Source organism: Paenibacillus senegalensis JC66, assembly GCF_000285515.1.
GTDB lineage: Bacteria > Bacillota > Bacilli > Paenibacillales > NBRC-103111 > Paenibacillus_L > Paenibacillus_L senegalensis.
The window spans coordinates 526930-577980 of record NZ_HE610957.1 but is presented as its reverse complement, the minus strand read 5'-3'; the positions used below and the strand labels follow the sequence as shown (position 1 = coordinate 577980).

39 protein-coding genes (1 of these 39 only partly in view) are annotated in these 51051 nt (G+C 49.3%); 31 read left to right on the top strand and 8 right to left on the bottom strand.

All coding sequences use genetic code 11. The annotated features are described in order from the left end of the window. The first annotated feature begins 116 nt into the window (after positions 1-116). Positions 117-560: a VOC family protein gene (locus PSHG_RS02810; RefSeq protein ID WP_010269134.1), complete on the top strand. Its 444-nt coding sequence runs from the start codon at positions 117-119 to the stop codon at positions 558-560. 219 nt (positions 561-779) lie between these two features. Continuing rightward, a complete protein-coding gene (locus PSHG_RS02805) occupies positions 780-1349 on the top strand; it encodes an alpha/beta fold hydrolase (protein WP_010269132.1) in 570 nt (189 codons plus the stop codon). Positions 1350-1376: 27 nt separating this feature from the next. Here PSHG_RS02805 and PSHG_RS02800 read toward each other — a convergent pair whose 3' ends face one another. The 4 genes from PSHG_RS02800 to PSHG_RS26465 form a co-directional block, all read right to left on the bottom strand. Beyond that, a complete protein-coding gene (locus tag PSHG_RS02800) occupies positions 1377-2147 on the bottom strand; it encodes an exodeoxyribonuclease III (RefSeq protein ID WP_010269131.1) in 771 nt (256 codons plus the stop codon). A gap of 47 nt (positions 2148-2194) precedes the next feature. After that, entirely contained in the window at positions 2195-2941 is a 747-nt protein-coding gene (locus PSHG_RS02795; RefSeq protein ID WP_010269129.1) for a hypothetical protein, read from the bottom strand. Between the two features lie 97 nt (positions 2942-3038). After that, positions 3039-3941: a DMT family transporter gene (locus PSHG_RS02790; protein WP_010269127.1), complete on the bottom strand. Its 903-nt coding sequence runs from the start codon at positions 3939-3941 to the stop codon at positions 3039-3041. Between the two features lie 180 nt (positions 3942-4121). Beyond that, positions 4122-4811, bottom strand: a complete 690-nt coding sequence (locus tag PSHG_RS26465; RefSeq protein WP_010269124.1) for a M15 family metallopeptidase — start codon at positions 4809-4811, stop codon at positions 4122-4124. Positions 4812-5087: 276 nt separating this feature from the next. Here PSHG_RS26465 and PSHG_RS02780 point away from each other — a divergent pair, with 276 nt between their 5' ends. Beyond that, positions 5088-6458 carry a sensor histidine kinase gene (locus tag PSHG_RS02780; RefSeq protein ID WP_010269121.1) on the top strand — a complete coding sequence of 457 codons (1371 nt, stop codon included), beginning with the start codon at positions 5088-5090 and terminating at the stop codon, positions 6456-6458. A gap of 266 nt (positions 6459-6724) precedes the next feature. Beyond that, complete coding sequence (locus PSHG_RS02775; protein WP_010269117.1) at positions 6725-7351, top strand: response regulator transcription factor; 627 nt, start codon at positions 6725-6727, stop codon at positions 7349-7351. A gap of 147 nt (positions 7352-7498) precedes the next feature. Here the strand turns inward: PSHG_RS02775 and PSHG_RS02770 are convergent, their stop codons facing one another. Further along, positions 7499-8251: a nucleotidyltransferase domain-containing protein gene (locus PSHG_RS02770; RefSeq protein WP_010269114.1), complete on the bottom strand. Its 753-nt coding sequence runs from the start codon at positions 8249-8251 to the stop codon at positions 7499-7501. A gap of 365 nt (positions 8252-8616) precedes the next feature. Here PSHG_RS02770 and PSHG_RS26460 point away from each other — a divergent pair, with 365 nt between their 5' ends. From PSHG_RS26460 to PSHG_RS02755, 3 genes are all read left to right on the top strand, one after another. Then, a complete protein-coding gene (locus tag PSHG_RS26460) occupies positions 8617-9087 on the top strand; it encodes a thiol-disulfide oxidoreductase DCC family protein (protein WP_010269111.1) in 471 nt (156 codons plus the stop codon). Between the two features lie 141 nt (positions 9088-9228). After that, positions 9229-9930 carry a hypothetical protein gene (locus PSHG_RS02760; protein ID WP_148497616.1) on the top strand — a complete coding sequence of 234 codons (702 nt, stop codon included), beginning with the start codon at positions 9229-9231 and terminating at the stop codon, positions 9928-9930. Positions 9931-10534: 604 nt separating this feature from the next. Then, on the top strand, positions 10535-11977 hold the full coding sequence (locus PSHG_RS02755) for a leucyl aminopeptidase family protein (RefSeq protein WP_010269104.1): 1443 nt from the start codon (positions 10535-10537) through the stop codon (positions 11975-11977). A gap of 92 nt (positions 11978-12069) precedes the next feature. Here the strand turns inward: PSHG_RS02755 and PSHG_RS02750 are convergent, their stop codons facing one another. After that, entirely contained in the window at positions 12070-13536 is a 1467-nt protein-coding gene (locus PSHG_RS02750) for a DHA2 family efflux MFS transporter permease subunit (RefSeq protein WP_392391990.1), read from the bottom strand. Positions 13537-13660: 124 nt separating this feature from the next. Here PSHG_RS02750 and PSHG_RS02745 point away from each other — a divergent pair, with 124 nt between their 5' ends. From PSHG_RS02745 to PSHG_RS02695, 11 genes are all read left to right on the top strand, one after another. Beyond that, positions 13661-14119, top strand: coding sequence for a MarR family winged helix-turn-helix transcriptional regulator (locus PSHG_RS02745; RefSeq protein ID WP_010269099.1), 459 nt, complete (start codon positions 13661-13663; stop codon positions 14117-14119). Then, on the top strand, positions 14116-14727 hold the full coding sequence (locus PSHG_RS02740) for an HD domain-containing protein (protein ID WP_010269098.1): 612 nt from the start codon (positions 14116-14118) through the stop codon (positions 14725-14727). The genes PSHG_RS02745 and PSHG_RS02740 overlap by 4 nt, the downstream gene beginning before the upstream one ends. Positions 14728-15025: 298 nt before the next feature. Then, positions 15026-16600 carry an AraC family transcriptional regulator gene (locus PSHG_RS02735; RefSeq protein ID WP_010269096.1) on the top strand — a complete coding sequence of 525 codons (1575 nt, stop codon included), beginning with the start codon at positions 15026-15028 and terminating at the stop codon, positions 16598-16600. Positions 16601-16861: 261 nt separating this feature from the next. After that, positions 16862-17815 carry an ABC transporter permease gene (locus PSHG_RS02730; protein ID WP_010269093.1) on the top strand — a complete coding sequence of 318 codons (954 nt, stop codon included), beginning with the start codon at positions 16862-16864 and terminating at the stop codon, positions 17813-17815. Further along, positions 17805-18755: an iron chelate uptake ABC transporter family permease subunit gene (locus PSHG_RS02725; RefSeq protein ID WP_010269091.1), complete on the top strand. Its 951-nt coding sequence runs from the start codon at positions 17805-17807 to the stop codon at positions 18753-18755. The genes PSHG_RS02730 and PSHG_RS02725 overlap by 11 nt, the downstream gene beginning before the upstream one ends. Then, on the top strand, positions 18749-19507 hold the full coding sequence (locus PSHG_RS02720) for an iron ABC transporter ATP-binding protein (RefSeq protein ID WP_010269090.1): 759 nt from the start codon (positions 18749-18751) through the stop codon (positions 19505-19507). Before PSHG_RS02725 ends, PSHG_RS02720 begins: the two co-directional genes overlap by 7 nt. Before the next feature lie 85 nt (positions 19508-19592). Then, the gene (locus tag PSHG_RS02715; protein ID WP_010269087.1) at positions 19593-20603 is read left to right on the top strand and encodes a siderophore ABC transporter substrate-binding protein; all 1011 of its coding nucleotides are present in this window, start codon (positions 19593-19595) and stop codon (positions 20601-20603) included. A 291-nt stretch (positions 20604-20894) separates the two neighbouring features. Beyond that, complete coding sequence (locus PSHG_RS02710) at positions 20895-22022, top strand: sugar ABC transporter substrate-binding protein (protein WP_010269086.1); 1128 nt, start codon at positions 20895-20897, stop codon at positions 22020-22022. Positions 22023-22440: 418 nt separating this feature from the next. After that, positions 22441-23931 carry a sugar ABC transporter ATP-binding protein gene (locus PSHG_RS02705; RefSeq protein WP_042121334.1) on the top strand — a complete coding sequence of 497 codons (1491 nt, stop codon included), beginning with the start codon at positions 22441-22443 and terminating at the stop codon, positions 23929-23931. Continuing rightward, complete coding sequence (locus tag PSHG_RS02700; RefSeq protein WP_010269081.1) at positions 23928-24914, top strand: ABC transporter permease; 987 nt, start codon at positions 23928-23930, stop codon at positions 24912-24914. The genes PSHG_RS02705 and PSHG_RS02700 overlap by 4 nt, the downstream gene beginning before the upstream one ends. Before the next feature lie 236 nt (positions 24915-25150). Beyond that, positions 25151-26593, top strand: coding sequence for an S-layer homology domain-containing protein (locus PSHG_RS02695; RefSeq protein WP_010269080.1), 1443 nt, complete (start codon positions 25151-25153; stop codon positions 26591-26593). 263 nt (positions 26594-26856) lie between these two features. On the opposite strand, the gene PSHG_RS02690 is transcribed toward PSHG_RS02695, so the two are convergent. After that, positions 26857-27984: a PsbP-related protein gene (locus tag PSHG_RS02690; protein ID WP_010269079.1), complete on the bottom strand. Its 1128-nt coding sequence runs from the start codon at positions 27982-27984 to the stop codon at positions 26857-26859. A gap of 571 nt (positions 27985-28555) precedes the next feature. Here PSHG_RS02690 and PSHG_RS02680 point away from each other — a divergent pair. The 4 genes from PSHG_RS02680 to PSHG_RS02660 all read left to right on the top strand — a co-directional run bounded on the left by PSHG_RS02680 (position 28556) and on the right by PSHG_RS02660 (position 34991). Further along, on the top strand, positions 28556-29695 hold the full coding sequence (locus tag PSHG_RS02680; RefSeq protein WP_026021162.1) for a D-alanine--D-alanine ligase family protein: 1140 nt from the start codon (positions 28556-28558) through the stop codon (positions 29693-29695). Between the two features lie 4 nt (positions 29696-29699). Beyond that, complete coding sequence (locus tag PSHG_RS02675; RefSeq protein ID WP_010269075.1) at positions 29700-31127, top strand: UDP-N-acetylmuramoyl-tripeptide--D-alanyl-D-alanine ligase; 1428 nt, start codon at positions 29700-29702, stop codon at positions 31125-31127. After that, positions 31127-32476 carry an alanine racemase gene (gene alr, locus PSHG_RS02670; protein WP_010269074.1) on the top strand — a complete coding sequence of 450 codons (1350 nt, stop codon included), beginning with the start codon at positions 31127-31129 and terminating at the stop codon, positions 32474-32476. Before PSHG_RS02675 ends, alr begins: the two co-directional genes overlap by 1 nt. Positions 32477-33332: 856 nt before the next feature. Beyond that, positions 33333-34991, top strand: a complete 1659-nt coding sequence (locus PSHG_RS02660; RefSeq protein WP_010269070.1) for a ribulokinase — start codon at positions 33333-33335, stop codon at positions 34989-34991. A gap of 664 nt (positions 34992-35655) precedes the next feature. On the opposite strand, the gene PSHG_RS29820 is transcribed toward PSHG_RS02660, so the two are convergent. Beyond that, entirely contained in the window at positions 35656-35820 is a 165-nt protein-coding gene (locus PSHG_RS29820) for a hypothetical protein (protein ID WP_157213422.1), read from the bottom strand. Between the two features lie 409 nt (positions 35821-36229). On the opposite strand from PSHG_RS29820, the gene PSHG_RS02650 reads away from it, so the two are divergent. From PSHG_RS02650 to PSHG_RS26455, 9 genes are all read left to right on the top strand, one after another. Continuing rightward, positions 36230-37108 (top strand): NAD(P)-dependent oxidoreductase, encoded by an 879-nt coding sequence (locus PSHG_RS02650; protein ID WP_026021161.1) that lies wholly within the window; start codon positions 36230-36232, stop codon positions 37106-37108. Positions 37109-37262: 154 nt separating this feature from the next. Continuing rightward, the gene (larA, locus tag PSHG_RS02645; protein ID WP_010269066.1) at positions 37263-38549 is read left to right on the top strand and encodes a nickel-dependent lactate racemase; all 1287 of its coding nucleotides are present in this window, start codon (positions 37263-37265) and stop codon (positions 38547-38549) included. Positions 38550-38597: 48 nt separating this feature from the next. Continuing rightward, a complete protein-coding gene (locus tag PSHG_RS02640) occupies positions 38598-40667 on the top strand; it encodes an alpha-amylase family protein (protein WP_010269062.1) in 2070 nt (689 codons plus the stop codon). Positions 40668-40801: 134 nt separating this feature from the next. Further along, positions 40802-42904 carry an alpha-amylase family protein gene (locus PSHG_RS02635; protein WP_010269059.1) on the top strand — a complete coding sequence of 701 codons (2103 nt, stop codon included), beginning with the start codon at positions 40802-40804 and terminating at the stop codon, positions 42902-42904. A 111-nt stretch (positions 42905-43015) separates the two neighbouring features. Continuing rightward, positions 43016-44011, top strand: coding sequence for an ABC transporter permease (locus PSHG_RS02630; RefSeq protein ID WP_010269056.1), 996 nt, complete (start codon positions 43016-43018; stop codon positions 44009-44011). A gap of 54 nt (positions 44012-44065) precedes the next feature. Continuing rightward, positions 44066-44947 carry a carbohydrate ABC transporter permease gene (locus tag PSHG_RS02625; protein ID WP_010269052.1) on the top strand — a complete coding sequence of 294 codons (882 nt, stop codon included), beginning with the start codon at positions 44066-44068 and terminating at the stop codon, positions 44945-44947. A 178-nt stretch (positions 44948-45125) separates the two neighbouring features. Beyond that, positions 45126-46694: an extracellular solute-binding protein gene (locus tag PSHG_RS02620; RefSeq protein WP_042121329.1), complete on the top strand. Its 1569-nt coding sequence runs from the start codon at positions 45126-45128 to the stop codon at positions 46692-46694. A gap of 141 nt (positions 46695-46835) precedes the next feature. Further along, the gene (locus tag PSHG_RS02615) at positions 46836-48860 is read left to right on the top strand and encodes an alpha-amylase family protein (protein ID WP_010269048.1); all 2025 of its coding nucleotides are present in this window, start codon (positions 46836-46838) and stop codon (positions 48858-48860) included. Continuing rightward, positions 48857-51051: the 5' portion of a helix-turn-helix domain-containing protein gene (locus PSHG_RS26455; protein ID WP_010269046.1), read on the top strand. Its footprint extends 118 nt past the window's final position; only the first 2195 of its 2313 coding nucleotides appear in the window; its start codon is at positions 48857-48859; the stop codon falls past the right edge of the window. Before PSHG_RS02615 ends, PSHG_RS26455 begins: the two co-directional genes overlap by 4 nt.

Genomic DNA, 51051 nt, shown 5'->3' with positions numbered 1-51051 from the left:
AATTAAAAAACATACAATTTTCTTATTAAGTGTTATGAATCGAGTGATATTGTCGTTATATATAGGTGAGAAACAAATCAAAATGATAGATAAGCTTGCTAGGAGGATGAAGGACAATGAAAAAAGCTCTTCTGGATAAAATTGAATGCGCCTATTTGCCAGTTACAAACGTTGAAGCATCAGCGGAATGGTATCAACGGGTACTAGGGTTAACGCTTCGCTCGCCGGTGGAACCCGGAAAAGGTGCCATTATGATCATGGGAAGCGGACAGTGGTTGTTTTTGCTTCCGTGCCTGGACGGCCATCCGCTGCAATTTATGACTACTGGGTGGACCGAAGACGGCTCTTTGTTCGAGATGTTCCCCATTTGTTTTGAAACCGATGAAATTTATGCTTTGGCGAAGGCATTGGAGGAATCAGGGGCTTGGACGGAAGGGGAAGTGCGAAATGAAGGTTCCTGCGGCCTCCAATTGAACTTTAAAGATCCGGACGGCAACAAATTTCAAGTATGGCAGCAGCCGGTGCCGGCACCACTACTGGCAGAACAGGCAGCTAACTAGACACTGCTTATAGGTCAGCTCAAGTTTTGGATATTGGCTAATTGCGGCGATCCATATTTTTGGGCGAATATATAAACCGCAATCTAAAAGAAATCTACTTCCGGCTCTTAATATATCCTTTATCTTAACCAGCCTTTTGTATGCATGGACAGTGATTAAAGCAAAATGCTGAGATGGATAACCGGTCGCCTCATCGACCGGCTAAAGGGAGGTAAACGCATGATTGTAAACCAATCGCATTTAGCCATATGTTTTATTCATGGAGCCGGGCCCCAGGGAAAGGGTAAGGGAAGTGATGGTCTTGCCTCCAGCTTGCAGCGGCACCTTGCGGGCTGTGAGGTCAAAAGGCCCTCCATGCCGCAGCCGGAAGCTCCTGAATATGAAGCCTGGAAATCTGCGCTCAATAAGGAGTTTGCCGCGTTGGAGGGGGAGGTGCTGCTTGTCGGCCATTCATTGGGCGGTTCTGTCCTCCTTAAATATATTAGTGAGGAGGAAAGGCTTCCGTTTACGATTGCGGGTCTTTTCATGTTGGCCGCTCCCTGTTGGGGAGCAGACCAGGACTGGCAGGAAGAGAGCTTTCAGTTAGCTCTACGCCCGAGGAAGCTTCCCGTGCCGGAGGACAAACTCTATTTTTACCACAGTCAAGAGGATCATGTAGTCCCTTTCTCTCATCTGGACGCCTATCGCCAGAAGTATCCGCGAGCAAATTATCGGGAGCTTAATGGCTATAGCCATGATTATAGGGAAGGACTTCCGGAATTGGTAGAGGATTGCCTGCAAGCATGGTGAGCTGTTATATGATTTAACTCCCGCCTTTTAAGTCAAAGTCAACCCATCCAGTTCCACGTAAACAGGGCAATGGTCGCTTCCCATGATGTGTGAATCTATGCCCGCCTCTTTAAGGTGAGGCCTCAGCTTCTCCGAAATCAGGAAATAATCGATCCGCCAGCCGATGTTGCGCTCCCGCACTTTTGGCATAAACGACCACCATGTATAAGCATCAGTCCGGTCGGGGTAAAGCTCACGGAACGAATCAAGGAAGCCGGCACCGAGCAGCTCATTGAATTTCCCTCGTTCCTCATGAGTAAACCCAGAATTGCCTACGTTGGATTTGGCATTTTTAATGTCAATTTCCTGGTGGGCTACATTTAAATCTCCGCATATAATAACCGGCTTCTTCTCATCCAGCTGGACAATATACTTGCGAAAGCGATCCTCCCATTCCAGCCGATAGGGCAGGCGGGAAAGATCGCGTTTGGCGTTCGGCGTATACACGTTAACCAAATAAAAAGAGGCAAATTCCAATGTCAAAATCCGCCCTTCTGCTTCCTCATCTTCCTCCAAACCGTAGCGCACGGAAATTGGCTCTATTTTACTGAAGACTGCTGTGCCGGAATAGCCCTTTTTTAGGGCATAGTTCCAATAGCTGTGAATGTTATCACCCAGCTCCAGAGAGAGCTGGCCTTCCTGCATTTTCGTTTCCTGAACACAAAATACATCCGCATCAATCTGCTCAAAATAATCGGTAAAACAGCCTTTATTCACACAAGCCCTGAGGCCGTTGACATTCCAAGATACAAGCTTCATCGTTTCTCCCCCTGATGTAAAAAATAATTTTGGCCAGGATGCGCTTTTTATTGTTTTGGAACCATTAAAGCAAATTGGCGCTTGCCGATTTTGCCATACTGAACACGGTCGTATTGATCATGCTGCAGCTTTGGTCCTTTGTTTGCGATGACAGCCAGGACCGATTGACCAGGCCGCAGGAGAGGATAGACATTGGCGAAAAAATCGCCAAGCGGATCAGGACGATTCCCGCTCCAATCGGCAAGCTGGCCATAGGGCAGGTCTGTCAGCAGGAGGTCAACCTTCTCATGAATAGGAATATCCGGTTGGTGAGTCCAATGGTCGGCCGTTACATCTTGGCTGAATATATGGATGTTGAACTGTCCATGAGACTGATTTCGCTCCTTAAGGCGTGCCAAGCTCTCCAGTGCTTCCCGGTGAGAGGGCTTGCCATACTCTTCATACAGCTCCATGAGCTGTGTTCTTCGCTGTTCCATGCCTTGCCGGGACAGGAGCGCCAGATTACGCTTTGCTGTTTCCAGCAGAGCCGTATCGATATCCGATGCGGTCAGCTTTCGTATGTGACTGCCGTGAAGCATACTGACGACGGTGAGTAAATAAGCTCCCCCACAGCAGGGATCATACAGGTGGTAAGGCCCTTCCAAGTCATGTCCGCGCAAAATTTGAAACGCGCGCTGCACGATTTCACTCGCCAATCTAACCGGAAACGCGGTCATCCCTCGGGTGTTATAGAGCACACGGCCGCTGGCGAAATCCTCGTAGCTTTGCGGATCACTTTCGTAACGATAGTTCATATGATCTGTTAAACCCCTTAACTGTTCTTGTCCAGCATATGAAGCATACTGCTGCTTCGTTAAGTTAAACTTTGCTGATTATTAACGATGATGCCATTCATGGTGTCGAGACATCCGTATCATCGCGGATTTTAACCCGTTGGGCACGACTGGGCAGATTGAGCCAGACCAGTCCTATAATGAAAGCCATGGCACCAGCAATAATATATAAGGTAATCGGTTCCTTGAAGAAAACATAAGACCAGATAATAGTGAACAGCACCATGCTGTTGCTAATAATAACGGCAACAGAGAAATCGACTCTGCGAAGCCCTTCGGCAAAGCTGTAAAAGCTTAACCCTGTGATGAGTCCAAGTCCAGCAAGTGCAAGCACAGCCGGCACCGTGACAGGTCCTATCATACCATCAGAATAGACTGGAAGTGGGATAGCGGTCATGATCGAAGCCCAGAAGAAAACGGAAAAGTTCATGTTTCCAGAATCCATGCTTTTAATCAGCATCTTCTGACTGAGCACGTGTACAGCAGAGCCAAGCGCAGATAATCCAAAAAGCAGCGTAATGATAAGGCTGTTCTCCATGTACAGCTCAAGCGGCTGCCCGTTCCAGCTAATCAGTACGATCCCGACGAGACATAAGACAGCGGAATACCAGCCTTTTCGCGATATCTTTTCCCTAAGCCAAAAAAGTGAGATAAGCATTAATGCAATCATTTGAATAGGGGATACAATAATATTTCCGTAAGCGTACCCCATAGAAATCGCCACATTCTCGAATAAATAGTTGCAGGATTTGCCGGCAGCGCCCAGCCAAATCCATTTCATATTAGAGCGCAGCGAAATTTTACCATCCTTAATAAGCAGCAGCCCGGCAAGAAAAATCACTCCGATAGCAAAGCGGGCAAAGGTGATGATAGAAGTATCTACCATCGTATTCGCCAATTTGACGAGTATGCCGACCAGACTCCAACCTAGCGTAGCCAGCAGCACCAACAAGATACCCATGTGTGTAAGACTCCTCTAAGTAAACAGGCGAAGGGTCTGCCATAGCCGGATAAGGACGGGCAGACCCGGGAAACGAATAACTGATCTGGCTTGCAAACGCCTGTGCAAGAATGATGTAACGATCTATTGATCATACCATTTTTAGGCCTATGAATCACTACTAATCTACTAATCTAGCTATTAGGAAGACTGCTGGGCAGATCCCGAAGATCCCGATGGCTCGGGCTCTGGTGGCCGCCGCCCGCGTTTCAGATCACGGATCGACAGACCAAAATCCATCTGCAGATGAGGATAATCGGGGAAGCTGGACCAATCGCCTCCCCAGGAGAAGCCTAACTGTTTGGCCAGCTCAACAACTTCCATCCAGTCAGAAACCCCATTCCCGTTGCCGTCATAATCCATATCCCAGACGACCTCGCCGCCTCTAGTAATCAGGGCAAAATCAACAGCCAGCCCATAATTGTGATAGGAATCTCCGCCGCGGGCATTCGTAACGATGGGACCATCTGTTGTTCGTCCCTGTTCATAAATAGCATCTTGCTCCTCGATGCTGCGGAAACCGTCCGTAATGAGGACAGATATCCCGATTGCCTGGGCCAGCTCAACAAGCTCCTTCTGTTTCTCGTCGACAACGGGATGAAGCCCGGTAACAGGCTTAGCCTCTTGGACGCGGAAGGGGGTGGATAGTTCTTTAAGGAAGGGAAGCTCCTCCCATAACACGACGAACATAACAACAATAGTACTGAGAAACAGCCAGCGGAACAGGGGCCGGCTTCTCCTTGCTTTGCGTCCGCGCTGGCTGTCTTGCCGGCCGTCACCACGGGTGCGCATAGATGGATAAGGATTCTTGAGGTTAGGATTGGGCTGCATGGTTTCACCTATTCTATATATCGTTAATCTATAAATTTTACTTTTATGTTCCTATTCTCATCGTAACATAGAAGGTTGGTCAAGTCTTGCTTGCGCGATCCTGTGGTACTGTCATTTGCGAGAATTGCATGATTTCAGTCCAAGGCGGCACCTGTCGTTTGCGATATGGCATATTTGCGATCCATTGCGCACCTGTCGTTTGCGATAATGGCAGCAAGCGTCTACACTGTAATTAACGACAACAGCTTTACAGTTTGATAACAAGGCGGTAAGAAAATGCTGCTGTATTTTGTAGCTTTGCTATTCACCGGTTTCGTCATAGGATTCAATCAGCCTCGCCATGGGGCTAACCGCTGGGCTGCTTTGTTTCTGGTCTTTGCTTCTCTCGGCGGACTGGCATATTGGTTAAAGGAGCGTATTGACCAGCTGTCGGTCACGGCCGCAGTGCTTGCAAACTCCTGGTGGATGTCCATACTGGAAGGCTCAGCTATTGGACTCAATATGGCCAATCAACTGCTGACACCATATGCAGTACTTATGTTTGCTCTTGTATATGGCCGCTTTTTATCTGAACAGCAATTAAGAAAATGGGCATCCGCGCTAACCGTTCCCTTAGCTTGTTTGCTTGTTTATTTGCTGATCAACTATCAGGGCTGGGAGTTGTCTCCCGCAGCTTTACTCCTGGGTGCGGGGCCTTACTATATCGCGGCCTGTGTGCTGCTTGTTTACGGCTTCGTTAAGGAAAAGGATGCCTACGCCAAAAAACATAGGCTGCTGACGATGCTGATTATAGTGCCTACACTGCTATCGATAGTCATTTTTATTTTGTTGGCGCGTACCTACAATCCGGAGTTTGATTTTTTTCGCTATGTTTCTTTATTTGTTGCGTATTCGTTAGTGGCTGGATTAGCTTTGTCTTTTGTTACAGGCGTGCTGGGGGTCCGTTTAAAAATGGAAAGTGAGCCGCTGGATGCGGCCTGGAGAGCTATACATTCAGGCACCTCGGTCTTGAACCATACTATTAAAAACGAGATTGGAAAAATAGCCATCTCAACTGAAAATTTGCGGCATCAGCTGCCGAATGAGAAGGAGATTCAGAAGCCTCTCGCTATTATTGAACGATCAACCAGTCACATGCAGGCTATGGTAGAGCGGATACAGGCAAGCACCAGAGAGATTGTGCTGAAGGAAGAGCCGGTGAGCGTCCAGCAATTGGTGGAGGACAGTGTACAACAGGTAGAAGAGATGCTGGAGCGGTACTCATGCTCTGTGGGTATTGCTGTCGATCCTGAATTGAAGATCAGACTCGATTATGCTCACGTGAAGGAAGTATTGTGCAACCTGCTGCAGAATGCATGTGAAGCGATGCATGAACAGGGGGGGAAGATCCATATAACCGGCTCGAGTAAGGACAAACGTCCAGTCATTTCGGTTGTGGATGGGGGTGAGGGCATTCCGGCGGACCGGCTGGAAGACATCCAGAAGCCTTTTTACACCACCCGCGACCGCTCCAGCAACTACGGGCTTGGCCTCGCGTACTGCAGGCTGGTGATGGAAAAATCAGGGGGACGCCTTATACTGCGCAGCTCGCCAGGAATTGGAACAACAGTGTGCTTGCAATTTGCCCGCCGCAAGAAAGTCGTTTAAGTACGAATAGGAAGATGAACAGCAGATAGTAAGAGATGTTTCAGCTGATAGTAAAACACGCACAGAACAGCTGATGTGGCCGACCGGCCGCCGTCATGCAGCGAAACTCCGCGCGCCGGAAGCTGCTCGCGTTAGCTGATAATGAAGACGATGCATAGCACAGGTAAGAGAACAGCACCAAGTCAAGTCGATGCATAGCTGGCAATTAAATGCTGAATTAGCAGATAGTAAAACAAAGGCACGGCTGACTGGAAGGGGAGGATATCATGAATACGCCGGCGATTCAAGTACTGCTGGTAGAGGATGATCCGGACTGGGTGGATGCGGTCCGGCAATATCTTCAGCGTGAGAGCGATATCGAAGTGGCGGGCACAGCTTGTTCGCCAGAGGAAGCCCTGAGACTCTCCACAAGGCTTGTATTCGATATAGCCCTGCTCGACATTCAACTGACCCCAGGGAAAACCGATGGCATTGATCTTGCCCTGCAGCTGGCAGAAAGCCACCCGTCTGCGAAATTGATCATGCTCACGTCCTTATCTGAGGAGCAAACCATTCAGCAGGCCTTTACTGCCGGAGCTTTGCAATATGTGCTTAAATCGCAATTTCGTGAATTGCCCTACATCATACGCAGCTCAATGCGAGAGGGTAATCCTCTTGCCGCACTGCTCAAGGATTATGCCAGGTTGAAGCAGGAAGAGCAGCTTCAGCCTTTAACCCCTGCGGAGAGGGAGATCATCGATCTGATCGGACAGGGGTACACCCGCTCCCAAATTCAGAGCAAGCTGTTCAAGGCGGAAAGTACGCTGAAGAACCAGATTCACGCTATTCTTAAAAAGCTTGGGGTCAGGAGCGGAAAAGAAGCAGTAGACAAGATCAGACGCAAGGGATTGTGAGGCGGGCTAATGAGCAAAATCTGCAATTATGTGTCGAAGGTCTATCAAACTTAGACCTGTTGCACTGCACTGAGAAGATGTAAGGTTAAGTCATAGCTGCTGCCGAAGATTCGTTTTTAAATTAGGCCCTCCTGCAAAATTGATTTTTTAAGCCTTTCGCCAGAAGTGCCTGGTTAAATCCTGGTATCCCGACTCAACCAATACAGAGTTAATCTCAACTCTAAGTGATTCATACACCGGGCTGCCGGTTAACCATTGTTCACAAAGCGATACAATAACTGAACCTTTCTCGTGAGTATCCTTCAACCAAATGCTTTTCCACTTAGGATATGGATAAGGTGCTTGGCGCACAAGAAAAGGAAGGGACAATGCAGCGTCAATCGCTCTATTCATCATGATTGTTTTGCCCAGCGGCTCCCGTGCTGCGGACAGGGTTATTCCCGCACGCAAGTCTTTGTAGGCCCGCGTGATCAAGTCGAAAAACGTTAGGTAAAATTGTTTGTTTGCATTATCGAGAAGCTGAGGAAGTTCATGCCTGCTATCCTGAATAATAACTGCGTGCCGGTATATCCATAGGACCTCAGGGTCGTTTCCATTCAGCCGCTTTTGGAGCCATGATCTGGGCCGGAATTTGATATCAACCAAGGGTTGATGTTTCTTATCGTGAACCCATAAATTTTGGACTCCGCCCGCTTTTTCAACTAAAGCGCTGTGCTGCTCGTCAGGGAGTATGAATTCTAAATCAAGATCAGAGGCCTCGTTAAACATTCCAAATGAATAACTGCCTGTTACTACAATTAAAGCAGTGCTCCATGCATCTAATACAAAGGGATACGCACTTTGCTGTTTAAGAGGACCATTGAAATAATCCGAAACCAGCTTTTGAACATGTAAACTCATATAAACCACCCTGAAAAATGAATTTTTAATATGGTGTCGTCCTCCGAAACCGCGACATACGCATCCATCATAGCAGAAAAGCCGCAGCAGACAAAGGGCAACAATCCTTATAAATAAAGGCGCAGGAAGCAGATCGATCGATCGTGCAAGTTAGGAAGACGCAGAAAACAGACCGACCCAAGTGCAAGATGGAAAGGCGCAGGAACCAGATCGACCTAAGTGCAAGTTAGGAAGCCGTAGGAACCAGATCGACTCAAGTGCAAGTAAGATGCAGGAACTAGATCGACCCAGTGCAAGTTAGCCAAGTAGGAAGCTATCCGCATTCAAGCCTTTATTCATTCCAAAAAGAAGCGGAGGAGGTCTACATGAGCCCGAAAAAAGAGCAGTCTATCGTCATGTTTGATGGTGAATGCGGGTTGTGCAGCCGATTAGTTCAATTTATTATGCAGCGCGATTCGAACGTGCGGTTTCGCTTTACACCGCTTCAGTCCGCTTCGGCTCAAGTGATTTGGCGTCATTATTATAAAGGTGCTGACGACCTGCAGGCAGCGGAATCCGGCAGCTTTGCTCTTGTGCACAATGGCCGGCTCTATTTTAAATCGGATGCTGCACTTCAATTGGTAAAACGCATGGAGGGACTTTGGCCGCTTTTAGCGGGTCTAGTAATTGTCCCTTGGTTCATTCGGGACAGGGTGTACGATTGGGTAGCGAAGCGCAGAAGACAATGGCAGCTAAGCTCCAGTTGTCAGTGGAGTCCAGAACTGGCTAAGGCTTATCAAGAGCGGCTGGTCAATGAGAAGGATGCCTGGTACTGGGTGGAACAGACAGGGAGATAAACTTGAAGCTCAGCTAATTTTCGGATCATTTTATGCAAAAGGGTAGACAAAACTGCTTGATAATGATAATCTTTCTCAATAAAGAGGAAATTTCGTTTGGTTCCGTTGGAACTGACGTAGTGAGCAATCAGGGAGAGATGAATGATGCCGGTTATGTCGAGCCCTTATACTATTGAGCCACCTTGTGCCCATAACTCGCTGCTGGAAGACGATTTGGAGTGCTTTGTCCGCTGTGCGGGCTGCTATTACCGCAAATGCGGCAATCCGCATCAGAACGGATGGAGACAGGCTGTGCAGCATGCATTGGACCAAGTTGTTAGGGACATCTATTCCTTGCCTGCCAAGGCTAGGACGATGATCCATGTAAGGAACAGCATGGAACGCCATTGGCCGGAAATCACGGACGGCTTTCTTTCCAGCCAACAGCATGAGCAGTACCGAAAGGCAGCCAATAAATATATGATGCTGTTCTTGACTCAGGAGCTTGGAATCGCCAAGCCGTTTTATTTATGCCAGCCGGTGTCTGTGTATGTGGATGAATTAGGGCTGGAGCTGACGATGATGCAGCAGGTGGTTGAGTGGCAGCAATCCGAGCTAGTCATTCGCAAATACATTTCCAGTGCTAATGTCGAAGTAGTCAATGCGTACAGCCATCTCAGTGTAGTATTTGCCCATAAAGTGTTTCAACAGCTGCCTTCGCGTATCGAAGTTTATTCGGTATTAACGGGCAAAACCTATGAAGTTCGTCCCGGACCGGAAGATTTGCCGCTATCCATTGACTACCTGCGTCTGAGCGCAGGACTGATGAAGGAAGATATGGACAGCCCACGGCTTTATCAATAAAAACTAGCACTTCTCACTGTGGAGAGGTGTTTTCTTTTTGCTGCAATGAAAACCCCAAACCTTCACAGCCGGTGAGATGTTCTGCGGGAGGCCAGCAAGTTGCAATAGTGGAAGAAGTTCCGTGGGAAGCGCGGCAAGTTGCATTAGAGGGAAATTCCGTGGGAAGCACAGCAAGTTGCTTTAGTGGGATGTATTGCGCTAACGCTCGCCCTCGCTCTTATTTCGAGGAAAAGAAGGGGATTTTTTTTCTAACGCTCCCTTGTTCTTATTTGTGACAAAAGCCCGTAAAAATGCGATCTGAAGCAAAATAAGTACCATGGCAAGCGTTTACATTTTTTTTGACCCCTAATTTCGCTCAAATAAGGACCACTGCGAGCGTTAGAATTCGAAGCAGCCGCACAGCTGCACGCAAGGCCGCACAGCTGCAAGCCGCGCTGCAAATCGGACTGTGCAGCTACAGATTGTGTCAGTTAAACACGCAAGTGTTTATGTTAACTATATAGTTAGTGCCGGGGGTCACTTTTGTGGCAAAGGCAGAAATAGTTCGTACTGAATAATGTGCTATACTAAGAGCACAACATTATCAAGAAAGGGTGGATAGACGTTGACTCAATTTTCGGTAGGTGCTCTGCCATCCGCAGAGGTGACATTAATTGCGATTTGTCAGGAAAATATGAAGGTGCCTGTCCTCGACGGGTTTGAAATCAGGGAGGAGATGGCCGGCAAAGGGAGCCTGACCTGGTTCCGCAGCCGCCCGCCGCATGCTCATATTTTACTTGTTGGACTCGGCCAGCAAGCAAAATTAACGCCAGAGACTATCCGTATAGCGGCTGGTAAGGCAGGGCGGGAAGCAGCTAAAGCGAAGGTGTCCGAAGTCGCTGTAGATTTTAGCTTTCTGACAGACTGCTTCCGTTCACAGCTAAGTAAAGAGGATGCAGCGGCTGCTTGGGTGGAGGGCTGGCTGCTGGGTACATACCGGTTTGACAAGTATAAATCCAAGGAGGCAGAGCTGCCAGTTCGTCAAGTAGCGATTCTGGATGATCCTCCCGGAATGGAGCAAGCCGTCAAGTTTGGCGAAATTCGTGCCCGCGGCACGATGCTTGCCCGCGATCTCGGCAATGAACCCCCCAATGCCCTTCGTCCGGCAATGCTGGCTGAACGGGTCCGGGAACATTTCCAGTCGACGGCGGTTGAAGTTACGGTGCTTTCTGGCGATGGTCTCGTGAAAGAAAACCTGAACGGCTTAATCGCTGTAGGCAAGGGCAGCAGCAATCCTCCAGCATTAATTGAAATGCGCTACTCCACAGACCCGACGCTGCCGCTTATTGCCCTGGTTGGCAAGGGGATTACCTTTGATACCGGCGGTATCAGCCTTAAGTCCGGCCGCAACCTGAGTGATATGAGGATCGATATGGGCGGGTCTGCGGCTGTCATTGGAGCGATGGACATTCTCGCCAATAGCGGCATTCAGGCCAATGTTATTGCCTTGGTTGCAGCGGCGGAGAATATGCCGGACGGAGGGGCTATGCTTCCGGGTGAAGTGATCACTTACGCAAATGGCATCAGCGTGCAAGTAGGCAATACCGATGCCGAAGGTCGGCTTGTGCTGGCAGACGCATTGATTCGAGCCGGACAATTGGGTGCGAAGCAGATCGTCGATATTGCTACACTGACGGGTGCTTGCGTATCTGCACTTGGCAATAGCCGCGCCGGCGTTTGGGGAACGGATGGCTTGCCGGACAAACTGAAGCGTCTAGGCGAGCATAACGGAGAGAAGGTATGGGAAATGCCGCTCGAGGAAGAATATGAAGAGCTGTTGAAGAGCAGCTATGCGGATATTTGCAACATTACTGGAGTACCTTATGCGGGTGCAACCACGGCAGCGTTGTTTTTAAGACGCTTTGTTGATCCTTCCATCGCCTGGGCCCATGTCGATATGGCCGGACCGATGGACAGCAGCAAAACGAAGGGGTACTTGGTGGAAGGAGCCAGCGGCTACGGGGCGCGCCTGCTTGCCGACTTTGTAGCGGAGCAATCCCGTTCCTAGGTCTATATAACTGACGGAAGATAAAAAGCTCGGGCACCTCGATAGAGGCAGTCCGAGCTTCTTTTAATTCCCGGCTTGCGGGTGTCTATCTATTACTCCTGAGGAGCCTTTGTTCGTTTAATAAATAGCGATAACAGGAAGGCACCAACCGCAAAACCGAAACCTACGAGAAAAGCAGTGTGAATCCCGGACAACAGGGCTTCCGCTTTTTGCACATCCGTAGGTTCGCCTGGCAAGCCGGCCAGAAAGGCATGCTGTCCGCTAGACATAATGCTGATAAATAGCGCAACGCCAATCGCTCCGGAAATTTGCTGCAGCGTGTTCAATACAGCTGTTCCGTGCGGGTACAACCGGGGCGGAAGCTGATTCAGCCCGTTGGTTTGAGCCGGCATCATTATCATTGCGATCGCAATCATTAGCAGGACATGAAGAATGATTAAATTCAAGGCGCTGGTCGTCATATCAATTCGCGTAAACAGCCACAGAATGATGACTAGTGCCAAGGTTCCGGGAATAACCAGAGCCCGGGGACCGTAGCGGTCGAACAGCCGGCCGGTGATTGGCGAGATCAAGCCGTTAAGAAGTCCGCCGGGAAGCAGCACCAGGCCTGCCTGGAACGTAGTCAGGATAAATACACCCTGCATAAGGAACGGCAGCAGGAGCATGGTTGAGAACATTGTCATCATCGCGATAATCAGCAGGATGGTCGTAATGGCAAACATCGGGAATTTAAATACCCGCATATCCAATAGAGGCTCATCCGAGCGAATTTGCCTGATAACAAACAGGAGCAGCGAAATCGCACCAACGATTAGCGGAATAGCTACTTCGGGGCTTGACCAGGTCGCTTCGCCTTCCCCTGCACTGCTGAAGCCGAAGACTATGCCGCCAAAGCCGAGAGTCGACAGCACAATTGATATTACATCTACCTTAGGTTTGGTTATCGGCGTTACATTTTTTAGATAAATAGCGGCAAATATAATCGAGAAAATAGCAAATGGCAGTACCAGGAAGAACAGCCAGCGCCATTCGGCAAATTGCAGCACCAAACCGGACAAGGTCGGGCCAATAGCCGGGGCAAACATGATGACAAGCCCGATGCTGCCCATAGCCGCGCCACGCTTCTCGGGCGGATAGAGCACTAGAATCGTATTCATAAGCACTGGCAGCATCAATCCGGCACCGCTCGCTTGCAGCACTCTACCGATTAACAGGACGGAAAAGTTTGGAGCGATTCCGCAAATTAAGGTTCCGATAGCGAACAGAGTCATAGCTCCAAGAAACATCTGACGTGTCGTAAACCATTGCACCAGCAATGCTGAAGCGGGAATCAATACGCCGATCACCAGCATGTAGGAGGTGGCCAGCCATTGCAGCGTTGAGGCGGATACCCCTAAGGCCGTTTCCAGCTGAGGCAGTGCTATGTTCAGCAAAGTCTCATTTAAAATGGAAAAGAATGCACCGATGATCAGGGATATCAAAATCGGCAGCTTTCGGATTTCCCCCAAGTCCTGGGCTTGTGCCGTGGGGGCAGTTGTCGCAGTATTCAAGTCTCTCATCCCTATCCTATGTTTTATTTATATCGCCTAATTATAATTTAATAACTATTATGAATGCAATAGTGTTTTTTCGCTGAATTATGTTACACTGAGAGGAAGATTAACAGGACGGTGAGAGGCTGTTATGAAGGATGATGACGTTCGACTATTTTCAGAATATTTCATGCTGTTGATCCCCTTGATGCAGAACAAAGTGTTTTCTTTTCGCAAGGAAGAGCTCCCGGCAATCCGATTATCTGAATCCGCAAGACGAACTTTGGCACTGCTGCATGAAATTCGCTGTGCGATTGTGTCAGACTTGTCGGATGAACTTAACATATCCAGACCGAATATGACGCCCTTGCTGGACAAGCTTGCGGAGCAGGGCTTGGTTAGCCGCCTGCCGTGCGGGGTGGACCGGCGGCAGATTTATGTGCAAATCACTGCCAAGGGGGATGAGCTTTGCAGGGAGTATCAACAGCTAATAACATCCAAGATCAAAGAAATGATCGACCACTTGGATGAAGAAGAGCTGAGGGAGATGATTGAGCACATGAAGCGGCTAAAATCCATACTAATCAAAACAGGAGAATCGTCTTTATGAAGGATCGCTTACAGCAGCAAATTGATTTTATTGTGGAAATTGATAAGTTAAAGCAAATCAGCCGGCGCAGCCGATTAATCGGGACGGACCGCCTGGAGAATGATGCTGAGCATTCCTGGCACATTGCAACTATGGCAATCCTTTTAAGCGAGCATGCTAATGAACCATCTCTTGATCTTATAAAAGTGCTGCGGATGCTTCTTATCCATGATCTTGTCGAAATCGATGCCGGTGATACGTTCGCTTACGATACAGATGGGCATAAAGACAAGCGGGAAAGGGAAGAACGGGCGGCTAAGCGCATTTTTGGCCTGCTGCCTGCAGATCAAGCGGAGGAATTCGTGGCACTCTGGCATGAATTTGAAGAACGGAAAACGGTGGAGGCCCGCTACGCTGTGGCGATGGACCGGCTGCAGCCTTTATTGCTGAATTATTTTAATGAAGGCTGTTCATGGAGAGCTAATCAAATCAAGAGTAGTCAGGTTTTGGCGTATAACGAACAGATCACGAGCGGCTCCGCGAAGCTGTGGACCTTCGCCAGAGGGTTGATTCGCGATGCGGTAGATAAGGGATATTTTGCAAATGAGCCTGTGGACGGTAAGAACTAATGAGGTTAATAATAAGGCCAATAAATTCGCCAATGCCTACGGCCAACCTCGGAGATATCTGTGATTAAGAACACGGTCAAAAACTACGGAGAATAACTGCGGTCAATAACCTTTCGCAGGCTGCAACTTATACGGAAAAGTTACTCTTTTCGTCAACCTTCCCTGTTGAAGGTTTTTTTATTTTGCCTTACAATAATGGAATGAATAATAATGAAAATCATTATCAGCGTAAATAAGAGATGGCAGGCAGAAAATTTGATCACCTGGCTTCAAGCAGGTAAGCAAAGGATGTGGAAGTATGAAGGGGGACACTCCTTGCTCATTATGGACTCTCCAATATAACGGCGCGCAGAAGCATACGCTGCAGAGCAGAGGGAAAATGGAGGGGAATTATGAAGAAACAGCTCTGTTCGGCTTTGTGATAAAAGGCCAGATTGCAGCTGTCGTTCATAATGATCATCAAGGAGCAGTGAGGAAGCTGTTGAGCGGGGAAGTGTTCTACCTAGCTCCTTACAGCCGATTTACTCTTCACAATCCTTTGGAAGAGCCGGTTGATCTGCTGCTGATTCATTTTCATATGTATAGGGTTCAAGCTAACCATCCTTCTCCTTCTGCCGTCTCCCTGCTGCCTGGGGCAGAGCAGGGGAAGCTGTACAAATGCCCTTTTCCCCAAATGCATCATTGGCTTGAGGATTTTCTGGATACGGGCAGGGAACAAGAGGCGGCGCATTATTACTGGCTGCATTCTCATTTATACGCTATTACCTCTACTTTGCTGAAATATTACCAGCATCCCCAGGCGGAGGAGGGGGATTTGGAGGGCTATGTTCGCCAGATTCGCCAATCGATTATCGACAATTTTGACAAAGACCTTGATATTGAGCAAACTGCGAGGTTGTCAGGGGTTAGTCCCAACCGTTTTTATCAAGCATTCAAGCAAGCGACTGGATTGAGCCCTCATAAATTCATGACATTCATCAGGCTAAACGTATCGCTGTCCCTGCTTGCCTCATCCCCCGCTTCGATCATGAGCGTAGCCCACAGTATAGGATATACGGACGAACTGTATTTCAGCCGCTTGTTTAAAAAGCATATGGGGCTTACTCCAAGTGAGTATGCTCAAGCCAGCCAACAGACAGTGGCTGTTCTGTCGGCGGTTTTCCAAGGCGATTTGCAGGTAATCGGGCTGAAGTCCAGACTTGTTCAATTGGCTGATTCAAAGACAGAAGGAGCGAAAGGTTCATATATTGAGCAGCTTGTTCAAATGGATCCGGACTTGGTGTTAGCTCCCCGCGGGCAGCATCGTGATCAGGAATGGGCGCGGACGCTGAAGATTCTTGAACTGGATGACCGCGATCCGGATTGGAAATCGCGTCTTAAGCTTATAGGCGAGCAGCTTGGGATTCCCGGGGTAGCGAGTCGCTGGTTAACTCACTATGAGGGCAGGGCGGTCATTGTCAGAAAACTGGTGCGCAAATGGTTCTCGGAGGAGCCATTTGTCATCATTCAGGCCGGCTCTGAGCATTATCGCTTATTTGGCTGCAAGCACTACAGGGTGCAGCAATGCTTTTATGGCGATTTGGAGCTTCGTCCAAGTGAAGCTGTGCAGCAGCTGGATTATAGGGACATAGATTCGCTTAATGATTTGAAGGAGCTTCAGAATGAGCACCTCATTGTCCTTGTACACTCATCTGCTTCCCAACGCTTCCGGAAGGAAGTGGAGGCGCAATGGCGCACTCGTGGTAATAACAGCAGAGGACGGGTCTGTGTTGTGCTGGACTATACGAATGATGATCTGCATGATGCTTTTACATACGGAAGTCTCGTTGAAAGCTTCCTCGAGCAATTAATTAGTGGGAAGTACGGAGGCTGAAGCGGCCCGTCCTAAAGATTGCAAGTGGGCGGTCTGCGCATGTAAGTCACCCGGAGAGAAAAAAATCCATGGTAAATACAGGATTGTCTATTCAGTAAGGGAGTTTATAGTGTAAAATAGTAATTCGTGAGAATGATTATCACTATCACGGATATCCGAACCCTATTCTTCGAACCATATTGTTAATTGATTTTGAATCAATCATAGCAAGCCCGGATTCCCGTTGACCCTTGCAATCCTAGTAACCGAAGGAAGGCTTTAATGAAAAGAAGATACTTATTTGCAGCATTGGTTGTCTTATCGATAGCGTCCTTGTTTATCGGCGTAAGAGACATATCTCCGATGGATTTGTTCAAAATGAGCGAAGATCAGATTCATACTATGCTTGTTAGCCGCTTTCCTCGCTTGATCAGCTTGATTCTGGCGGGAAGCAGCATGAGTATTGTTGGTTTGATCATGCAGCAGCTGACGAGAAACAAGTTTGTTTCTCCCACGACGGCGGGGACGATGGACTCCGCTCGGCTGGGTGTGCTCGTTTCGATGATTTTGTTCAGCTCGGCCACCCCGCTTGCCCGCATGTCCGTTGCTTTCATCTTTGCTCTTGCCGGTACGCTGATTTTTATGAAGATTCTCGATAAGATCAAGTATAAGGACAGCATTTTTATCCCGCTCGTCGGTTTAATGTTTGGTAACATTGTTGGCTCAGTTACTACTTTCTTTGCTTACCGCTATGACCTCATTCAGAATATGTCCTCTTGGATGCAGGGAAATTTCTCGATGGTTATTAAAGGACGGTATGAGCTGCTGTACATCAGTATACCGCTTGTCATAATCGCTTATCTGTATGCCAATCGATTTACGGTAGCCGGAATGGGCGAGGAATTCTCCGTTAATCTGGGATTGAAGTATAAGCAAGTTGTAAATATTGGCCTAATCCTTGTCGCACTCGTCACAACCGTAGTCCTGCTGACAGTAGGCATGATCCCTTTTCTTGGCTTGATTATTCCCAATATCGTAACGATTTATCGCGGGGATCATTTAAAGAAAAATCTGTCCCACACCGCCTTATTGGGTGCTGTTTTCGTGCTTGCCTGCGACATCTTGGGCAGGGTCATTATCTACCCTTACGAAATCCCCATTGGCTTGACTGTAGGTGTGCTGGGAAGCGGAATTTTTCTTTACTTGCTGATGAGGAGACGGAAATATGGAATATAAAGCAAAAATTGGCTTGCTAGCCGTTCTGGCCATCACGCTAACCGCCGTTTTTTTATTCATTAATATGGGCAGCAACTGGAGCTATATTCTATCCAGAAGAGGAGTCAAGATTGCCTCCATCATTTTAACGGGAGCTGCAATCGCTTTTTCGACGGTCATCTTTCAGACAGTTACGAACAACCGGATTTTGACACCAAGCATTATTGGCCTGGATTCTCTTTATATGCTCATACAGACGGCCATGGTGTTTGCATTCGGGTCCTCGACATTGACCATGATGAATAAAAATGTCCACTTTCTGCTCAATGTTGGATTGATGGTTTTATTTGCCGGCTTGCTCTATAAGTTCTTATTCAAGAGAGAGGGGAGTAATCTATATTTCCTTCTTCTCGTAGGGATTATTTGTGGAACCTTCTTCGGAAGCATATCCACATTTATGCAGGTCCTGATTGATCCTAATGAGTTTACGATTGTCCAGGATCGGATGTTCGCAAGCTTTAATAATGTGCATTCGGAGCTGCTGACCATTGCGATTATTGTGACGGCTCTAACCGGAATTTATTCCCTTAAGTTCATCAAGTATTTGGACGCCGTTTCATTGGGCCGGGAACATGCGATTAATCTTGGCATTCCGTATGATTACGTGGTAAAACGGGTTTTGATCATCGTTGCGATATTGATTTCCGTGGCTACTGCACTGGTTGGACCCATTACGTTCCTTGGACTCTTGGTCGCCAATGTCACTTATGAATTTATGAGAACATACCGTCACAGGTATCTGCTGGTCGCATCGATGCTGATTAGTATTGTCGCTCTTGTAGGCGGACAGCTAATTGTGGAAAGAGTATTCACCTTCTCAACAACCCTATCGGTCATCATTAACTTAATTGGAGGCATTTACTTCCTATTCCTCCTGCTAAGGGAGCGCAGAACATGGTAGAAGTTAAGCAAATTACTAAACAATACGCCAATAAAAACGTTGTGGACAACGTCACCTTATCCATTGCCAAAGGGAAAATAACTTCCTTTATAGGGCCCAACGGCGCCGGCAAAAGCACCCTGCTATCGATGGTCAGCCGGCTGATAGGCAAGAACGCCGGGCAAATTCTCATCGACACTAAAGAAATCGGCGAGTGGAAAAGCCAGGAGCTGGCCAAAAAACTATCGATTCTGAAGCAGGCCAACCACATCAATATCCGCCTCAGTGTAAGGGAACTCGTCAGCTTTGGGCGCTTTCCTTACTCGCAAGGAAGGCTGAGCAAAGAGGACTGGGAATTTGTTGATGAGGCGATCCAATATATGGATCTGCAAGATATGCAGGACAAATATTTGGATGAATTGAGCGGAGGACAGCGGCAAAGAGCTTACATAGCTATGGTTCTTGCCCAGAATACGGACTACATTTTGCTTGACGAACCGCTTAACAATCTCGACATGAAGCATTCTGTGCAAATTATGAAAGTGCTGCAGCGCCTGGTAGCCGATCTAGGAAAAACTATTGTGCTTGTTCTGCATGATATTAACTTTGCTTCCTGTTACTCGGATTATATAGTCGCTCTCAAAAATGGCCATGTCGTAAAGGAAGGGCCTACGGATGACATCATTCAAAGCCCCGTGCTTAAAGAAATATACGATATGGATATTCAGATTGAACACATTAACGGCAAACGAATTTGCATCTATTTTTCGTAATCTCTTAATAACTCGGCATCGTGTTTCTATGGGCTTTCCCATCTACACATAGAAAGAAACAAATATATTATAGGAGTGAATGGTAATGAACAGAAAGCTGTCCCTTATTTTGCTAGTCCTGGCATTTTCTTTAGTCGTTGCAGCCTGCGGCTCGCAGCCGACTTCGACGCCGCCTGAAGGGGAGAATGCCAACCAAGGAGCGGCTCCTTCGGAGAGCCCTTCATCTTCGCCTGAGCCTGGTCAAGCGGAATCACCTGAGGAATTGGTCATTACTCATGAATTGGGAGAAACGCCTGTTACCAAAAATCCCGAGAAAATCGTTGTATTTGATTTTGGCGTACTGGATTCTCTGGACAAACTCGGTATCGAAGTTACCGGTGTTCCTCAAGCCAATATTCCACCCTATTTGTCCAAATATGAGGACTCCCAATATATCAATGTCGGCTCGTTGAAAGAAGCTGATTTTGAAGCAATCAGTGAAATCGATCCTGATCTGATCATTATTTCCGGACGTCAATCTGAATTTTATGACGAGCTGTCCAAGCTTGGACCGACTATTTTCCTGGGGGTTGATACTTCCAGATATTTGGAGTCCTATGAAGAAAATGCCCGTGTATTGGGAGAGATTTTCGGCAAGGAAGCTGAAGTCGAAGCTGAACTGGAGGCTGTCGAAAACGCGATCGCTGCACTGAATGAGAAAGCAACAGCCAGCGGTAAAAACGCTTTGATCATTTTGGCTAACGATGGCAACATCAGCGCTTATGGTCCAGGATCCCGCTTTGGGATTCTGCATGACGTATTTGGCCTTGCCCCGGTTGATGACAGTATTGAAGTATCCACACATGGCATGACCATATCTTTTGAATATATTCAGGAAAAGAATCCGGATTATTTATTCGTCGTTGACCGTGGAGCTGTCGTTACAACTGGGGAATCTACCGCTAAGCAAATTGTCGAGAATGAGCTGGTGAAAAGAACAACTGCTTATGAAGAGGATCAAATTGTGTACTTGGATCCGAACTACTGGTACCTCTCCGGAGGCGGTCTCATCTCAGTAGCTGAAATGGTGAAGGAAGTTGATGCAGCCGTTAAATAATCGTTAACACCGAGTTGCTCTCCAGAACACAAATAGATTTTTAAGCGACCTGGATACCTTTCCCCAGCAGCCTGCTGAGGAGAGGTTTTTTATTCAAAATGCACTATCGATAAAAAAATGTCTATTAAACTTATAAAATCCGATTGACATAGTAGGAAATAAGCCGTATATTATTTTATTATTAACATAGTATTGTCAATGGGGTCAAAAAAAGCTATTATTTGTCAATGGGTGTCGAATGATAGAGAGCTTGAGCTTATTGACACAGTAACTAAGGAGGAGTAGAGAGAGATGGGGAAAAGAAACAAATCGTGGGTTCAGCTCTTGGTTGGACTCTTGGCGGTCATGCTGATCGTATCCGCTTGTGGACAGGCGCCAGCAGGTCCGGCAGAGGGCAACAATAACCAAGGCAGTGAAGGCGGCGGACAAAGCGAGCCGACCGAGCAAGCTGGCGAACCGCATCCGCTGGAAGGCAAGCGTGTTGCACTGATTATGCAATTTAACCAAGGAACCTTTTCTGCCCAGTATGTAGAGGGTGTAACCGAGCAAATCGAGAAGTTTGGCGGAGAAGTTAGCGTCTTTGACTCCCGCAACGATTTGGCTCAGATGGCTTCACATCTGGATGCTGCGATCAACCAGCGTTTTGATGGCATTCTGATTGACCATGGTCAAGCGGAAGCTTTGGAGCCTGGCGTAATCCGTGCGATTGAGCAAGATATCTCGGTCGTGGTGTTCGATGCTGATATTCAAGTTGAGGGTGTGCCTGTTCTTTCGCAAAATGATCACAAAATGGCAGAATTAACGCTTGAAGCTCTGAAAGAAGATATTGGCGGCGAAGGAAACATCGTTCGTGTATGGGTAGCCGGTTTCGCGCCTATGGAAAGACGTTACGAAGTATATGAAAGATTTTTGAGTGAAAATCCCGGAATCACGGAGATAGCAACCTTCGGGAACGCCTCCAACCCTAACCTTGATGCGGAGGCTCAAATGCAGTCCATTCTGACCCAGTATCCTAATCCAGGCGATATTGATGCCGTGTGGACTACATGGGATGAATTTGCTAAAGGCGCAGCCCGTGCAATTCAAGCTTCTGGCCGTGAAGAAATCAAGCTTTACGGAATTGACTTAAGTGATGAAGATTTGCAAATCATTCAAGATCCGGAAAGCCCTTGGATTGCTACAGCAGCCGTAGATCCATCCGATATCGGCCGGGTACAGGCGAGAATTTTGTACCAGCTGTTTAATGGCGACCAGCCAGAGGCAAGCATTGTTCTTGATCCGGTATTTGTATCCAGAGATCAATTGCCTGACCACGAAGTTTCCACCTCTGAGCTTTCCGAGTACGTAGAAGGCTGGGGAGCCAGTGAGCAAGGCTATCTTGACTGGATGAAAGAGCTGGAGGAAGCCGTAGCGAATTAATAAGTCTGCTCTTCCAAATAGCAGCAAGGAGAACCCATTGGCTCGTTCCGATGGGCTTTTCTTTGATGTAATGAGCATTTGGCATAATTGGTTTGCTTCCCGAAACGGCGGTAATTAGATGCAGACTACAGGAATCATTTTCTGGTCAATATCTAATTTGGTTCTAAGCTTTGTTAGGATCTATGCGTAAGGATGATAATCGAATGTTTATGAGGCTCTCGCAAAGTAGGACGTCATTGCTTTGCAGTAGGGCTCCACTTTGCGGGACTATTCTAGTATACTGGGTTTTGGAGTATCGCCGGGTTAGCTTCCTAAAAAACGGGAGAGTTGAGCTGGGCTGGCTGGTATGTGAAGCCAAGTCACAGATTTAGCAAGGAGGTGGCGAACGAACGTGTCAGAGTCCGTAAACCTGCTGGAAATGAACGGTATATCGAAATCATTTGCCGGAGTGGCCGCTCTTCGTGATGTCAGCTTCTCCCTCAAGGGCGGGGAAATTCATGCACTGCTTGGTGCCAACGGAGCGGGGAAGAGCACTCTGATGAAAATCCTGTCCGGGGCGTATGCGGCTGAAGGCGGAACGATTATGATCAATAAGGAGCCGGTGAAGATTTCAACACCTGCGGAAGCGAAAAAGCATGGAATCCAGTGTGTCTATCAGGAGGTCGACACCGCATTAGTTCCTGAGCTTTCTGTCGCAGAAAATATATGGCTGGATCGGATGTCTGCATCCTCCGGCAAGCAGTGGGTAAAGTGGGGCTCGGTCCATCGCGAAGCGCGCGAGGCGCTTCAACTGCTGGATCCCAACATTCCGCTTGGTAAAAAGGTAGCGGAGCTCTCCTTATCGGACAAGCAGCTTGTGCTGATAGCCCGCTGCTTGGCAGAGAAGGCCAAGTTCATTATATTGGACGAGCCAACAGCTCCGCTCAGTCAGGAGGAAACCGAGAGGCTGTTTGTGATCATGGAGCGGTTGAAGCAATCCGGTGTAGGCATGATTTTTATTACACATCGATTGCCGGAAGTGTTTCGGATGTGTGACCGGGTAACGGTCATGCGCGATGGCCGCCATGTAATGACGAAGCCGGCTGCGGAGACAGATGGCAAGGATGTGGTGTTCCACATGCTGGGCAAAAGCTTCGATCAGGAGTTTCCCAAGCTGGAGGCGAAGCGCGGTGAGCTTCTGCTGGAAGCAAACGGCTTGAGCCGCGGCGGTAAGGTGAAGGAAGTCAGCTTCAAACTGCACCGTGGAGAGATCGTTGGCGTTATCGGCTTGGTTGGCGCCGGCAAGACGGAGCTGTCCCGGGTGCTGTTCGGGGCGGATCCTCCGGATGAAGGAACGCTCATGCTGGGTGGGCGCAAGATCGATCTCAAAAGCCCGGCGGACGCTGTGCAAAAAGGGATCGTTCTCGTCCCGGAGGAACGACGTAAACAGGGAATTCTTGTAGATGAAAGTGTAGGCGTTAATATTACGCTGCCTAATTTGAAGCGGCTTAGCTCGTTAGGCTTTATGCGCAGAAAAGCGGAGAATCAATCTTCGAATGAAATTGTTGGACGGCTGGGCGTCAAGACGCCAACGATCGATCAGCTGGTCGGCTACTTGAGCGGCGGCAATCAGCAAAAAGTCGCTATAGGCAAGTGGCTGCCTACCGAAGCGGATGTATTCCTGCTGGATGAACCGACTAAGGGTGTTGATGTAGGCGCCAAAAGTGATATTTTCAAAATTATCGGCCAATTGGCACAGCAGGGAAAGGGTATTGTTTATTTATCATGCGAATTTGCGGAAATTATGGGAATTGCCGATCGGATCTATGTAATGTGTGACGGACGGTTCGTGAAAGAACTAAGCCGCGAGGAAGCAACCCAGGAACAGCTGCTGTTTTTAGCCAGTGCCGGACAGGAGGCTCAAGCATGAAAGAGAAACTGTTTGATTTTTTATTTAAGTACGGAGCCCTTCTCGTCATTGCGGGAGTTGTTCTCTTTTTCTCCGTCCGCTTGGATTATTTCTTGGAATACCGCAATATTGCGGATATTCTCCGTTCCATTTCGATTGTTACCTTTATTGCGATCGGGGTTACCTTCTCGCTGATTGTCAACGGCTTTGACCTCTCGGTCGGCTCTACCGTATCGCTATCCACGGTCGTTACCGCTTCCCTGATGGTTTGGTACGAGCAGCCGCTGTATTTGGTTATTATTGTTCCCCTCTTGGTGGGAGCTGCAATAGGACTAATAAACGCTTTTCTAATAGTTAAAATCCGAATTCCGGATTTATTTGCCACCTTGGCTATGATGTATGTGATAGATGGGATCCATAAAACGTATACGAAAGGCTACTCCATCTATAAAAATATGCCGATGAGCGATGGCGGCAAAGCGCCGGGTGAATTCAGCCCCGCGTTTCGCTGGATCGGCCAGGGAGAATTCCTCGGCCTGCCTGTACCTGTCGTGCTTATGATTGTGGCTGTTATCGGCGCACATATTTTTCTCAAATACACGCGCTGGGGCAGGCAAATGTATATAACCGGAGGCAATCAGGAAGCTGCAAGGTTATCCGGTCTTAAGGTAAACAAGATCCGTTTTGCCGCATATATCTTGTCAGGGTTATTCGCCTCCTTTGCCGGCATACTCTTTGCGGCCAGGGTAGGTACCGGTCAGGTAGATGCAGGGGCTCCACTGCTAATGGAAGCTGTCGCAGCCGTGTTCGTCGGATTTTCCGTTTTTGGAGCGGGCAAGCCGAACATTATTGGAACGTTTTTCGGCGCTGTACTGATCGGTGTGCTGCTTTACGGTCTCACCATGATCCAGCTTCCGTACTATGCGCAGCCGATTGTTCGCGGTGGCGTGCTCGTATTGGCTTTGGCCATTACATTCATCCATCTGAACAGGCGAAGAGCTTAATGAGTCCAGCCAGGCACACAAGGTAACGGGCGATCATGGCAACCAGCTGGCTGGTGCCCGGGTGGTTTGGCTTAATAAGTTCTGCCCCGGTCCAACAGAAACAAGCTAAGAGAACAGAGCTTCATATCTCCAGTCGATTACCGTGGTCCATAACCGACAGGAGACGTTCTCTTGCTTTTCTATAACCTATAAAAACTATAGGAAAAATCGATTATGATTTAAGGAGAGATTGACTAATGAGCAAACCTCTGATTCCGCTTAACCCGTCCTTCATTCGCAAAATAGGAGCATTAACGCTAGCTGCGGCCCTCTTTACCGGAGCAGCAGCACAAACCCCGGCTTCGGCGGTCGGAACAACCTCTGCGAAGTCCTCTGCGGCCGTTCATAACAGCTCACTGGCTAAACAAGCAGCTGATTTTCAAGACCGGTTGACTGCAGAATATTCCGCGTTTCTAGAGCATTACTACGGGATTTCCTTTCAGGATACAGTGGCAAAAGGGGACTTTTTGCAAGCTGTATTTGTAGCTGCTGGACTGCAAGCTGCCGAGGAGCAGGCCGTGTTCTCGGATCTCGCGAACAACCATGAATGGTATGAAGCAATTAATGCCTTGTACCAGGAAGGGATTCTGGCGGAAGGTGCCGTTGATGGGCAGCGCTTGCCTACGGTAGTAGAGGCGGCAGCGTGGATCGTCAAAGCGGCCGGGTTAAAGGAGCTGGCCTATACCTATTCCGAGGATAAAGTTCAGCGCATTTTGCAGGGCTCCCCGGTTCAATATAACAATGGCCGGAACGGCTTAACATTATCTCAAGCCCAGGAATGGGCGGCTGCGGTTGATAATGAGATAATTCCTGCCGAGCTGTTTAAGAATGTTCGTTCCAATACGGTCTTAACCGGGCAGTGGGCGGCGATTCTTATCGGCAAGCTGGTAGAGTACAAGGGAGAGTACAAAAACTACGTAGGACATATCAGCGATGCTGATATTGCCCGCAAGGTGCTGCAGGCCTGGCAGTCTATTGGCATTTTGTCCTCGGATGAGCTGACTCCGGTCGTAGATTCCGCACTGCAGCAGGATCTGGTCACCGGGTACAATATGAAGGATATCCGCTTCACTCCAAAATTTGATCCTGAATTGTCCATTACATACGGACATAGCGATATTACTCATGCCTTGCAGCTGATCGGGCTGATCAAAAGCGAGGAAATCGATGCCAAGGTGCAGCTGGAGCCCAAAACCTCTGCCTTTATTTACTTAAGCGAGTGGGGAACACCAACTGAGACTCCTGATTATCAGGTAAAACAAATTGCAAATGGCAATTATATTGCATATTCCAAGGAATACGATCTTAGCTTTGAGTTTGAGTCTGGCGATGAGAAAGCAAGATTCGATGAATGGATCAGCACTTATGCGAAGAAAGATTCTGAAGATACGACAGGCTTGCTGCTGGGCTCCTGGTGGCAGCCGCTGTATTACTCCTACACGGAGCTTGAAGGGTTTCCGGTCATTTCTAACCAGTACATCCAAAGCGGCAATTATTTGGCCCAATCATTTTCTCTGCTGGAGGATTCCGAGAGTGTAATTGCTGCATTTAAAGAGGTCGCCCCGGATCTAGAAGTGAACTCGTATACGTTCTGGGTTGATCAGCCATTTTACAATTATTTGCGCGGCGAATCGAAATAATCTTCCACGCATGAGGATAGGCAATAAAAAGGCAGCCAGCCGTCATTATAGATGACCGCTGACTGCCTCTTTATATAGGGAATCATCTGGAAGATGATGGGGAAGCTGCCCCGGGGCCTTGCCGATAAGCGGGGGAGCTAGGGCGCAATACAATAAGAAAGGCACTCCGTGCTTATTTCAGGCTCCAGGCAAGAATGATCGTCGGGTTAAGCCGCGCAGGGCGCAAGCGCGGACGGCCATAATCATTCGCTGGTAAAAACCAATTAATTAGCTTCAAAGGTTTGCAGCGCTTCTTGATATTCGCCTTTGCTGTTATCCAGCTTGTGGTCTGTTGTCCAGAAGATGACCTGATGGAAGTGATCATTAGACTCAATAAGTGTAACCAAATAGCCGATTTTTACTTTTTCAACTTCGCCGCGAACTTCGAACTGATAAGCGTTCATACCATTGATGGTCGAAGCCTGTGGGTCAGTAAAGCTGCCATTTTCAATGGATTGCGCCATTTGGATATCTTTGATTAGTCCCATATAATCTTCCAAAGCTGTACCGTCACTGAAATCGGCTTTATTTTCAGAGATAACCAGCAAATAATTTTCGTCGCTCATGCTTACTTTCGCTGCTTGAATGGAGGCTTCAGGATTGAGACCAGGCATTTCCTGCCATCCGGGAGGCAAAGTAATAGCCGTCAAGCCGTCAGTACCTTCCAGGGTAACTTCAGAACCGTCTCCTGCAGTTCCGCCGTCACCGATGTCCGGAGTGTCTGTCAAGACGCGGAACGATTTCAGCACCTGTTCAAATTCAGACTTATGCTCAGCAAATTTTGATTGGGTTGACCAGGTAGCCAGTTGATAAAAATATTCGCCTTGCTCTACGTAGTTCAACAGATAAGTAACCTTGATCTGATCCACTTCTGCGGTCAATTCGTATTGTTTCGCATTCATTCCGTCAATCTGGATATCTTGCTCGTCTACAATTTGCATATTGGTCGTGCTCATCGACAGGTTATCGTTCATTACACTTGCAAAATCATCCAATGCAGCATCGTCAGCCAGATCGGATTTATGGAATGGAAGCGCGATAAAGTATTTTTCCTGTGCACGGTTGGAAGCGCCAAGCAGGGCTTGCGGGTTCAGCTCATTATCTTCCTTCCAGTCGTCTGGAACATGGATTTGCAAATGTCCGTCAGCACTTTCCAGTGCGTTGCCTTCAAGCTCCGGAGCTTCTGTGTCTGTGTCCGGAGTAGGGGAGGTCTCAGGGCTTTGCGACTCTTGAGGCTCTCCAGGTGGTGTTTCCCCGCCTTTTCCGTTGTCTGCTCCACAGCCTGCCAAAATCCCCACGGTTAATACGGCGGATGCCATCAACGTTGATACTTTTCCGATTTTCAGTGTCATGTTTCTCTCGTTCCTCTCTAATTATACAAGTATGGTAGTAAAGTTCTATTTAATTACCCTGTTTACGAAGCAGTTAAACAAATTGAAAGATAGGATTGACTGTAATCATCACAGTGGTTCTGGTAAGATCCACATGATTGCACCCATTATAATCTGAACATCGTCAAGGCTATGTATGGATTTCCCCATTATAAATTCATCGTTCCAGTATATAAATAGCTGTCGATTAAGTCCTCTTTCCAGCATACAAACCACCGATGTCAGATGTGAGCCGAACCCTCCTCTTCTACTCACCTCCTTAACCGCCCGTAAACGAACACTTATGTATCATACGACAGATGACAGGCCCAGTTCCATATTTTTTGCAAAAATTGATTGAATTTCGTACTTTTTACTCAGTTATTCAGTGAAACTTTAGTCTATCTTAAGGATTTTTTTATGATTCGTTTCGGTTCTCTTTAGTTCTGTCGGCTATGATGGTTGCAAAGCAAACAACAGACGTTGCAGCTTAGTCCAGGAGTACATAAGCGGCTCCCTATGGTCAAGCCGGCGGGGACAAACGGAGGATGAAATGATGAAAACCAACATTTTTGTTATCTATGGAGGCCAGTCTGCGGAGCATGAAGTCTCTCTTATCACAGCGCAGACGGTTATCCAGTCACTGGACAGAAGTCGTTATCGAATAGTACCTATTTATATTAGCGAGGCAGGCAATTGGCACTGTCAAGGTGAGCTTGCGGGAAACAGCAATGGAGATAGTCTGTCAGCTGCCGCACCCAAGCCCCATGACATAACGATAGACATGTTGAAAATGAGCGGAAAGGCGGCTGAATCGAGAAGCCTGACACCAGTCTTGTCGCTGGCAGAAGTTATGCAAACTTATTGGTCCACGAACGAGCCGAAGGTTGTTTTTCCGGTTATTCACGGAACCTTCGGGGAAGACGGCACCTTGCAAGGCTTGCTGGAAATGCTGCAGCTGCCTTATGTGGGGAGCGGCGTGCTAGCGTCTGCTGCAGGAATGGACAAAGAGACGATGAAGCATCTGCTGTCTGGTCTAGATATCGGACAAGCTTCTTACCGCACGCTGCTTTTTTATGAATGGAGAGCTCATGAAGAGCAAATCTGTGCAGAGCTGGAAGTATTCCCGGGCTTTCCCTGTTACGTCAAACCGGCAAACATGGGCTCCAGCATAGGAATTAATCGCTGCAAAAACCGTGATGAATTGAAAGCCGCCTTAAAAACTGCATTTCAATACGACCACAAGCTGTTGATCGAGGAAGAAATTGTTGGCCGTGAGGTTCAATTTGCCGTTCTCGGCAACGAGGAGCCGCAATGCTCAGTGGGAGGAGAATTTGTTCGGGAAGCAGACTTCTTCGACTACGAGAAAAAATACAAAAGCGGCAGGCTGATCAAGCAAATTCCTGCCCGCATAACGGCGGGTGTTGAGCAGCACTTGCGGGAATCCGCCCTGCGCATTTATAAGCGATTGGGTGGTTCGGGCTTGATGCGTATCGATTTTTTCGTGACAGCCGAGGACCAATGTTATTTCAACGAAGTGAATACTCTTCCGGGCTTTACCATGAACAGCATGTTTCCCGCATTATGGGAAGCAACGGACGGAACCACTTACGGGGAACTGCTCGACCGGCTCATTGAGCTGGCAATGGAAAGGTACAAGAACAAGCAATCAATCCGATTGGTGAGGGGGTAACAGCATGATTACAAGAACGTTTAAGCAGATCGCACAAATGATTGGAGCCGGGTGGAATCCGGACTACCAGGCCAACCCGCTGATTCGCGGGGTTTCGATTGATACCCGAACTTTGGAGCCCGGTAATTTGTTCGTTCCGATCGTTGGCGACCGGATGGACGGCCATCGCTTCGTGCAGCAGGCCCTTGACAAGGGAGCGGCTGCGGTTCTATGGGAGAAAAGCAAACCGGTACCTCCGGCCTATGGCCCGGTTCTACTCGTCGACGATTCACTGCTGGCCTTGCAAAGGCTGGCTAAGGTGTATCGCAGCGAGCTGCCGGTGCGGGTGATTGGCATTACGGGAAGCAATGGAAAAACTTCAACCAAGGATATTTTGGCTGCTCTGTTGTCTACGACTTTTAAAACACAAAAAACATTCGGGAATTTGAATAATCATCTGGGTGTACCGCTGACCTTGCTGGCCTTGGAAGAGGACACGGAAATGGCAGTTGTCGAGATGGGCATGTCCGCCCTCGGTGAAATTCAGCTGCTCTCGTCGATTGCCAAGCCGGATGCTGCGATCATCACCAACGCGAGTGAGGTTCATCTAGCAGATCTGAAAAGCAGGGAATATATCGTCCAAGCCAAGCTTGAAATCGTCTGCGGGTTAAAGGAGGACGGAGTGCTTGTCTACAACGGAGACAATCCGAGATTGACGCAGCCGCTGTCCCGCCTTAAGGGCAGCTATGAGCGGCTGTCTTTCGGCGATCATCCGGCTAACGACGTTTATCCGGTGCACTACACTATGGATGACACCGGTGTTGAATTCACGATATCCGACCGGGAATGTCCAAGACTGCGTATCCCGCTGCTTGGCAAGCATCAGATGATTAATGCGCTCGCTGCCCTGTCCGTAGCCCGTTATTTCGGAATTTCATTTGCCCGTATAACGAAAGGCCTCCTGCAAATCGAAGCGACGGGTATGCGGAACGAGAAAATAGAGATTGCTGACGGCATTACTGTTATTAACGATGCATATAAGTCGAATCCCAGCAGCTTGCAGGCAGCATTGGATACCTTATATGAGATGGAGGAGAGCAGGCAGAAAATAGCTGTGCTCGGAGATATGGTAGAATTGGGGGAGGAATCGGAAAAGCTGCATAAATCCATAGGCGAACGGCTGACCGCGGAGCGCTTGGATCATCTGTTCACACTTGGCCGGATGGCGGAGCATATTGCTGCAGCAGCCAAAGAGGCGAACTATCCAGTTGAGAGGATTACTGTGTGTGCAGATAAAGAGCAGTTGATCAATGAGCTGTATCAAGCCAGAAGAGAAGGACGTCTGGAGCAGTCTATTATTTTGGTCAAAGGCTCCAGGGCGCTTCAGCTTGAGGATGTGATCGAGGCTCTGCAGCAGCAAACCGAAGCTGGCCGGAAGCGGGAGGGAGCCTGATGAAGCCTCTCCTCCATAGAAATAATTCACAAACGAAATCACAAACGATATACAACGAGGGAAATGAATCGTATACGATATACAACGAGGACAAACACGGCGCGATAAATACGGAAGCAGCTGTCTCTGGAGTGGCAGCTGTCTTCCCAGGCAGCGATGAGCCCGACCCTGTGCGGGCATTCCGATTGCCGGGGTTATCAAGGAGCATTTATGAGGGGAGCGGACCGCAAACGTGGGCTGAGGTTCATGTCGACAGGATAGAACGCAATACTCGTCGTATACGCGAGAGGCTTCCAGAAGGGACTTTATTCATGGCCGCCGTCAAAGCGGATGGCTACGGCCACGGCGCCGTTGCGGCAGCCTGGGCGGTTCTGAAGGGAGGGGCCGATGCCTTGGCAGTAGGCTTGCTTAATGAAGCGATTCAGCTGCGGAATGCGGGAATTCGCGTGCCTATACTGATCCTGACCCCGATAAAGCCGCAAGAAGCTGCCGCAGCTGCGGAGCTGGAGCTGTCCGTAACCGTCTTTCAAGCGTCCTGGTTAAGAGAGATGGAGGCCTTCCGAACTTGGTCCAACAAACAGCTGCGGGTTCATGTGAAAATGGATACCGGCTTGGGGCGGCTTGGCATCCGGCATAAGCAGGAGTGGGAGGCGATGATTCCGCTGCTGAAGGCTGACCATATTAGCGTAGAAGGAGTTTTCACCCATCTGGCGACCGCCCAATTGGCAGACTCCACCTATTACGACAAGCAAATGTCACGCTTTGATGAAATGAAGCAGTGGGTTATCGAAGCGGGCTTCCGGCCGCAAGTTTTCCACGCTTCTAACAGTGCGGCCGCTCTGCATTACCCGCAGCGAAGCCTCGATATGGTCCGGGTCGGCGCGTCCCTATACGGAATAGACCCTTGCGAGCCGGCCGTGCGGGAACAGGTGAACCTTCATCTCGAGCCGACGCTTTCCCTTCATACGACCATTGTGCACTGCAAAGAGGTCGAGCCGGGGAGCGCGATTAGCTATGATTGCTCCTACACAGCGCAGGACAAAGAATGGATAGCAACGGTTCCTTTGGGATATGGCGACGGGGTGTTCCGCGGCTATAAGGGCAGCAGCGTGCTGGTCGATGGTCAGCGGGTGCCGATAGTTGGCAACGTTTGTATGGATCAGCTGATGATTAGATTGCCGCAATATTATCCCCCCGGTACGGTGGTAACATTTATCGGCAGGCAAAAGGAAGAAGAGATCACGTTGGAGGAAAGGGCCGAACAGCTGGACAGCATTCCGCAGCAAGTGCTTCTTCTGCTGACAGCACGGGTTCGCAGGATGTATACCTCCGGGGAGCCTGGCTTGTAAGATTCAAGCACTAAGTAAGGTCCGAAAACGGCAGTTCTGCCTGTATAACTAAAAATAAGAAACCCCAAGAATGCTGTAATTTCATTCCTGGGGTTTTAATTTCGGTGCAATGTAATTGAAAACGGATGTTTCGAAAGGTCCCTTTTCAGATTCTCAGGTCAAGTCTTTCAGCTTTTCCATTTTTTCTGCAGGAATTGGGCTGTTATTCAACATCCGGAAGGTGCCCGGGGACGTATTAGAAGTTTTTGAAGGAGGTGCTTGCTATTCCAAGTATGGGGTCCGCACCTGCTGCTTATGAACGGAGTATCATTGGGATTCGCCGGTTGTATTGTTAACTAGTCCTTTTTTCAGTATTATTTGGGTATGTGTGATGAATATGTCGACATGACAGTAATTAGAATTCCAACGGTTCGGGAATGAGGAGGGGAATACATCACTGAAAACGCCTTCGCCAATCCATATGGTTACAAAGCCAGGTCGTCGGCCAGATCGGGTCGGTGATTCATCCGGCGTGTATAAATCATCGGATTAATCTCTGCAGAGCAGCCATCTGCCAGCTGCAATACCTGCTCCAGGCGTAGAACCGGAATTTAGGCTTAGCGCCCGGACTTCTTTCGGAACGGAATACTTAACGAGCATCGGTTACCTGGCCTTATGCCGCATTAGGACCATTGTATAGAAAAATGGAACAAGCGGTGGACCATTATGCGGTGGACCATTATATGGTGGATCTTTATATGGAAAAAAACGGTTGAAGCAACTTTCCCGAGGCAGCAGGTGAACAACTGGGGCAGGTTTGGCAGGTTTCCTAAAAACAAGCGTGTCTGGTCTGGATAAAAGATGGGGGATGAAACTTATGAGTAAACGTTATGCATTAGGAATCGATTTTGGTACTGAGTCAGGCAGAGCCGTTCTCGTGGATTTGAGTAATGGCGAGGAAGTGGCTCAGCATGTCACACCCTATCGGCACGGGGTTATGGACAGTGAACTGCCAAGCGGCCAGAAGCTCGCCAAAGATTGGGCTTTGCAGCATCCTGCGGATTACTTGGAGGTGCTGACTGAATCCGTGCCGGAAGCCGTCCGTCAAAGCGGAATTTCGGCTGAACAGATTGTCGGAATCGGCATTGATTTTACTTCATGCACGATGCTGCCTGTGGATGCCGGCGGGACCCCGCTGTGCATGCTCGATTCGATGCGGGAAAATCCGCACAGCTGGGTAAAGCTGTGGAAGCATCATGCGGCTGCCAAGCACGCCCAATGGATAGATGAAGCGGCAGCTGCAAGCGGCCAGCGGTTCCCGAGGCGGTATGGCAACAAGCAATCTTCGGAATGGATGCTGGCTAAGATTTGGCAGGTTCTCGACGAAAGCCCGGAGCTGTTTGAGAAAGCGGACCTGTTTGTGGAGGCGGCAGATTGGGTCGTGTACAAGCTGACAGGAGAGCTGAAACGCAACAGCTGTACAGCGGGCTATAAAGCGATCTGGCATAAAAGAGAGGGATATCCGGATGAGAGCTTCTTCGCTCAACTAGACCCTCGCCTGGCCGACCTGCCGCAAACGAAGCTTAGAGGCGAAGTGGTGCCATTGGGCAGCAGGGTTGGAGAGCTATCTCCGGCCATGGCCAAGTCGATGGGCTTGCCGCCCGGAATTCCGGTTGCTGCAGGAATCATTGATGCGCACGCGGCAGTACCCGCCGCTGGTGTAGTTACGCCCGGCAAGCTGGTGATGGCGATGGGGACATCCGTTTGCCATCTGCTGCTTGCCGAGAAGGAAGTCGAGGTTGAAGGGATGTGCGGCGTTGTTGAAGACGGCATTATTCCGGGCTTGTATGGTTATGAATCCGGTCAGGCAGCTACAGGTGATACCTTCGCTTGGTTTGTAGAGCATTCCATCCCGGAATATGTCAAGCAAGAGGCCCGCAGCGAAGGGGTTAGTGTCCATGCTCTGCTGGAGCGCAAAGCAAGCCGCTACGCTCCGGGGGAAACAGGGCTGCTTGCGCTCGATTGGTGGAACGGCAACCGCTCGGTGCTAAGCAATATGCATTTGTCCGGACTAATCATGGGCTTTACTCTGCAGACCAAACCCGAAGAGCTTTACCGGACGCTTCTGGAAGCTACCGCCTTCGGAACCCGGAAAATAATCGAGTCTTTCGAAAGAGCCGGACTGCAGGTAAATGAATTGTATGCTACAGGCGGACTGCCACAGCGGAATCAGCTGCTTATGCAAATTTATGCAGATGTCGTTGGCAAGGAAATAAAAGTAGCTGCTTCCACCTATACCCCGGCTGTCGGTGCTGCAATGTTCGGCGCGGTGGCGGCTGGTTCCGGGCGGGGAGGTTATGATGACATCGTAACCGCTGCGTCCCATATGGCCAGGCTGCAGGAAAAAACCTACAAGCCTATAGCGGAGCATAAGATAATCTACGATCAGCTGTACCAGCAATATAGCGAATTGCACGACTATTTTGGACGCGGCGGCTCCCAAGCGATGCCAATGCTAAAAGGCATGCGCAAATAGACCCGTTATACTTGGGCGAGGAGGGGCAGCCAATTTGGGCCGATGCGGAGCCGCATATATTGGGTGGGCCGGAACCGCTAATTCTGGCCGATGCACGTGTGCACGAACCGGCGTGATATTAGAGCGGCTATTTGGACAAATTAGCGATTCAGTCGGGGCTGTCAACTTATAATGGGTACCATTGCAACAGTGCAATTGTCCAGTGAGCGGCACCCTTCATGATGTCTCGTGAGCCAAAAGGTTGGCAAGATGCTCTGCGCTAACGCTCGCCCTTGCTCTTATTCAGCCGAAAAAGCAGGGAATTTATTTCTAACGCTCATCCTCGTCCATATTTGTGACATCTGGGCGGAAAAACCGTAATTTGAGCAAAATAAGGACCATGGTGAGCGTTAGGATTCGAGCAGCGGCAAACCTCATCAAATTCCGCTGAATAACTGGTATTAGCATGTTAATCGACAGCCTACTCGGGCGTTAGCATGCAGCGCGTGCCTGTCACATCGCTTGCCGCTCCGCTCACCCGTACGTGCTGCCCGCCATGCAACGCAGCTCGTTGATAATTCACTCCTCCCAATAATAAACCATCTCCCATCTCACTTCCGCTGCAATTCACCAAATTGCTTTGTCCAATCACTTCTCTATTGCACTACTCAAATTTCTTCCCCAGTCACTTAGTTGCTTCTCCACTCGAGTCCGCCAAATTTAGCGCGCCGAACCCGCTTTCCCAAACTACCTGTACCCAATTCACTGCCAAATGCACTGCCAAATCCACTGCCAAATCCACTGCCAAATGCACTGCCAAATGCACTGCCAAATCCACTGCCAAATCCACTGCCCAATCCACCTTTCGTGCTCACTTTTTAAATCCACCCCTTCCGCTTTTAGCTTCATCCTTCATTCCAATTATTTAGTTTTGCTGATTCCACTCACACTCCCATGCTTCCTTTAAAAACTAATTGTTAACGCTATGCCGTATGCTCCACGGACCACCAGCCTATAACGAAGCTTCGCGCGCAGGAATCAGGAACAAAAAAAGTCGTCATTATGTACCGGTCAATAGAAGAGACTGGCAGGGTCATACACGGATTCAGCTTTTCATAAGACCTCACAGCTCATGACATTTCTTGACCTTTGGGGCTATAAACCCAGGCAGGATGCGGTTTCGCAAAAATTGTCCGTAGGAGGCCGTCAAGTTATACCTTACAATGAGTGGCAAGAAAGCAGAGGGAGGAGAACTCAATATGAACTCAGGCAGCAAACTTACTCATATCGGATTTATAGGAATAGGTGTGATGGGCCAAAGTATGGTTCGTCATTTGATGAAGGCTGGTTATACGCTTCATATTTATAATCGTACCCGTTCCAAAGCGGAGCCTATTTTACACGAAGGTGCCGAGTGGCATTCGACACCTGGAGAGCTTGTTCAGCACTGTGACGCTGTTATTACGATGCTTGGTTACCCGCATGATGTCGAGCAGGTATATTGGGGCGAAGAAGGGCTTTTGACCCATGCTTCGCCAGGAAAGCTATTTATTGATATGACCACCTCGAGTCCGGAGCTTGCCCGGCGGATCGAGGAGTCGGCTAAGAATAAAGGATGTTCTGCTTTAGATGCGCCTGTATCGGGGGGAGATGTAGGGGCCCGTGATGCCCGGCTGTCGATCATGGTCGGCGGGGAGAGTGAAATTTTTGCTCGGGCCAAGCCTTTGTTCGAAGCGATGGGCACTAATATTGTATATCAAGGTGAAGCAGGTGCCGGACAGCATACGAAAATGTGCAACCAAATTGCGATCGCCTCTACGATGATGGGGGTATGCGAAGCAATTCGCTATGCGGAGAAAGCCGGGCTGAATCCGGATTCAGTTCTGCAAAGCATTTCTAGCGGCGCCGCCGGCAGCTGGTCGCTGGAGAATCTGGCACCCAGGATGGTTAGCGGCAATTTTGAGCCAGGTTTTTATGTGAAGCACTTTATTAAGGATATGAAAATTGCGCTCGATTCAGCAGACGCCATGGGGCTCGAAGCGCACGGCTTGAGGCTGGCCAAAACCTTGTACGAGCAATTGGCTGACCATGGTGAAGCAGATAGCGGAACCCATGCCCTGTATAAGCTTTACTCCTAGCAGGTTCAAGTAACGAGTAAGGTAGACAGGTGTAGAGTGAACGAGACAGGTTCGAGTAACGAGTAAGGTAGACAGGGTGTAGAGTGAACGAGACAGGTTCGAGTAACGGTAGGGTGGAATAGCAGGTGTAGGGTGAATATAGGAGGCGAAAGTGATGAAGGCAGAGCTGTTATACGGCAGAGGGAAGCTTATCGTAGAGGTTCCGGATCATACCGTCATTCTGGAGCCTTTGGACCAGCGGGGGCTGGACGATGAAAAAACCGCTGTTCAGCAAGCGCTTCGAGCACCAATCGGAGCCAAACCGCTGCGGGAGTCCGTCAAGCCGGGAGACAAGGTAGCGATTGTGATCAGTGATATCACCCGGCCTACACCCAACCACAAGCTGGTTCCCTGGCTGCTGGAAGAACTGAAGCATGTCCCGGATGAGCAGTTTGTCATCATCAACGGTACAGGCACGCATCGTGATCAAACGCGTGAGGAGCTGGTTGCGATGCTGGGCCGGGAGGTTGTCGAACGCATCCGGGTTATCAATCATCACTGCCATGAAGCCGAGGAGCTGGTGCGTGTCGGAGAAAGCGCATTTGGCTGCGGCGTTTGGCTGAACAAGGAGTATGTTGAAGCGGACTTTCGCATTGTTACCGGATTTATTGAGCCGCACTTTTTCGCCGGCTTCTCGGGAGGGCCAAAAGGGATCATGCCGGGAATCGCCGGGATCGAAACGATCGAAACGTTTCATAACGCGAAGATGATTGGCGATCCGCTGGCCACTTGGGGCAATATGCAGGGCAACCCGCTGCAGCAGATGGCTGCTGAAGTGAATCGGATGTGTCCGCCGCACTTTTTGCTTAATGTCACCCTTAACAAAGAAAAGGCGATTACTCGCGTCTTTGCCGGAGAGCTGTTCGCGGCTCATGCGGAAGGCTGTGCATTCGTTAAGGAGCACACGATGATTGCCGTTCCGGAACGATTCGATGTTGTGATCACATCAAATTCCGGTTACCCCCTGGATCAGAACTTATACCAGGCGGTCAAAGGAATGAGTGCTGCGCATCAAATAGTGAAGCGCGGCGGGACGATCATCTGTGCCGCGGAATGCTCGGACGGCATTCCAGCACACGGTCATTATGCAGAAATTTTAAGAATGCGTCAGACCCCGCAGGACATTCTTGCTTTGATCCAGGAGCCGACCTTTCGCAAATTTGACCAGTGGCAGGTACAGAAGCAGGCTGTCATTCAAGTGTGGGCGGATATCATGGTCTATTCCTCGCTTTCGCATAAAGAGATTGCAGAAGCAATGCTTATCCCTGTCGATCGCATTGAGAATTCGCTGGAGCAGCTAAAGTCTAAGTACGGCCCTCGAATGAGCGTGGCGCTGATGCCCCTCGGCCCGTTGACAATCCCTTATGTAAAAGGGGAGGCGGAAGCCAAATCGCATGTTTGAGAGAAGTACAGCCATGAAATTATTTAGAACAGGCGAGGTGAATGATTCGTGAAATGGTGGGAACGGAACAACTTAAGGCTGATTCAGACCAATTTGCGCGAGGTGGATGCGGCAATGGATGTTGACCGCTTGATCCACGATTTGCAGAAATTCTCCGCCAACGTGCTGATGATGAATGCCGGAGGAATCTTTGCCTTTTATCCAACGAAGCTGGAATACCATTACCAGACACCTTATTTAACTACAGATTTATTGGGGGAAGCACTGGAAAAGACGCATAAGGCGGGGATGAAGTTTATCGCCCGGTTTGATTTTAGCAAAGCCCATGAAAGCTTATTCGCGCGCAGGCCGGAATGGTTTTACCGAACCCGCGAGGGACGGGAGGTGAACTACAACGGGATTGTGCACACCTGCATAAATGGCGGCTATCAGCAGCAGTATGCTTTGCAAATTTTGGAGGAAGTGATCACCGGTTACCCGGTGGACGGAATTTTCTTCAATATGTTCGGTTACCAGACATCGGACTACAGCAGCAACGATTATGGAATTTGCCATTGCCATAACTGCCGGGAACGGTTTGCGGCTCTGCATGGGATGGAGCTCCCCGGCACGAGGGACCCCGAGGACCCTCGTTACGCGGCTTACCGGAGGTTCCAATGGGACACAACTCGCGACATGCTGGAGCGAATCCATGATTTTGTCAAGAAGCTGAATCCGGATCTAGCGATTAGCACTTATAACGAGTATAAAGTAGACATCGTCCGCAAGGAATCGAATACGAAGCTGACCCGTCCGCATCCGGTATGGCTTTACTCGTCGTCGGAAAATGTCAAATCGGTACAGGATTCATGGGATAACAAGATTATCAGCAATTGCTGCATCAATGCTGTCGATTTGCCTTACCGCTTCATGGGAGTGGCGCCGGAAGAAGTGGCCATTCGGCTGTATGAGAGTATAGCTTGCGGATCGGGTCTCGATTTTTGCATTATCGGCGTATTTGACGGCTATACCGATCATTCCAGCTTCCCCATCGTCCAGGAAATTTTCCGTTTCCACAAGGAAAATGAACGCTATTTCGGACAGCTTCAATCCATGGCGAGAATTGCCTTAGTCAAGCCTTCCGGCGCACAAGGGAACGACATCAGGGAATACCTCGGAATATTTAAAATGCTCAAGGAGAGCCATATTCCTTTCGACGTCATCGTTCAGCATCAGCTGCCTGACCATAATAGGCTATCCTCCTACCAGCTGCTCATCCTGCCGGATATCCGTGGATGGGAGCCAGAGCAGCTGAATGTGCTTAAGGAGCTGCAGTGCAAGGGGGTCCGTCTCGCGGCTACCGGATTAACCCTAGCGAGCCCGGAAGAAACAGATACGCTGCGTGAGCTGTTTGATGCCGAAGTTGTGTCTGTAACGGAAGACACCGATGCTGCCTATCTCGATTGCAGCGATTGGGAATTTTCCGCCGATTGGGCAGGGAGGGAATGGGTGTTCATCACCGGGGCATTCGCCCATGTGCGGTTCGGGGCAATGACGAGCAAACGGCTGCCTTATCTGCCGCCTGCTAATTTCGGACCTCCTGAGCGCGCTTACGGGCATAGAAGAAGTGACTTCTGCGGCGCGGGGCTGGCCCTCAAGACTGCTAGTCACGAACAATACGCTGCTTCCGGGGAGGAGATTAGCGTTAACCGCAGCCAGAGCGGCGAAGCCAAGGCACTCTATATACCTTGGCAGCCCGGCAAGCAATATTATCTCCACGGTTATGAGGACCATAAACGGATTACCCTTGGTTTGCTGAAGGAGTTGAATGCTCCTTACCACATTAGTGCGGCAAGCAGTGATGTCCCCTCTTCCGTTGAACTGTTTGTGAACCTCACGCCCGAAAAGCAAATTTTAGTACAGTTTCTCAATTTGAGCGGATTTAATGGAGTTACTTACGGAAAGCCGCTGCCTGTTGGACCGCTTCGGGTAATGCTTGACGTGGAAGTAGGGCTTCCTGAGCGGGCGTATAGCCTCAAAACAGGACAGGAAATCAGACTGCTCTTGGATGAATCTAAACAACGGGTCACCGTTGAATTGGATGAATTGAATACGTACGATGCTATCCTGCTAGAATAGCAGGTTCTGAAGAAGGCGGGCAGCTTCAAGTCAAGAGCAGTCAGGAAAGCGCTTACCCAGATTTTGCTGAGCAATGCCGGAAGAATGAGGAAGGACAGGTCGCGCAGCCTCTGTACAGATCAAGGAGGGACAGTATGAATCATAAATCAGAGAAGTATGAGAAGGATCCGTCATTTTGGAGCACTCGTTTCCGGCTATTGCAGCCGAATTTGCGGCTGCCCGACGCGAAAGGGCTGGATGTGGCAGGCATGGTCCGCGAGGCCAAGGAATATGGGGCTAATGCCATACTTGTCAACGGAGGAGGGATAGTCGCCTGGTATCCGACGAGTCATCCCTTTCAGCAGATGAACCCGCAGATGAGCGGGGATTTCCTTGGTGAAGCTATCGCGGCGGCGCATGATCAAGGCCTTAAGGTTCTTGTGCGGATGGATATAAGCAAGAGCTTTCCGCATGTGCTGCAGCAGCATCCGGATTGGTTTCGGCGCAGCGTGGAGGGCGAAGTCGTCAAGCATTGGGAAATGCTGATGACTTGCCCGACGGGGCCCTACTGGGAAGCTTACGCTTTTCAGGTAATTGGCGAGCTTCTCGAGCGTTATCCGCTGGATGGCCTTTTCTTTAATGCTTTTAACTATTTGCGCTGTTATTGTGACCGCTGCAAGCAGCAATTTAAGGATAGCACCGGATATGAGCTGCCTCTAAGTGAGGATTGGTCCGATCCCGCGTGGAGAAGCTATGTAGCCTACCGGTACGAGCGTTTTGCCGATTATAACCGCAGACTGGCCCAGTTTATCGACGAGACTTCACCGGGAACGGTGCTTACGATCGACACCAACATCACTTCGGATTCTTACCGGGGCATCCGAGACAGCGGATGGCATACGCATCAGTTCGCGCAAAGCAATGCCTGCATTACAAGCGAGGCCTTTAATTTCTTTGATCGCCCGTTTCCGAAATGGATCTATTGGGCAGGGGAGGAGGTGAGGCTGGGAAGTCACATTAAGCACACCTGCATTATTTTAAGCTATTCCAAATCCATCTTCAGCAGGCGGGCTGCTCAGCCTGAGCAGCAGCTGGGCTATGATTTGCTGCAAATCGCTGCGAACGGCGGCTCACCGGCTGTCGCGGTAAGCGGCACCTTCCAGCAGAATGACCGTCAGAGCCTGCCAATCGTAAAAGAAATTATGCAGCTTTTGGCGAGACACGAAAAGGAATATAACGCGATGACTCCACTTGCAGAAGTCGCGATACTTTATTCACAGCGGACGGCTGACGGGTATGGACGCGAGGAGCCTGCAGCCAGATGGCAAGCTCACTACCGGGGCATGTACGAAATGATGGCGGAGAGTCACATCCCGTTTACCGTTCTTCATGAAGGCAGTCTAACGGCGGAAAAGCTTAAGCATTACCGCTGTCTGCTGCTGCCCAATATCGCCATTTTGAGCGATGAGGAAGCTAAGATTATTGATCGCTATGTGGAGCAAGGCGGTCATATCATCGCTACGATGGAAACCGGACGGTATGATGTGAGCGGCGGCAAGCGCCAGGAATTGGCACTGCGGTGCATCGGCCGGCGGATTGTGGAAAGCGATGAAGCCTTCACTTATTTGACTGTCAATGACCAGCAGCTGCTGGGCGACAAAGCGGCTGCTGCCGATCTCCTCATGTTCGAAGGGCAGCTGATGCGGACCGAGCCGCTGGATGAAGGAGATCAGGCATCCGGGAGGAATCGGGAAAGGGAGACGGAGCTGGATTTGTTCGGTATACCCGCAGTCCGCAATACAACGCCTGAATTCGCTTTTTGGGAGTCTGTCTCCGATGTGCCAGGCTTGATCAGACAGACCTACGGCAAGGGGGCAGCCGACTATCTGCCTTGGGCAATCGATAAGCTTTACCATTTGATGGGAGTACCTGAGTACAAAGCCGTTGTGAACAGTCTCGTTCGCCGGGCTTGCGGTCCCTTCACCCTCCAGTCTAATGCGCCTTCCGGAGTACAGTGTACGGTGGCGCGACGCGAACAGGGCGGATATTTGCTTCACCTGATCAACGGGGTGGCTACCCAGGGCAAGCCGCTGGCCGAAACGGTCGTCCTGAGCAACATCGAGTTAGCGGTTAAGGGTGTGTGGAAGGGCGCGCATTCCTTGGTGAACGGTCAATCCTACCCGGTCAAGCACGATGGCGGCTATAGCCGCTTTACACTGCCGCAGCTTGGTTTGTACGAAGTGCTTGTGGTGCAGTGAGATGAACCTTCATCCAAGCTTTCTTAAAGAGCAGCGTTAAAGCAGAGCAGATGCCTCAAAGTTTACTAGAATCGGCACCTCCGTCATCTCGGGAATCTGATGAATTCTGTTATGGAGGGAAAAGAAAAAAAGGAAGTGATCAATGTGAAATCAATTTCCGGAACGGCGCCACCGTCCCCTGAGATAGTAACGGGGGGAAGGGGGCGAAGGCTTTGGCAGCAAATTGTGGCTCACAAATGGATTTATCTGCTGGTCCTGCCAGGCTTGTTATATTTTCTTGTTTTCCGGATAGCTCCGATGTGGGGGCTGCTGCTCGCCTTTAAGGATTACAATCCGTATCTCGGTTTTATGTCCAGCGAGTGGGTCGGCTTGCAGCATTTTCGTGAATTGTTCAGCAGCAGCAAGTTCTATATTATGCTGCGGAACACCTTCGTTATCAACTTGTTTGGGCTTGTCTTTTTCTTTCCTCTGCCTATTTTATTGTCTTTGATGCTGAATGAAGTTCGGCACGATTTGTTCAAGCGGATTAATCAATCGATCGTCTATTTGCCGCATTTCCTCTCCTGGGTTGTGGTGGCCAGCATGACTTTCTTCATTTTGTCAACAGACATCGGTATTGTTAACAAAATCATCTATGCAATGGGCTTTGAGACCGTTTCCTTTCTCTCCAACCCGAACTACTTCTGGGGGATCATTACCGCTCAGAATATATGGAAGGAAGTAGGCTGGGGGACCATTATCTTCCTGGCCGCTATTGCCGGAGTAGATCCGCAGCGCTATGAAGCGGCAGTGGTAGATGGAGCAAGCCGGCTGCGGCAAATTTGGCACATTACGCTGCCTGCAATTCGGCCGACGATTATTATTTTGCTAATTCTGCGATTAGGCAACATGGCGGATGTCGGGTTTGAACAAATCTTGCTGATGATGAATCCTCTCGTTATGTCGACAGCGGAAGTGTTTGACACGTACGCCTATGTTCACGGGATATTGCAGGGTCAGGTTAGTATCGGAGTAACTGTAGGAATGTTTAAAGGAGTAGTCGGCCTTGTACTGGTTCTGGGGTCGAACTATGTTGTGAAACGTTTGGGGCATGAGGGGATCTATTGACAGACGGCTCGCGGGCTCGCCCTCTCCTTGAGCTATCCAGAAGGAGGAAGTTCTATGAGTTTTGTTCACAAGAAAGGAATGACCATAGGAGATGTCTTTAACTACTCGGCTATTGTGCTCATTTCCGTTATCAGCCTTTTCCCGTTTCTTTATGTATTCAGTGTATCCTTCACCGATCCTGATGCTTATGTGCCGCTTAAGTACTATTTATTTCCAGAGAAATGGTCTCTCGCGGCTTACGAATATATATTGTCTACGAACAGTTTTATGAATGCTCTCAAAAGCACTGTTTATGTTACAGTTGTAGGGACAATTCTGAATGTGATTTGTTCTTTTACGATGGCATATGGCCTAACCAAAAAAACTATGCCCGGTCGGGGCTGGATCTTAGGCATCGTCATTTTCACCCTGGTCTTTAATGCGGGGATTGTCCCGAATTATTTATTGATTAGAGAGCTGGGCTTGATCAACAGCTATTGGGCATTAATTCTGTCCGCGCTGACGAATGCTTGGAGCATCATCGTCATCAAAAGCTTTATGGATTCGCTTCCCGGCGAACTTGAGGATGCCGCCAAAATTGATGGAGCTAATGATCTTGGCGTGTTTTTCCGTATCATTATTCCGTTATCCATGCCGGCTATTGCTGCCTTTACCCTGTTTTTCGCGGTGGCGCATTGGAACACTTATTTTAATGCCCTGATCTATCTGTCCGATTCGACCAAGTGGACGCTGCAGGTTCTGGTCAAGACACTCGTTATTGACTCCGATTCGAATGGAGTCGGTGCAGCGGGCTCCGTAGGAGACGAAAGCGTGGTGCCGCAGGAGACAATCCGGATGGCGTCGATCGTGCTTTCGATGCTGCCGATTCTTGTGGTCTATCCTTTCCTGCAGAAATATTTTGCCAAAGGGGTTATGCTGGGTTCCATAAAAGGCTGATTTGGCGGAAGGCTTTGCGGACATATTTTGACCTTCCCATGAAATGGGAGCTATTCGCAAGGAATGTCTGTATTACGCCTTCCCGTGAGCGACTATGATGAAGGCTAAGCGGATGACATCCAATGTCAGTTCAGTTGAATTCGCTTACAAATACAAAAAATCGGAGGGTGAGGTTGACATGAAAAGCAGTTGGATGAAACAGATGATGCTGCTCAGTCTGACACTGGTGGTCGTAGCGGGCTGTTCCGGCGGACCGGGCTCGGGAAATAGCGGATCGGGCGGTACAGGCGGCTCTGCCGGGGGCAATCAGGGTACTGGAGCAGATAATTCCGGTACGGAAGAGCAGAATGAAGAACCGCTTCATATCCAGATGTTTGCCGGATTATATAATGAGCTTCCGGAAATGGACAATGCTTATTGGAGTGAGTGGCAGAAGCGGACCAACACAGTTCTCGATATGGAATGGGTACCGTCCGGCGATTTGAATACGAAAATGGACCTGGTGCTAGCATCTGGAGATTTGCCTGAGGTGCTGTCTTCACCGGATATGCGTCCGCCGCTTGTAAATGCGATCAAAAATGGAGCATTCTGGGATTTGACTCCGTTTCTTGGGGATTTCAGCAATTACCCGAACTTGAAAAACAATCTGGTTGAGGATTGGCAAAAGTACGTCTCGGTGGATGGCAAGATCTACGGCCTGCCGCGCTCGCGTTCCCGTATTGACATCGGCATTAAAATCCGTAAAGACTGGTTGGATCAGCTGGGTATCCCGGTACCTACCACACTGGATGAATACCGTGACGCCCTGAAGCGGATCGTGGATGAGGATCCGGCAGGCACCAATACGCTCGGGCTGATCGGCCATGGTGTCATTGTTGACGATGGAGACGATGCCTTCTCCGGGGCCTTTGGCGGACTTGACCCATATTTCAACGAAGAGGGCGGTCTAGTGCCGAAGGAGCTCACACCGATGTATGGTGATATGGTGGAGTGGTTTAGAGGGCTGTACAATGATGGCGTTTTGGCTAAAGAGTTTTCCGTTATGAAAAAAACGCAGGCGGAAGAATTGTTCAAATCTGGGCGCGCTGCTTCATATGTGCGCAGTATTTGGTGGGATAAAGAGTATGAAGATGCGATTTCCCGTACCCAGCCGGACCCGGAAATCGTTAATCTGGCGTTGGAGGGACCGGGTGGAATGAGTGTCAATTTGGCTACGGGTGTATCCGGCGGTTATTTCATCTCCAAGAAGGTTCCCGAGGAGAAGGTGCTGCAGCTGCTCGATTATTTCGAGCTCACGGCCTCGGAAGAGCTGACTGACCTGGCCTATTACGGAATTGAAGGGGTTCATCATGATATCGTTGATGGACAGAAAGTGTTGAACGATCTTGGAACCAAAGAAATAAATACGACGGCCAAAGGTGCTGGTGTGCTCGCCTACGCCAAGTGGGGCAAGGTAGAAAGCGCCTCTGGAAGCAAAGAGTACAATGATGCGAAGAAAGCATCCGTAGCTCATTTTGATGAGATTGGCAAGATAGAGTCCAAAACAGGCCTCCATTCCGATAAATGGCTGAGAGAGTGGGCCAAATATTCCAATGAATGGACAACGATGGTTACAAGAGCTATTGTTGGACAAATCACGATGGATGAATATCGCAACTATGTAAACGAAATCGTTGAGAAACCGGAAATGAAAGCGGCATTTCTTGAGCTTGCTGAGGAATACAAAATCTTTCACCAAATTGAGTAAACATGAATATGGCAAAGCCGTATAGCTGCTCATGAATTTTTGTGGGCGGGGACAGGGAAAGGCGGGAGCGGAATAGGCAAAGGACGGGAGCCCTGAGCGCGCTTCTGCCTTTTCTGCCTTTGAAATAAGAAGGAATAGGGGATGAATGAAGTGACCAAGACCTGGTGGGAAAAACCGTTAAGAATCATACAGCCGAATTTGCAGGTGAAAGACACTTCTCATATCCAGCCCGGCCGCTTGGCCGATCAGCTGGCTGAGCTTGGCGCCAACACGGTAGTGTTTAATGTTGGGGGAATTTATGCCTGGTATCGGACGGAAGTGCCTTACCATACCATGAACGAATATTTGCCTGAGAATGGCGATTTGTTGATGGAAGTTATCAGGGCCTGCCACGATCGAGGGTTACGCTTTGTTGCTCGATTTGACTTCAGTAAAGCTGAGGATTCCGTTTATTTGCAGCGTCCGGAATGGTTTGTCCGCGATGCTGCCGGGGAGCCCCAAATTATCGGAGCTCGCCGGCCGGGCAATTGGTCGTTGTTAATGTCGACCTGCATTAACGGGGCATATCGTACGGATGGTGTGGCCATTCCTGTGCTGGAAGAGGTGCTGAACCGGTATCCGATAGATGGTGTCTTTTTCAATAATCCCGGCTACATTCGCTGCTGCTGTTCAACCTGTCAAAGAAAATACAAGCAAATGTACGGAGAACCGCTGCCTGCTAAGAGCGAGCAGATCCACCCTTCATGGGCAACAAATAGCATGAAGGAAAATATTGATCAGCTGTACGGGCGAATTAAACAAACCGCCCCGTCCATTCCCTTGATTCTGTATTATAATTTATACCGGGACAACTTATACGACCGTGCAGCAACTGCTGATATGCTGTGCACGGAGCCCCAGGATGTGCTGTCGCTTGGCCATCATAACATACCGGAGTTTTGGAAGCCTGCTCTGAGCATCAAGCTTGGCCGCAGCCTGCCGGATCGAACGGCTCCCTTTGGCATTGTCCACTCCAGTCCAGGAATGGATTGGCGCCATACCGGACTTCCTCCTGCAGAATATCGCTTCTGGCTGTGTCAAATTCCAGCAAACGGCGGGATGATCTGGCACTCGCTTACCGGGGTGCCCGATACGATAGAGGACAAAAGGGTTTTACAGGTTGTCCAGGAACACAATGAAATGGTGAAGCGGATTGAGCCGTATATGTTTGAGACGGTCAGCAGCAGTGAGGCAGCCCTGCTCTGGAATGCGGAAGCGACAGCGGAAGGGTGGGCTGATGGATTTTTAGAGCGCCAGGTTCCGTTCGATGTTATCCTGCCAGAGCAGGCCGAGGACGGCCGGCTAGCCCGGTATAAACTGGTAGTAGTACCTGGCGGAATAGAATGGACACCCGGGCTTCTGCAGGCTTTGCAGCAATTTGCTAAGTCTGGAGGAAGCGTCCTGGTGGAAGGAATTCCAGAGCAGACGGAGCTTGCGCAGCTTCATGCATGGCTTGGAGTGGAAGAACACGTATCGGTCAGTGAAGAGCTGATCGCTTCCTACCTTCGTTTTGAGCAGGCGGGAGAGCCGCTGCGTGCCGGCATGGAACTCGCGCCGCTTATCGCCCACCGCGGCCGGGTAGCCTACTGCCGACCTTTGGCGGATACGGAGGTTCTGGCAACGCTTGTGCCGCCGTTCTCGCCGCTGGAAAGCGTTGGCGCTCCGCCGGAAAGAGCTTCCCTGGCGGTCAGACGAACCGACCTGCCGCTTATTGTGAGCCGGGCTTGCGGACAAGGACGGGTGCTGCTGCTCACATTCTCGTTAAGCTCTCTCATAAACGAGTTTCGCCTGGGAGAGCATTACCTGCTTGTACACAACCTGGTTCGCTATTTGCAGCCTGAAGGTCCTGCGATCGAGGTCAGTCACAGCCCCGGCCTGCAGGTCAGCTCATTCCGCAAGGAAAGCGGGCTGCTCATCCATCTCGTTAACGGCAGCGGCCGCAGGCCGCTTACGGCTAACGTTCCTCTCCACGGGCTGGTCGTCAAGGTAAAGCAGGATCCGAGGAAGCCATTTGTGAAAGCGACAGCCTTACAAGCCGGCCAAGAATTGCAAATCGTTCAGGAAGGTGGTTACATCAAGATGCATTTGCCTCCACTATCACTATGGGAGACATTGAGGCTAACATGAGAAAACGCTGGTTTCCCTTAAATTCGACGAACCGGACCACCTATTTTCGCAAGCTGATCTGGTTGGTTTGCTTGTCCGTGTACATTCCCATTGTTCTTGTAGGAACAGTGTACTATAACATTTCAGTCTCCCGATTGACGGAGGAATTTAAAGTTCAGCATATGTCCTCGTTGGAGCTGCTAATGGAACGGATAGAGGACAAGTTGGCCGCCGTCGAATATGATTCGCTGCAATTTTCCAGCAGTCAATTGGTTAGGGACTCCTTTCTGAGACAAGATTTTAAAGAAGATTTTATTTATCATGCCGACATGTTAAACAGCATGACCATACGCAAAAATACGCACGGGATTATCCATGAAATGGTGTATTATAACGCTTCAGCCGATTTGGTTCTATCCAACGAATACGGATACGTGCAGAAGGATCATTACCGTTACCGGGAAGACGTGGATTACGTGATGGCTCTGGAAAGGCAGGCGGGCTGGGTTTACCTGCCAAGCGCCGAGCAGCAAGGGATTATTTCTTATATCCGGGGATTGCCGGTGAACAGCACAAGCGAGCGGGAAGGGGCTGTCATTATCCAGGTCAGGGAGGATGATATTTCCCAGGATCTTCGCGTTCAATCCGATTTGTATGGAGATATTCATTATTTGATTGCGGACTCTAACCGGAAAATCTTATTTCATTCTACCGACAAAATGAGCCTGGGGACGGATATTACTCATCATCCGATCATTCAGCAAATTGCCGCGGCCTCCGGCAACAGCGGGATTATTTACGGTAAAGACGATGCTGGCCGCGATACGCTCCATTTTTACCGAAAGACACTTTTGGACCGATTATATGTAGCTTCCATTAGCGAAGAAGTGATTGCGGGGCAGCTCAAGTGGATTCAAGCCATGATCGTATATACGACGGTCATCTTTTTAATCGTGGGCGTTATTATGTCGTACATCAGCTCCAAGCTCGCCTACAATCCGGTAGAACGGCTAATCCGGCAGGGAAGGGCGCTGTCGAGAAGGAAAGAACTGTCCAATCAGGATGGCAATGAATTCGACTATTTGTCTGAATGCCTCAATTATATGCATGAGCAGTCGGAATCGTTAAAAAGGCATTTGAATGAACTGGAGCCCAATATCCGGGAGCAGTTCCTCGCCAAGCTGGTCAAAGGGAAGATCCCGCATTCCCGTGAGATCATTGCTGAGAGCGAGCGGCTGCAGATCGAACAAAACGGCACCTATACCGTCATGGTTGTAATGCCGGAGCAAATGTATAAAGAAAAACGATTTCTGCCTGAAGAAGGGCCGGTCATTGCTTTTGCCATTGCGAATGTCATCAAGGAGCTGCTGCAGAAGCATTCATTAAGCGGTTATGTAATCAGTGGCGATGACAAGGAAGCGATTATTCTTCTGCGCGCAGAAGAAGCGACAGATATCGAATGCTGGAACAGGGATATGGATCAATTTGCGGAATCGGTATGCGAAGCCTTGAACCATTATTTGTCTTTTACGGTTTCTATCGGGATTGGGCAGGTATGCGATTCGCTGGTGCAGGTGCCGAAGTCGTACAGGGAGGCGCTGCTCGCCCTGCAATACCGGATGTTCAACAGCCGGACAGCGATCAACTATTACAAAAACGATCAGGCGAAAAAACAGCCGATGTTCTTTTATCCGAGAGAGCTGGAAACAGAAATTATAGAGAGCTTAATCCGCGGCGATGAAGAGCAGGCGCAAACCAGCATCAGGGAATTTGCGGAAGTCGTCAAAACGAGTGAATCGTACAACCTGATTAATCAAAGCTATCATGTTTTGCTCTCTTCCATTATTCGTTCGATTGAACAGCAGGGAATCGGGTTGCTGGATATTATGGAAAATAATTGGTTCGACCAATTGAAAAGCCGGAAAACGATGGATGAAATCGTGGAATGGTTCATCGATGTGCTGTTTCCGCTTTATTCCGATATCCTTGATGAGAACCGGAGTTTGGGGGGGCGTGCAGCCGTACAGAAGGTATGGCAGCATGTTAAGCAAAATGTCGGGGAAAACATTTCGCTTACGGAATGCGCTGAGCTGGTTGGCATGAGTCCATCCTACTTGAGCCGTTTGTTTCGCAAGGAGACCGGAATTTCATTCGTGGACTATGTCATGGAGTGCAAGGTAGGAGAGGCTAAGCGGCTGCTAAGGGAAACCGA

What these genes read in the sequence shown, in the direction of transcription:
- PSHG_RS02810 (WP_010269134.1), top strand. Translation starts at nt 117, where the DNA reads ATGAAAAAAGCTCTTCTGGATAAAATTGAATGCGCCTATTTGCCAGTT.
- PSHG_RS02805 (WP_010269132.1), top strand. Translation starts at nt 780, where the DNA reads ATGATTGTAAACCAATCGCATTTAGCCATATGTTTTATTCATGGAGCC.
- PSHG_RS02800 (WP_010269131.1), bottom strand. Translation starts at nt 2,147, where the DNA reads ATGAAGCTTGTATCTTGGAATGTCAACGGCCTCAGGGCTTGTGTGAAT.
- PSHG_RS02795 (WP_010269129.1), bottom strand. Translation starts at nt 2,941, where the DNA reads ATGAACTATCGTTACGAAAGTGATCCGCAAAGCTACGAGGATTTCGCC.
- PSHG_RS02790 (WP_010269127.1), bottom strand. Translation starts at nt 3,941, where the DNA reads ATGGGTATCTTGTTGGTGCTGCTGGCTACGCTAGGTTGGAGTCTGGTC.
- PSHG_RS26465 (WP_010269124.1), bottom strand. Translation starts at nt 4,811, where the DNA reads ATGCAGCCCAATCCTAACCTCAAGAATCCTTATCCATCTATGCGCACC.
- PSHG_RS02780 (WP_010269121.1), top strand. Translation starts at nt 5,088, where the DNA reads ATGCTGCTGTATTTTGTAGCTTTGCTATTCACCGGTTTCGTCATAGGA.
- PSHG_RS02775 (WP_010269117.1), top strand. Translation starts at nt 6,725, where the DNA reads ATGAATACGCCGGCGATTCAAGTACTGCTGGTAGAGGATGATCCGGAC.
- PSHG_RS02770 (WP_010269114.1), bottom strand. Translation starts at nt 8,251, where the DNA reads ATGAGTTTACATGTTCAAAAGCTGGTTTCGGATTATTTCAATGGTCCT.
- PSHG_RS26460 (WP_010269111.1), top strand. Translation starts at nt 8,617, where the DNA reads ATGAGCCCGAAAAAAGAGCAGTCTATCGTCATGTTTGATGGTGAATGC.
- PSHG_RS02760 (WP_148497616.1), top strand. Translation starts at nt 9,229, where the DNA reads ATGATGCCGGTTATGTCGAGCCCTTATACTATTGAGCCACCTTGTGCC.
- PSHG_RS02750 (WP_392391990.1), bottom strand. Translation starts at nt 13,536, where the DNA reads ATGAGAGACTTGAATACTGCGACAACTGCCCCCACGGCACAAGCCCAG.
- PSHG_RS02745 (WP_010269099.1), top strand. Translation starts at nt 13,661, where the DNA reads ATGAAGGATGATGACGTTCGACTATTTTCAGAATATTTCATGCTGTTG.
- PSHG_RS02740 (WP_010269098.1), top strand. Translation starts at nt 14,116, where the DNA reads ATGAAGGATCGCTTACAGCAGCAAATTGATTTTATTGTGGAAATTGAT.
- PSHG_RS02735 (WP_010269096.1), top strand. Translation starts at nt 15,026, where the DNA reads ATGAAGGGGGACACTCCTTGCTCATTATGGACTCTCCAATATAACGGC.
- PSHG_RS02730 (WP_010269093.1), top strand. Translation starts at nt 16,862, where the DNA reads ATGAAAAGAAGATACTTATTTGCAGCATTGGTTGTCTTATCGATAGCG.
- PSHG_RS02725 (WP_010269091.1), top strand. Translation starts at nt 17,805, where the DNA reads ATGGAATATAAAGCAAAAATTGGCTTGCTAGCCGTTCTGGCCATCACG.
- PSHG_RS02720 (WP_010269090.1), top strand. Translation starts at nt 18,749, where the DNA reads ATGGTAGAAGTTAAGCAAATTACTAAACAATACGCCAATAAAAACGTT.
- PSHG_RS02715 (WP_010269087.1), top strand. Translation starts at nt 19,593, where the DNA reads ATGAACAGAAAGCTGTCCCTTATTTTGCTAGTCCTGGCATTTTCTTTA.
- PSHG_RS02710 (WP_010269086.1), top strand. Translation starts at nt 20,895, where the DNA reads ATGGGGAAAAGAAACAAATCGTGGGTTCAGCTCTTGGTTGGACTCTTG.
- PSHG_RS02705 (WP_042121334.1), top strand. Translation starts at nt 22,441, where the DNA reads ATGAACGGTATATCGAAATCATTTGCCGGAGTGGCCGCTCTTCGTGAT.
- PSHG_RS02700 (WP_010269081.1), top strand. Translation starts at nt 23,928, where the DNA reads ATGAAAGAGAAACTGTTTGATTTTTTATTTAAGTACGGAGCCCTTCTC.
- PSHG_RS02695 (WP_010269080.1), top strand. Translation starts at nt 25,151, where the DNA reads ATGAGCAAACCTCTGATTCCGCTTAACCCGTCCTTCATTCGCAAAATA.
- PSHG_RS02690 (WP_010269079.1), bottom strand. Translation starts at nt 27,984, where the DNA reads ATGACACTGAAAATCGGAAAAGTATCAACGTTGATGGCATCCGCCGTA.
- PSHG_RS02680 (WP_026021162.1), top strand. Translation starts at nt 28,556, where the DNA reads ATGATGAAAACCAACATTTTTGTTATCTATGGAGGCCAGTCTGCGGAG.
- PSHG_RS02675 (WP_010269075.1), top strand. Translation starts at nt 29,700, where the DNA reads ATGATTACAAGAACGTTTAAGCAGATCGCACAAATGATTGGAGCCGGG.
- alr (WP_010269074.1), top strand. Translation starts at nt 31,127, where the DNA reads ATGAAGCCTCTCCTCCATAGAAATAATTCACAAACGAAATCACAAACG.
- PSHG_RS02660 (WP_010269070.1), top strand. Translation starts at nt 33,333, where the DNA reads ATGAGTAAACGTTATGCATTAGGAATCGATTTTGGTACTGAGTCAGGC.
- PSHG_RS02650 (WP_026021161.1), top strand. Translation starts at nt 36,230, where the DNA reads ATGAACTCAGGCAGCAAACTTACTCATATCGGATTTATAGGAATAGGT.
- larA (WP_010269066.1), top strand. Translation starts at nt 37,263, where the DNA reads ATGAAGGCAGAGCTGTTATACGGCAGAGGGAAGCTTATCGTAGAGGTT.
- PSHG_RS02635 (WP_010269059.1), top strand. Translation starts at nt 40,802, where the DNA reads ATGAATCATAAATCAGAGAAGTATGAGAAGGATCCGTCATTTTGGAGC.
- PSHG_RS02630 (WP_010269056.1), top strand. Translation starts at nt 43,016, where the DNA reads ATGGAGGGAAAAGAAAAAAAGGAAGTGATCAATGTGAAATCAATTTCC.
- PSHG_RS02625 (WP_010269052.1), top strand. Translation starts at nt 44,066, where the DNA reads ATGAGTTTTGTTCACAAGAAAGGAATGACCATAGGAGATGTCTTTAAC.
- PSHG_RS02620 (WP_042121329.1), top strand. Translation starts at nt 45,126, where the DNA reads ATGAAAAGCAGTTGGATGAAACAGATGATGCTGCTCAGTCTGACACTG.
- PSHG_RS02615 (WP_010269048.1), top strand. Translation starts at nt 46,836, where the DNA reads ATGAATGAAGTGACCAAGACCTGGTGGGAAAAACCGTTAAGAATCATA.